The sequence below is a fragment of the Tabrizicola sp. TH137 genome (genome assembly GCF_002855575.1).
Classification (GTDB): Bacteria; Pseudomonadota; Alphaproteobacteria; order Rhodobacterales; family Rhodobacteraceae; genus Paragemmobacter.
Window position 1 is genome coordinate 1 of the sequence record NZ_PKRQ01000009.1, and the last position, 55,259, is coordinate 55,259.

The 55,259-nt window shown below is 61.1% G+C and carries 56 protein-coding genes and 3 pseudogenes (1 of these 59 running past the window's edge); 23 read left to right on the forward strand and 36 right to left on the reverse strand.

Translation table 11 applies throughout. The features are described 5' to 3' along the window. Nucleotides 1–4: 4 nt before the first annotated feature. The 12 genes and pseudogenes from C0V75_RS20335 to C0V75_RS20390 form a co-directional block, all read right to left on the reverse strand. Entirely contained in the window at nucleotides 5–739 is a 735-nt protein-coding gene (locus tag C0V75_RS20335; protein ID WP_101922824.1) for an ATPase, T2SS/T4P/T4SS family, read from the reverse strand. Further along, nucleotides 739–1,083: a TrbI/VirB10 family protein gene (locus C0V75_RS23780; RefSeq protein ID WP_158241900.1), complete on the reverse strand. Its 345-nt coding sequence runs from the start codon at nucleotides 1,081–1,083 to the stop codon at nucleotides 739–741. Before C0V75_RS23780 ends, C0V75_RS20335 begins: the two co-directional genes overlap by 1 nt. Before the next feature lie 29 nt (nucleotides 1,084–1,112). Beyond that, nucleotides 1,113–1,649 (reverse strand): annotated as a pseudogene (locus C0V75_RS24010) (type IV secretion system protein); the annotation flags it as partial. A gap of 3 nt (nucleotides 1,650–1,652) precedes the next feature. Beyond that, nucleotides 1,653–2,156 (reverse strand): hypothetical protein, encoded by a 504-nt coding sequence (locus C0V75_RS20350; protein WP_101922827.1) that lies wholly within the window; start codon nucleotides 2,154–2,156, stop codon nucleotides 1,653–1,655. Then, nucleotides 2,153–2,950: a type IV secretion system protein gene (locus C0V75_RS20355; protein ID WP_158241901.1), complete on the reverse strand. Its 798-nt coding sequence runs from the start codon at nucleotides 2,948–2,950 to the stop codon at nucleotides 2,153–2,155. Before C0V75_RS20355 ends, C0V75_RS20350 begins: the two co-directional genes overlap by 4 nt. Further along, nucleotides 2,940–4,049: a lytic transglycosylase domain-containing protein gene (locus C0V75_RS20360; protein WP_101922829.1), complete on the reverse strand. Its 1,110-nt coding sequence runs from the start codon at nucleotides 4,047–4,049 to the stop codon at nucleotides 2,940–2,942. Before C0V75_RS20360 ends, C0V75_RS20355 begins: the two co-directional genes overlap by 11 nt. Before the next feature lie 8 nt (nucleotides 4,050–4,057). After that, the gene (locus tag C0V75_RS20365; RefSeq protein ID WP_101922830.1) at nucleotides 4,058–4,264 is read right to left on the reverse strand and encodes a hypothetical protein; all 207 of its coding nucleotides are present in this window, start codon (nucleotides 4,262–4,264) and stop codon (nucleotides 4,058–4,060) included. Further along, entirely contained in the window at nucleotides 4,261–6,639 is a 2,379-nt protein-coding gene (locus C0V75_RS20370; protein ID WP_101922831.1) for a type IV secretion system protein B4, read from the reverse strand. Before C0V75_RS20370 ends, C0V75_RS20365 begins: the two co-directional genes overlap by 4 nt. Then, complete coding sequence (locus C0V75_RS20375) at nucleotides 6,629–6,904, reverse strand: type IV secretion system protein VirB3 (protein ID WP_101922892.1); 276 nt, start codon at nucleotides 6,902–6,904, stop codon at nucleotides 6,629–6,631. Before C0V75_RS20375 ends, C0V75_RS20370 begins: the two co-directional genes overlap by 11 nt. Nucleotides 6,905–6,970: 66 nt before the next feature. Further along, a complete protein-coding gene (locus tag C0V75_RS20380) occupies nucleotides 6,971–7,285 on the reverse strand; it encodes a TrbC/VirB2 family protein (RefSeq protein ID WP_101922832.1) in 315 nt (104 codons plus the stop codon). A 5-nt stretch (nucleotides 7,286–7,290) separates the two neighbouring features. Then, nucleotides 7,291–8,001, reverse strand: a complete 711-nt coding sequence (locus C0V75_RS20385) for a lytic transglycosylase domain-containing protein (RefSeq protein ID WP_254216543.1) — start codon at nucleotides 7,999–8,001, stop codon at nucleotides 7,291–7,293. Beyond that, the gene (locus C0V75_RS20390) at nucleotides 7,973–8,293 is read right to left on the reverse strand and encodes a hypothetical protein (protein ID WP_101922833.1); all 321 of its coding nucleotides are present in this window, start codon (nucleotides 8,291–8,293) and stop codon (nucleotides 7,973–7,975) included. The genes C0V75_RS20385 and C0V75_RS20390 overlap by 29 nt, the downstream gene beginning before the upstream one ends. Nucleotides 8,294–8,506: 213 nt before the next feature. On the opposite strand from C0V75_RS20390, the gene C0V75_RS20395 reads away from it, so the two are divergent. The 3 genes from C0V75_RS20395 (at nucleotide 8,507) to C0V75_RS20405 (ending at nucleotide 10,519) form a co-directional block, all read left to right on the forward strand. Next, nucleotides 8,507–8,764: a hypothetical protein gene (locus C0V75_RS20395; protein ID WP_143710474.1), complete on the forward strand. Its 258-nt coding sequence runs from the start codon at nucleotides 8,507–8,509 to the stop codon at nucleotides 8,762–8,764. A 60-nt stretch (nucleotides 8,765–8,824) separates the two neighbouring features. After that, nucleotides 8,825–9,469, forward strand: coding sequence for a hypothetical protein (locus C0V75_RS20400; protein ID WP_101922835.1), 645 nt, complete (start codon nucleotides 8,825–8,827; stop codon nucleotides 9,467–9,469). Between the two features lie 216 nt (nucleotides 9,470–9,685). After that, nucleotides 9,686–10,519, forward strand: coding sequence for a hypothetical protein (locus C0V75_RS20405; RefSeq protein WP_101922836.1), 834 nt, complete (start codon nucleotides 9,686–9,688; stop codon nucleotides 10,517–10,519). Nucleotides 10,520–10,659: 140 nt separating this feature from the next. On the opposite strand, the gene C0V75_RS23085 is transcribed toward C0V75_RS20405, so the two are convergent. From C0V75_RS23085 to C0V75_RS20420, 3 genes and pseudogenes are all read right to left on the reverse strand, one after another. Beyond that, nucleotides 10,660–10,815 carry a hypothetical protein gene (locus C0V75_RS23085; protein WP_158241902.1) on the reverse strand — a complete coding sequence of 52 codons (156 nt, stop codon included), beginning with the start codon at nucleotides 10,813–10,815 and terminating at the stop codon, nucleotides 10,660–10,662. Between the two features lie 108 nt (nucleotides 10,816–10,923). Then, complete coding sequence (locus C0V75_RS20415; protein ID WP_101922838.1) at nucleotides 10,924–12,834, reverse strand: amidohydrolase; 1,911 nt, start codon at nucleotides 12,832–12,834, stop codon at nucleotides 10,924–10,926. Then, nucleotides 12,803–13,048 (reverse strand): annotated as a pseudogene (locus C0V75_RS20420) (transposase); the annotation flags it as partial. The gene C0V75_RS20415 and the pseudogene C0V75_RS20420, both read right to left, overlap by 32 nt. Nucleotides 13,049–13,127: 79 nt before the next feature. Between C0V75_RS20420 and C0V75_RS20425 the strand changes: the two are divergent. Continuing rightward, a complete protein-coding gene (locus C0V75_RS20425) occupies nucleotides 13,128–14,156 on the forward strand; it encodes an IS110 family transposase (RefSeq protein WP_101922839.1) in 1,029 nt (342 codons plus the stop codon). 261 nt (nucleotides 14,157–14,417) lie between these two features. On the opposite strand, the pseudogene C0V75_RS20430 reads toward C0V75_RS20425, so the two are convergent. From C0V75_RS20430 to C0V75_RS20465, 9 genes and pseudogenes are all read right to left on the reverse strand, one after another. Continuing rightward, nucleotides 14,418–15,364 (reverse strand): annotated as a pseudogene (locus tag C0V75_RS20430) (IS3 family transposase); the annotation flags it as partial. Between the two features lie 224 nt (nucleotides 15,365–15,588). Next, on the reverse strand, nucleotides 15,589–16,122 hold the full coding sequence (locus tag C0V75_RS22825; RefSeq protein ID WP_143710475.1) for a hypothetical protein: 534 nt from the start codon (nucleotides 16,120–16,122) through the stop codon (nucleotides 15,589–15,591). Continuing rightward, on the reverse strand, nucleotides 16,100–16,819 hold the full coding sequence (locus tag C0V75_RS20435; RefSeq protein WP_101922840.1) for an SDR family NAD(P)-dependent oxidoreductase: 720 nt from the start codon (nucleotides 16,817–16,819) through the stop codon (nucleotides 16,100–16,102). The genes C0V75_RS22825 and C0V75_RS20435 overlap by 23 nt, the downstream gene beginning before the upstream one ends. 12 nt (nucleotides 16,820–16,831) lie before the next feature. Then, the gene (locus tag C0V75_RS20440) at nucleotides 16,832–17,593 is read right to left on the reverse strand and encodes an SDR family NAD(P)-dependent oxidoreductase (protein WP_101922841.1); all 762 of its coding nucleotides are present in this window, start codon (nucleotides 17,591–17,593) and stop codon (nucleotides 16,832–16,834) included. A gap of 21 nt (nucleotides 17,594–17,614) precedes the next feature. Continuing rightward, complete coding sequence (locus C0V75_RS20445; RefSeq protein ID WP_173861112.1) at nucleotides 17,615–18,418, reverse strand: ABC transporter permease; 804 nt, start codon at nucleotides 18,416–18,418, stop codon at nucleotides 17,615–17,617. Between the two features lie 6 nt (nucleotides 18,419–18,424). Further along, nucleotides 18,425–19,603: an ABC transporter permease gene (locus C0V75_RS20450; protein ID WP_101922842.1), complete on the reverse strand. Its 1,179-nt coding sequence runs from the start codon at nucleotides 19,601–19,603 to the stop codon at nucleotides 18,425–18,427. A gap of 15 nt (nucleotides 19,604–19,618) precedes the next feature. After that, nucleotides 19,619–20,680 carry an ABC transporter substrate-binding protein gene (locus C0V75_RS20455; protein WP_101922843.1) on the reverse strand — a complete coding sequence of 354 codons (1,062 nt, stop codon included), beginning with the start codon at nucleotides 20,678–20,680 and terminating at the stop codon, nucleotides 19,619–19,621. Between the two features lie 16 nt (nucleotides 20,681–20,696). Continuing rightward, the gene (locus C0V75_RS20460; RefSeq protein WP_101922844.1) at nucleotides 20,697–21,806 is read right to left on the reverse strand and encodes an ABC transporter ATP-binding protein; all 1,110 of its coding nucleotides are present in this window, start codon (nucleotides 21,804–21,806) and stop codon (nucleotides 20,697–20,699) included. A gap of 4 nt (nucleotides 21,807–21,810) precedes the next feature. Further along, nucleotides 21,811–23,232: an aminotransferase gene (locus C0V75_RS20465; RefSeq protein WP_254216544.1), complete on the reverse strand. Its 1,422-nt coding sequence runs from the start codon at nucleotides 23,230–23,232 to the stop codon at nucleotides 21,811–21,813. Between the two features lie 576 nt (nucleotides 23,233–23,808). On the opposite strand from C0V75_RS20465, the gene C0V75_RS20470 reads away from it, so the two are divergent. From C0V75_RS20470 to C0V75_RS23090, 5 genes are all read left to right on the forward strand, one after another. Beyond that, on the forward strand, nucleotides 23,809–24,117 hold the full coding sequence (locus C0V75_RS20470; RefSeq protein ID WP_158241903.1) for an EthD domain-containing protein: 309 nt from the start codon (nucleotides 23,809–23,811) through the stop codon (nucleotides 24,115–24,117). Next, a complete protein-coding gene (locus C0V75_RS20475; protein ID WP_101922847.1) occupies nucleotides 24,114–25,814 on the forward strand; it encodes an FAD-dependent oxidoreductase in 1,701 nt (566 codons plus the stop codon). The genes C0V75_RS20470 and C0V75_RS20475 overlap by 4 nt, the downstream gene beginning before the upstream one ends. 33 nt (nucleotides 25,815–25,847) lie before the next feature. Further along, a complete protein-coding gene (locus C0V75_RS20480; RefSeq protein WP_216821488.1) occupies nucleotides 25,848–27,314 on the forward strand; it encodes an aldehyde dehydrogenase in 1,467 nt (488 codons plus the stop codon). Nucleotides 27,315–27,366: 52 nt separating this feature from the next. After that, nucleotides 27,367–28,260 carry a LysR family transcriptional regulator gene (locus tag C0V75_RS20485; RefSeq protein ID WP_101922849.1) on the forward strand — a complete coding sequence of 298 codons (894 nt, stop codon included), beginning with the start codon at nucleotides 27,367–27,369 and terminating at the stop codon, nucleotides 28,258–28,260. Between the two features lie 353 nt (nucleotides 28,261–28,613). Further along, complete coding sequence (locus C0V75_RS23090) at nucleotides 28,614–29,075, forward strand: hypothetical protein (protein ID WP_158241904.1); 462 nt, start codon at nucleotides 28,614–28,616, stop codon at nucleotides 29,073–29,075. A gap of 68 nt (nucleotides 29,076–29,143) precedes the next feature. Here C0V75_RS23090 and C0V75_RS20495 read toward each other — a convergent pair whose 3' ends face one another. Genes C0V75_RS20495 through C0V75_RS20505 form a run of 3 tightly spaced genes read right to left on the reverse strand, consistent with a single transcriptional unit; the run spans nucleotide 29,144 to nucleotide 31,520 of the window. Then, complete coding sequence (locus tag C0V75_RS20495) at nucleotides 29,144–29,350, reverse strand: DUF2783 domain-containing protein (RefSeq protein ID WP_101922851.1); 207 nt, start codon at nucleotides 29,348–29,350, stop codon at nucleotides 29,144–29,146. After that, nucleotides 29,350–30,963, reverse strand: a complete 1,614-nt coding sequence (locus C0V75_RS20500; RefSeq protein ID WP_101922852.1) for an FAD-dependent oxidoreductase — start codon at nucleotides 30,961–30,963, stop codon at nucleotides 29,350–29,352. The genes C0V75_RS20495 and C0V75_RS20500 overlap by 1 nt, the downstream gene beginning before the upstream one ends. Next, complete coding sequence (locus tag C0V75_RS20505) at nucleotides 30,963–31,520, reverse strand: VOC family protein (RefSeq protein WP_101922895.1); 558 nt, start codon at nucleotides 31,518–31,520, stop codon at nucleotides 30,963–30,965. Before C0V75_RS20505 ends, C0V75_RS20500 begins: the two co-directional genes overlap by 1 nt. Before the next feature lie 138 nt (nucleotides 31,521–31,658). Here C0V75_RS20505 and C0V75_RS20510 point away from each other — a divergent pair, with 138 nt between their 5' ends. Next, on the forward strand, nucleotides 31,659–32,096 hold the full coding sequence (locus C0V75_RS20510) for a MarR family winged helix-turn-helix transcriptional regulator (protein ID WP_101922853.1): 438 nt from the start codon (nucleotides 31,659–31,661) through the stop codon (nucleotides 32,094–32,096). Between the two features lie 6 nt (nucleotides 32,097–32,102). Here the strand turns inward: C0V75_RS20510 and C0V75_RS20515 are convergent, their stop codons facing one another. Both C0V75_RS20515 and maiA read right to left on the reverse strand, forming a co-directional pair. Then, the gene (locus C0V75_RS20515; RefSeq protein WP_101922896.1) at nucleotides 32,103–32,561 is read right to left on the reverse strand and encodes a MarR family winged helix-turn-helix transcriptional regulator; all 459 of its coding nucleotides are present in this window, start codon (nucleotides 32,559–32,561) and stop codon (nucleotides 32,103–32,105) included. Nucleotides 32,562–32,619: 58 nt separating this feature from the next. After that, a complete protein-coding gene (maiA, locus tag C0V75_RS20520) occupies nucleotides 32,620–33,249 on the reverse strand; it encodes a maleylacetoacetate isomerase (protein WP_101922854.1) in 630 nt (209 codons plus the stop codon). 119 nt (nucleotides 33,250–33,368) lie between these two features. Between maiA and hmgA the strand changes: the two genes are divergently transcribed. The 10 genes from hmgA (at nucleotide 33,369) to C0V75_RS20570 (ending at nucleotide 44,904) form a co-directional block, all read left to right on the forward strand. Continuing rightward, nucleotides 33,369–34,724: a homogentisate 1,2-dioxygenase gene (hmgA, locus tag C0V75_RS20525; RefSeq protein ID WP_101922855.1), complete on the forward strand. Its 1,356-nt coding sequence runs from the start codon at nucleotides 33,369–33,371 to the stop codon at nucleotides 34,722–34,724. Nucleotides 34,725–34,784: 60 nt separating this feature from the next. Beyond that, the gene (gene fahA, locus C0V75_RS20530) at nucleotides 34,785–36,038 is read left to right on the forward strand and encodes a fumarylacetoacetase (protein ID WP_101922856.1); all 1,254 of its coding nucleotides are present in this window, start codon (nucleotides 34,785–34,787) and stop codon (nucleotides 36,036–36,038) included. Between the two features lie 12 nt (nucleotides 36,039–36,050). Then, nucleotides 36,051–37,001, forward strand: a complete 951-nt coding sequence (locus C0V75_RS20535; RefSeq protein ID WP_101922857.1) for an MBL fold metallo-hydrolase — start codon at nucleotides 36,051–36,053, stop codon at nucleotides 36,999–37,001. A 23-nt stretch (nucleotides 37,002–37,024) separates the two neighbouring features. Beyond that, nucleotides 37,025–38,641, forward strand: a complete 1,617-nt coding sequence (locus C0V75_RS20540; protein WP_101922858.1) for an FAD-dependent oxidoreductase — start codon at nucleotides 37,025–37,027, stop codon at nucleotides 38,639–38,641. A 4-nt stretch (nucleotides 38,642–38,645) separates the two neighbouring features. Beyond that, nucleotides 38,646–38,846 (forward strand): DUF2783 domain-containing protein, encoded by a 201-nt coding sequence (locus tag C0V75_RS20545; RefSeq protein ID WP_101922859.1) that lies wholly within the window; start codon nucleotides 38,646–38,648, stop codon nucleotides 38,844–38,846. Beyond that, nucleotides 38,843–39,547 (forward strand): CoA transferase subunit A, encoded by a 705-nt coding sequence (locus C0V75_RS20550; RefSeq protein ID WP_101922860.1) that lies wholly within the window; start codon nucleotides 38,843–38,845, stop codon nucleotides 39,545–39,547. Before C0V75_RS20545 ends, C0V75_RS20550 begins: the two co-directional genes overlap by 4 nt. Beyond that, entirely contained in the window at nucleotides 39,547–40,176 is a 630-nt protein-coding gene (locus tag C0V75_RS20555; RefSeq protein WP_101922861.1) for a 3-oxoacid CoA-transferase subunit B, read from the forward strand. The genes C0V75_RS20550 and C0V75_RS20555 overlap by 1 nt, the downstream gene beginning before the upstream one ends. 48 nt (nucleotides 40,177–40,224) lie before the next feature. After that, nucleotides 40,225–41,352 carry a helix-turn-helix domain-containing protein gene (locus tag C0V75_RS20560; RefSeq protein ID WP_158241905.1) on the forward strand — a complete coding sequence of 376 codons (1,128 nt, stop codon included), beginning with the start codon at nucleotides 40,225–40,227 and terminating at the stop codon, nucleotides 41,350–41,352. A gap of 90 nt (nucleotides 41,353–41,442) precedes the next feature. Continuing rightward, complete coding sequence (locus tag C0V75_RS20565) at nucleotides 41,443–42,849, forward strand: aldehyde dehydrogenase family protein (RefSeq protein WP_101922863.1); 1,407 nt, start codon at nucleotides 41,443–41,445, stop codon at nucleotides 42,847–42,849. A 42-nt stretch (nucleotides 42,850–42,891) separates the two neighbouring features. Continuing rightward, nucleotides 42,892–44,904, forward strand: a complete 2,013-nt coding sequence (locus C0V75_RS20570; RefSeq protein ID WP_101922864.1) for a tyramine oxidase — start codon at nucleotides 42,892–42,894, stop codon at nucleotides 44,902–44,904. 220 nt (nucleotides 44,905–45,124) lie between these two features. On the opposite strand, the gene C0V75_RS20575 is transcribed toward C0V75_RS20570, so the two are convergent. From C0V75_RS20575 to paaN, 7 genes are all read right to left on the reverse strand, one after another. Beyond that, nucleotides 45,125–47,056 (reverse strand): 3-hydroxyacyl-CoA dehydrogenase NAD-binding domain-containing protein, encoded by a 1,932-nt coding sequence (locus tag C0V75_RS20575; RefSeq protein ID WP_101922865.1) that lies wholly within the window; start codon nucleotides 47,054–47,056, stop codon nucleotides 45,125–45,127. A gap of 1 nt (nucleotide 47,057) precedes the next feature. Next, nucleotides 47,058–47,759 carry an ABC transporter ATP-binding protein gene (locus C0V75_RS20580; protein WP_101922866.1) on the reverse strand — a complete coding sequence of 234 codons (702 nt, stop codon included), beginning with the start codon at nucleotides 47,757–47,759 and terminating at the stop codon, nucleotides 47,058–47,060. Further along, nucleotides 47,746–48,516 (reverse strand): ABC transporter ATP-binding protein, encoded by a 771-nt coding sequence (locus C0V75_RS20585; protein WP_101922867.1) that lies wholly within the window; start codon nucleotides 48,514–48,516, stop codon nucleotides 47,746–47,748. Before C0V75_RS20585 ends, C0V75_RS20580 begins: the two co-directional genes overlap by 14 nt. Continuing rightward, the gene (locus C0V75_RS20590) at nucleotides 48,513–49,469 is read right to left on the reverse strand and encodes a branched-chain amino acid ABC transporter permease (RefSeq protein WP_101922868.1); all 957 of its coding nucleotides are present in this window, start codon (nucleotides 49,467–49,469) and stop codon (nucleotides 48,513–48,515) included. Before C0V75_RS20590 ends, C0V75_RS20585 begins: the two co-directional genes overlap by 4 nt. Nucleotides 49,470–49,471: 2 nt before the next feature. Beyond that, complete coding sequence (locus C0V75_RS20595; RefSeq protein WP_101922869.1) at nucleotides 49,472–50,344, reverse strand: branched-chain amino acid ABC transporter permease; 873 nt, start codon at nucleotides 50,342–50,344, stop codon at nucleotides 49,472–49,474. A gap of 66 nt (nucleotides 50,345–50,410) precedes the next feature. Further along, the gene (locus C0V75_RS20600; RefSeq protein ID WP_101922870.1) at nucleotides 50,411–51,541 is read right to left on the reverse strand and encodes an ABC transporter substrate-binding protein; all 1,131 of its coding nucleotides are present in this window, start codon (nucleotides 51,539–51,541) and stop codon (nucleotides 50,411–50,413) included. Nucleotides 51,542–51,570: 29 nt separating this feature from the next. Beyond that, complete coding sequence (gene paaN / locus C0V75_RS20605) at nucleotides 51,571–53,208, reverse strand: phenylacetic acid degradation protein PaaN (RefSeq protein WP_101922871.1); 1,638 nt, start codon at nucleotides 53,206–53,208, stop codon at nucleotides 51,571–51,573. A 117-nt stretch (nucleotides 53,209–53,325) separates the two neighbouring features. Between paaN and paaG the strand changes: the two genes are divergently transcribed. The 3 genes in view from paaG to paaK are tightly spaced (at most 30 nt apart) and all read left to right on the forward strand, a layout consistent with a single transcriptional unit that may run on beyond the window. Further along, the gene (gene paaG, locus C0V75_RS20610; protein ID WP_101922897.1) at nucleotides 53,326–54,120 is read left to right on the forward strand and encodes a 2-(1,2-epoxy-1,2-dihydrophenyl)acetyl-CoA isomerase PaaG; all 795 of its coding nucleotides are present in this window, start codon (nucleotides 53,326–53,328) and stop codon (nucleotides 54,118–54,120) included. Between the two features lie 14 nt (nucleotides 54,121–54,134). Further along, nucleotides 54,135–54,566: a hydroxyphenylacetyl-CoA thioesterase PaaI gene (gene paaI / locus C0V75_RS20615; RefSeq protein WP_216821489.1), complete on the forward strand. Its 432-nt coding sequence runs from the start codon at nucleotides 54,135–54,137 to the stop codon at nucleotides 54,564–54,566. Nucleotides 54,567–54,596: 30 nt separating this feature from the next. Beyond that, a protein-coding gene (paaK, locus tag C0V75_RS20620) for a phenylacetate--CoA ligase PaaK (protein ID WP_101922873.1) crosses the window boundary here: on the forward strand, nucleotides 54,597–55,259 show its 5' portion. It continues 648 nt past the right edge of the window; the window shows 663 of its 1,311 coding nt (coding positions 1–663); its start codon is at nucleotides 54,597–54,599; its stop codon lies beyond the right edge, outside the window.

Sequence of the window (55,259 nt, forward strand, 5' to 3'; positions counted from 1 at the left end):
GTGATCAGTTCCGTCGGCTCAGGCCCTGATCTCGACGACGCAAAGAGGGGTCAATTTTGGACGCCGATAGGGGGTCAGTTTTGCGTGCCGATTGACACGCCTTTAGTGCCACCGCGTTCTCCTGACGGGGGAAGAGCTCGTAGGCATCCTCAATGGTCAGGATCCGCTCCCCCGGGTCCACCATCGACAAGAGGGACCGCGCAAATGTCGTCTTGCCGGTCGAGGTCCCGCCGGAAATCAGGACGTTCATGCGCTCATCGACGCAGAGCCGCATGGCATCGACAACTTGCCCGGCCTCAGCCAGCTTCATCGCCTCCCCTGCCCTTTCTCTGCGCCTGGCGTCGAGATCAACGAGACTCCCATGCAAGAGCCGCGGTTCAATCAGCTGATCGGCAGCGACTTTGAACGGCCGGAGTGTGATGGCCATTCCGCCTTCCACGATCGGCGGTGCCACAACCTGCGCCCGGATCGCCATGTCGCCCCAGACGATCTTCCCTGAAACGGTGGGCTTTTTCTCCGAGAACTGCACGCCGACGGCGGAAGCGATGGCCTGCCCAAGGTTGTTAGACAGGACCTGACCGATGGACAGATGCGCGGCTCGCTCCATGTGGGTCGCACCCTTTCGCTCGATCCAGACCTTTCCATCCGGGTTGATCGCCACCTCAACCAGATCGTCTCTCATGAACAATGGCGCGATTGGCGTGAGATAAGTCCCGAGGAAACTCGGCCGATCATCCATCACCAGATTTCCAGATCACGGTCGACCATGACAGTGATCGCGGCGCCAGGTGCGACGGTGATGATTGGCGGCAGGCTCGTGTAGGCCTCGACCGCTGAGCCCATGGCAGTACTCAGGTCCTCGCCCATGCTCTCGGCAGTATCAGAGCTGATTTCGTCGGTGTATTTCGCGGCGGCGACGGCGGGGGCGGCTCCGAGAAGTGAAATGAGCGCAGCCGACCCGAACCGTGCACCGAACCGGGTGTTGACCTTGCCGGTGATGCCAGAGCGACCTTGGGCATCGCCACCGAAGGCTTCCATCTGCACGGACTGCCCGTCCGGTGTGACGAGCCGTGTCCAGGCCACAAGGATGCGGCCCTGACCTTGTAGAGCGTGCAGGCAATTGCGACCGGCGCGAAGATGACGAGGACGCCGATCATGATCTTCGCGGCCGAGATCACGATGATCGACACGGTCGCCATGAGGGCTGCCACAAGAAACATCAGGAGGCCCGCGAGGGCGCCGGTGATGTAGCTGCCGTTCTGGCTGATCGCCTGACCCACATCGAGGGCTTGCAGGTAAAGCGCATCCAGACCCTCGTAGAGATTGCCCGACCCATCCCCAAACGCGTTCATCACGACCGCGCCGATTTCACTCGGGGCGTTGGTCAGAACGCCATAAACCGAATTGAAGTTGGTCCAGGACGACAAGAACGCCGAAGCGACCGTGATCCGAACCATTAGGCCGAGTCCGTTGCGCAGCGTCATCGGCACGGCTTGTGCCATCAGGTTGATCCCGATCAGGGCCACCACCAGGACCGACCCGACCCGGAAGACCGGCACAATCGCGGCTGCCACAGCATCAAATGCCGTAGCGCCAACCGCTGTTGCGGCGGCATCGACTTGGGTCAGAATGTCGGCGATGATGGCCATGGATCACTTGGCCCGGCAGCTTTGCCCAAGCTCGCGAAACCGCGCCTCGGTTGCACGCCGATCTTCATCGCGGATACGTTCCAGCGCCGGACGGTCTGCATCGGTCAGTTCTGCCGTCGACTTGCCCAAGGCGGCCGTTACGAAGGCGTCGAAGCTGAAGCCGTCGAAGAGGCAAGCGCAGGAGCCTTCTTCAAGCCGCCGCGACATCCCTACGCGAAGATAGGCCTGCCGAGCCACTGCGCGGAACTTCCAATCGGTGATCCCTGCGGGCAGGTCGATCACCTCTTCGCAGGAAGGCCTGTCAGCGGCGGCAAAGATCCCCGTCCCGCGTCGCTGCATTTCGGTCAGGAGCTCCAGAGCGGCCTCCGCATCCTGCGCCACTACCGCTTCACGGGTTTCTTCGATCAGCTGAACGTCGCTTAACGATGTGAGGTCGTCCGCCGCCGCGACGTTGGCGATGCAGATGAAGGCAATAACTACCGCAACCCGGCAAGAGGCCCGCATCATTCGGCCCCTGAGTAATCGAAGAAGCTCTTTTCCTTGGCCTGTTCGGCGGCCCAGTTCACGCCTGTCTGACCTGCGGCCAGCCCCGCAGCCGCGTTCAGCCGCCACATCTGGCCCAGCATGTAGTTGGTCTCGGCGGCCATCCTTGTGTTGAGGTCGATGCTTTCCTTCAGGCCCTCCTGATTGGCGATTTCAGCCACCAAACCGTCGATCCGCGCGAGGCTTTGGGCGGCTTCCTCGTAGGAAAGCTGCGCCACGCCCATGGCCGTAGCACTCGTCGCTGCGGTGGTCGCGATGAGCTTGTCCTGCGGGTTCTCCGATGACGACAGCCCGGCCAGGGTTTCCGAGGTCAGCCCGGCCCCTTCCAGCGTGTCGCGCATATATTCGGCGGCCATCTTGTCGCCCATGGTCACATCGCCATCGAGAAGGCTGTCCAAGAGCCCATCGAAGTCTCCGATGGTCAGCGCATCCTGGAAACCGGAAAGATCGGTGATCTTGGCCGCCCGCGAGCGCAGGTCCTCCACCGAATTGTAGAGGCTCGCGATCTCGTTCAGGCCCGAGATCGACCCGAGGATGCCTTCGAGGTTGGTCAGTTGCTCGAGACCGGTCTCGACCTGTTTTTTCAACTCCTCGATCTGCGCGATCTGGTTTTCGGCATCGCGGAGTGCCGCCTGAAGCTGTTCGATGTTCTTGGCAAGGTTGGTGCCGTCGATGACGGGCACTCCCTGCGCGAAGGCTGCTGACCCGATAAGAGAAAAGCACAGCGCTGCTGTCGCGGCCGTGAGGTTACGGTGCATCCGAATACTCCCAGAATGTCGTGTATTGCAGGGCTTGCGCGGCATCCGAGAGCCCACGGGCCGCCTCGACTTTGACGGCACCCGCGCGCAGCCGCAGCGTCAGGGCCATGAGGCGCGCGCGTTCGGCGAGCATGTAGGTGTTCTGATCGACCGCCTGTTTCGGGGTCTGGGGCTTGGCCTCTTCAAGGAAGCCCTTGATCCGGGCCATGGCCGCCTCGATCTGCCCCGACTGCTGGCCGGAATAGCCGATGAAGGCTGAGGACATATTGCCCCACTCGGCACTTGCGCCCTCTACCCCCGCCAAAGTGCCTGTCACGTCCGCGCCGGTGATCACCGAGAGGTATGCGTCGTAGTAGCCCGAAATCCGGCGGACGTAGTTCTGGGTTTCCTCGAAAGGTGGGATGCCACCGTGTTTCTGAACGTTGCCGGGCCCTGCGTTATAGGCCGCGAGGGCGAAGTCGATCCGGCCGAAACTGTTGAGCTGGGTCGCGAGATAGCGTGCGCCACCGTCGAGGTTCTGCAGCGGATCGGTCGGATCGACGCCGAGATCGGCGGCGGTGCCCGGCATCAACTGGCAGAACCCCATGGCTCCAACCGGGCTGATCGCCGCGTTGGAAAACCCGCTTTCCTGCTTCACCAGCGACTGGAAAAGAATGCGCCAGGTCGTGGGCGTGAGCCCGACCTTCACGACGCCGGGGTGCGTCTCGTAGCGCGCCGCCGTGGCGATGATCATCGCCTCGACCGTCTCACCTTCCCCGAAGAGCCGCTGGCTTTCGGGGCTGGTCTCCTCAAGAGGATAGACTTCATCGGCAGGTGGAAAGGAGCCCGTCCCCATCTCGAAGCCGCTGAGGTCGGTCACGCCGGTCGTATCCGCGAGGAAACGCTCATAGGCCGCCAGTTGGTCGTCTTCGATCTCGCTGAGCTCGGAGCGTGTGCTGAGTTTCTCACCCTGCTTCACGGCGTCTTCAGCCTGTTCGGCAAGTCGCGAGATGAAGTTCGACAGCCGCGAGCCGTCGATGATTGGAACGCCTTGGGCCATGAGGCCCATGGGCACTGCAGTGCCGAGGAGAAGCCCGAGAAGGAGGGTTGCGCGACGCATGCGGTAGCTCAGTCCGTGCAAGGCGCATCGGGGGCGTTCATCGTGGAAACGACGACCGTCGTGCCGTCGCTTTGCTCGCGCGCCGAGAAGTACTTGCCCTCGGCCCGGAACTGGCCGTGGCAGGGGGAGACGGCACCGGTTTCGACGCCAGCGCAGGCGGAGAGGAGGGTGATCCCGAGAAGGGAAAGGGGGATCAGGCGGTTGCGTCGGGTCACGTCATGTCCTTCCAGAAATCAGGGGCGTCGCGCCAGCCGTAGGGGGCGCGGTCTTCGCCGGATCGGCCACCGCCGAGCACGGCGAGCGCGGGCCCAAGGGCGGCGAGGTCCATGTTCACGAAGACCGAGTCCCCGGCCGAGCGCAGTAGGGCGAGGCGCAGGCCACCCGTTGGCGTGCAGAGGAACTCGGACTCTTTCTCGTTCAGCCTCAGGATCCGGTAATCCTCGGGGTTGGCCCGCGGGTTCGGGTAGAGAAGCTGCGTCACCACGCTTTCCGCGATGATCTGGCCAACCTTGACCCGGGTCAGATGGGTCGGCGTCTGGGTCAGCATCATCACCACGGCATTCTTCTTGCGCATGGTGACGAGCCAGTCATGCAGGCGCTTCTCGAAGATCGGATCGTCGAGCATCTTCCAGGCCTCATCGATGACGATGAGGGTCGGACGGCGATCCTCGATCACCCGTTCGATGCGGCGGAAGAGATAGGCCAGAAGCGCTGAGCGCTCGGTCCCGAGGTCGAGGATCTCCGACATGTCAATGCCGACCACATCTTCGGAAAGGCTGATCTCCGAAGAGGCACCTGGGCCGAAGAGCCAGCCATGCCGCCCCCCCTGCCCCCATTCCCGGACCCGGCCCACCAGATCGCCCTCGTCGTCGGTCGATGCGACAAGGGTTGCCAGGCCATCAAAGGTCCGAAGCCGCGGGTCAGCTGTGACGATCTGACGGACGGCGGCGTTGAGGCTGACGGTTTGGGTGGTCTCGAAGGGACGCGACCCTGCAAGGATGTCACCTAGCCAATCGGTGAGCCAGGCCGCCCCGCGCTCGTCGACCTCGGTCTGGAATGGATTGAGGCCGGTCGCCTCGCCGATGCGGATCGCGGAATAGCTGCCCCCCATGGCGCGCACGGCCATCTCGAGGCCCCGGTCCTTGTCGATGACAAGGATACGGGCACGCACCCGCCGCGCCTGCGCCATAAGGAATGCCGTGCCGAGGGTTTTGCCCGACCCCGTGCGACCCAACACAAGCGTGTGGCCGGCGCTCGGCTCGGCACCCCGCTCACCCTTGTCGTGGAAATTGAAGCGGTAGAGGCTCGAGGTAACCGTTGGAAGCGCCGTGATCGTCTCGCCCCAGGGCGATTGCACCTTTGGGCGACCCTCGGTCACCCGATGCAGCGCCGCGAGATGCGCGAAGTTCTGGGCAGACAGAAGCGCGGTACGCGGGCGGTAGGCCCAGTTGCCCGGGGCTTGGGCAAACCAGGCCGCACGGGCCGCGAAGCTCTCGCGAACGAGGGTTGCCCCGCAATCCTGTCCAGCCCGCCAGACTTCGGAGGCGGCTTCCTCCAGCTGTTCCGGGGTTTCGGCCGTAACCATGACCGTCAGGTGATGTTTGCCGAAGACCTGTCGGCCCGAGGCGACATTGTCCGCCGCCTCGTACAGTTCCTGGCGCAAGGTTTCGGCGGCATCCTCAGAAGCGCGCATCTGGCGCGCCGTGCGTTTGATGCGCTCTTCGATCTCGTTGTTGCGGGCGGGCGTGAAGCTGTTGGTGATGACGATGTCGTAGGGCAGCTCCAGCGCGTCAAGCATCCGCGCCCAAGTGCGGGCTGGATAGGACTTCACACCGAAGATCGTACCAAATCGCTGCCCGGCGCCAGTTTCGATTTCCACCCGCTTCCCGGAAAACGTCATCTGCGATGACGCGACGGCCTCACTGAGAAACTGGCCGCGCATCGGCAGGACCTTGGCCATCGGCTGCCCGAGGAGGACGCCCAGGAGACCGAGCCATTCCCCGGAAGAAATGCTCAGGCGCCGGAAGCCCAAACCTTGGCAGGCGCCAGCAAGGAGCCCCATCGCTTCATTCAGGCGCTCGATCCTTTGGGCGAGGTCGCCTGTGAAGGCTGCCTTGAAGAGTGCACCAATCAGCGGCACTCGTTTCAGCGCGGTTGGGCGCAGGATGAGCGAGATCACCAGCACCCGGCGTTTCAGGGTACGGGCACGGAGATGTCCCTGCCAGCGGGCATCGACCATGGCTGCGAATGCAGCCCCGGTGCCCTCACCATCGAAGGGCTTCAACTGGGGTGTGTCCGGCAGGGTCAGTTTGGAAACATGGAACCCGAAGCCTTCGCCCAGTTGACCGATCAAGCGGGCCAGCGAGGTGGTCGCGAGCGAGAGGTCCCCCTCTTCCGTCGTGAAACTGTCCTGCCCCTCGACCACGGCAGAGGCGATCAGGTCACCCTGCCGGGTCAGGATCAGATTGTCCGCGGGTGCGGAGAGCCAAGGCAAGTGCCGGGCGAGGGTCTCGGCTGCGAGATCCTCCGGCCGCAAGACAGATCGAAGTGCCGGTGTGGCCTGGAAGAGGGATTTGAGATCAGCTGACATGGCGATCTCCGTCAAAAGCCGACTTGCCTCGCGTGCGCGGGGTCCGGGAAAAGACCACCGCGACCGTCTCGAAGAGGTTCGGGTTACGGTCTGCCACGAACCACAAGACCGGATAGCCGATGACGCCGATGAGCAGAAACCGCCAGTCGTTCGCCCCAACGAAGGGGATGACCGAACCCAGCATCAGGCTCACGAAATAGCCGATGGGCAGGCCGAAGATCTTCGGCGGCCGGGTGAGGCCGAGAAACAGGGGCGCGTCATGCATGGGGAACATCCGAGGGATCGGTCAAGCCGGGTGTGCGAGGCCACCCGGCCTGTTGCCTATCCCGCCTCAGGGGGCCGCAAAGCCGTCGATGATGGTCGCGGCCGAGAAGACCAGGACCACGCCGAAGAAGATCGCGAGGAACAGCGGCCAGTTCAGGCGGCCGGTGAACATCATGTAGCCCGCAGCCACGACGGCGAGGATGGCGATCAGCCGCCCGATTGGTCCGGTCAGTGCATCAACCACGGTCTGAAGCATGTTTTCGAGGGGATCGAGGTTCTGCGCGAGAGCGGGTTCCGCAAGGATTGCCGCGAAGGGCAGCGCCAGCAAAAGGGTGTGCAAAGCCAGGCGCGGCAAGCGCGCGCCAAAAAGATTGCGGAACATGGGAATTACTCCGAACTGAGGGTTGCGTTGGTCAGCCGCAGAACCTTGGCAACATGGCGCTCGGTTTCGGCATAAGGGGGAATGCCGCCATAGTCGCGGACCGCTTCGGGTCCGGCGTTGTAGGCGGCGAGTGCAAGATCGGCAGCGCCGAAGTCTTCAAGCTGGGCGAGGAGATAGCGGGCCGAGCCGTGCAGATTGTCTTCCGGATCGTAGGGATCGACACCGAGGAGATCGGCGGTTCCTGGCATCAACTGCCCAAGACCGATGGCACCGACGGAGGAGCGCGCATCCGGATTGAAGGCGGATTCCACGGCGATGTTGGCCCGGAAGAGCGCCAGCCATTCCGTCCCGGAAAGCCCGGCCGCTTTAAGTGCGGGATGGCGGAGATAGTCGTCGCCGACGTCGAGAACGAGGTCCTCGATCTCGGCCGTGCCGCGCGGGCCCCTGCCCTTCGGGGGCGTGCCGTAGGACGCGAGGACGACAAGATTTTCGTCACCGACGTCGGTCTCAGCATTATCCGTCGGCTGAGCACGATTGAGATCGACGCGCTTGGGAAGCTCCTTCCCAAAATCGAGAACGCTGGCCCGAACCCGCAGGTCCTCAGCTCCGGCCCCAAGATCGATGACTTCTGCGACTGCACCTTGTCCGGCAACAAACCAAAGCGCCAGCCCGCCGCAGAGGGTCAGATCACGAGTTAGGGTCCGCCTCCGCATCATGGGTCCAGGTCGCCTTCTCGCCCTTCTTCAAAGGAACGGGGACCGTAGTCAGACCCAACTCGACCGCGAAGGAGATGAGACCGGTGACAGTCTTGAACTCCCGGGGTTCGAGCCCGCGCGAGATCACCAGAAGGGCTGTCTGGTCGCCAAGGCGCAACTGGATGCGCCAAGTGCCTTGCCAGACATTGAGAACCTTCTTTGCGTCCTCGACACAGAGGGCTTCGACGATGCCGCCTTCGGTCAGGGCCTCCTTCAGTCCGGCCTGCAAGATCACCGGGGTCAAGTTCCTCATGGGTTGGCACCTTCCGAAGCAACACGCTCACGGCAGAACATAGTGCATGTCGCGCTGATGAGAAACATGTCGTCGCGCAACGTGACGGCACCACTAGCGGTAGAATCCTATTGCGTCAATAGCGGTGTTTTGCAATTCATGCACATGTTTTGAAGTTCAGGACCGTGCATGCCACATCTCGCCTCCCGACGCACTTGTCTCCTGGTCGCCGCCATGCTGACGAAACCAGTCGGCGGGGTCGCTCAGGCGGCGACGGCACTCGACTGCCTGCCACCGATCCCGCCTGCTCCGGTGACCGATGCCGCCACGCGGGCCGAGTACAGCACGGAGATCCGGCAAGAGTTCACGACCTACTTCGATGAGGCGCAGGCCTATCTGCGCTGTCTCGACGCTGCACGAGGCGAAGTGTCCGAAGAGATCAACCGCGCGATCCGCGACTACCAGTCCCTCGGCCCGGAGCCTGACGGCTGATCGCGCAAGATCAAGTCTCCCTGCCCCTCCCCTCCCGGCTCTTAAACAAGGAAACCAGCAATGAACTTCATGCGCGCTGCAGCCGCCGTCGCAGCGACTACCGTCTCAGTTTCGCTTGCGGCACCCGCTCCCGCCTACCCCGTCGATTGCGCGATCCTTCTCTGCCTCGCTGGTGGCTGGCCGGCCTCGGCGGAATGCGCCCATGCCCGCGCCGTCTTCATCGCCCGGATCACGCCCTGGCCGGTCGAGCCACCGTTGCAGATCTGGAACTGCCCGATGCGGGCGTCGATCCAACGCGATAAGGCCCCGATGGAGCGGCTGCTCGAGATCGCGCTGCGTGGCGAGGGTGGGCCGTGGCGCCAGTCTCAGGTCGAGAACACCAGCGAGCTCTATCTGGCCCAAGACCGGGCGGACGTCGACATTTCTGATCCGGCATATGACTTCGTGCGCTCGATCCATGTGTTCCAGATCGAGTATCGGCGGCACCGCAATAGGGACGGTGACTGCAACACCTGGTCGACAATCCGCGAGGGCACTTACGGCGAGCAGGGTGACTTCGCTTGGGCGCGTTCTACGCCCGCCCGGGTTCCGTCCGCATCTGCGTTCCGACCGGGGACAAGCTGTTCCGATTACTGGTTCCGAGGCGTCTTCGTCGACTGGACCGACTACGAGGGCACCTACGGCTTCGAGGAGGTGCGCTACTGATGACCTGACCTTCCAGCCTCTCCGACACGATCGAAAGACTGAGACCCCCATAAACAGAAACGACGCCAGACCATAGGCCCGACGCCGCACTGATTTCCTCGTGGTGGTGGGAATCTAGCGCGAGCTTTGGGTCCGTTCAACCGGCAAATGCTTTTGCCGGAACGAAATTTTGCACGCCTCGCGGTCTGGTGTCGCCCCTTAAAGGAACGACACGACATGGAACTCACGACCGGTGCCATCCTGCGCCGCATCACCGAAACCCCGCTCTCCACGGCGGCGCACAAGCTCGCGACGATCATCCTCGACGGGATCGCCTGGAAGGATGGCTACAACGGGCTGGAGCGCGGAACGGCCGCGTTCACGCTGGCGCATCTCGCAGAGAAGATGGGGGTGTCACGACAGCATCTTACGGCGCTCCTGGTCGAGCTCGCAGCCTCCGGTTTGGCGTTGGTCCGGTGGAAGCCGAATGGCAAGTTTGCGCCGTGGCTCTTCCGGTTCGGGGGGCAGGACGATGCCAATGCGCCGCCAGATGTCGTGTCAGCCTCAGGCGACACTTCACAATCTAGAGAGTCTAAGAACAAAACTATCTTTGTCGGGAGGATTGAGATCGGTGAACTATCCAACGTCTACCGGACGCCTTGGGCGGATCCAATCAAGGCCGCGAAAACAACGCTTGCATGTTGGAACGTCGACACGCAGGTCATCTGGGATCGGTTCCTTGCTTTCAACCGGTCGCGGGGGAATGTGGCAGTGCCAGCGGGGTATCTGTTGGGTTTCATGCGGAGGTGGCGGACCTGCATGTCACCTGGCAGAGCGGAGCCTACGCCTCAGCGATCCGTTGATCCTATGGTGCAAAGGCTTGCTGACCAGATCAGAGCTGCACCGAGTTCCAACAGGCAGTTCCATGCATCGGATCTCTACAAGCTGATCGGTCAAGCCGCCTACGATGCCCGTGTCATCGAGGTTGTCCGAGAATTTGGATGTCCGAAGTTCGCCGCAATCCTCGCGGTACATGGACGGGCCGTTTTGGCTGGGGAAATTTCACGATGAGGGCAGCGCGCGATGCAATGCACAAGGATCTGCGACAAGAACAGATTTGTGCCCTCATTGTGAGGTAAGCGGTAGAACGTTTCAAGCGGGGCCTCTTCGACGATCTCGTCCTTGTCCATGAAGATCACGCGGTCAACCACCTAGCGGACAAATCCCATTTTGTCCGTTACGCAGGTCATCGTCATTCTCTCACTGGACGAACCCGAAATCATGCCCAGCACTTCGGCGATCATTTCAAACTCGGAGTCCCGCTCACGCTGGAAGAAAGTCGGGGGCAGCGTCAGAACCAGCATCATGTTGGCGGCCAATGCGCCGAGCACAGACCGAAGCATGTACCCGGGGTGGATCTCAGAAAAAGACGCGCCTGAGAGGGGGGTAAGGAAATGATTGGTTCAAAGCAACCGCTACGATGTAGGCGCAGTCGCACGGCCAACATTGCCCGATCCAAGCGTTACCGTTTCCGAAGTCCTGACCCTACTTCCAAACTCATCATCATGCCAGACCAGCTTCCCTTCAACGAACGAAGCTCTAACTTTTACCTTGTGGAGATCACGGGTTGCTATGTCGAATGGATTACGATCAAGCACAATAATATCGGCAAGGTACCCAGCAGCAATTCTGCCGAGTTCGTACCCCTTTCCAAGGATTTCTGCGGGTCTGGACGTGAATATATCGATGGCGTCGGCAAGTTCGATCGACTGCATCTTGCCAAAGCTTTCGACGCTTCCACCCGGTGCCTCGCGGGTAAGCATGGTTTCAATTGCAGGCCAAGGATTCGGATCACTTACGACGGGCCAGTCGGAGCCGGCGACGATCATGGCTCCAGCGTCGATTATCTCTCGAAATGGCCATATCCGATGAATTCTATCTTCTCCGACCGCGCTGCGAATGTCATCATTGATTGGGCAAGGCCCCCACAAATAGGGCGAAAGTTCAAACACCGCGTTGATGTTGCGGGCGCGATGAATATCATCAAATGCAACGAATGTGCTGTGCCCGATCTCATGAAGAGAGCCAGCGTGGCCATTGGCCTTGCGTGCATGCTCAATCGCGTCAAGGCCCATGCGAACCGCCCTGTCTCCGACTGAATGGTACTTGACGACAATGCCCTGCGCATCAAACTTTGCGACCGCATCGTTAAGCGTTTCGGGGTCCTGAAGAAGAAGCCCGAAACGTGCTGCAGCGTCGGAGCGGTCCTTCATTTCCGAAACATATGGCTCCAACATTGCAGCGGTGTGCCCGTCAGTAGGAACGCCATCGAGATGGATTTTCACGCAATTCAGGTCAAGAAGTGGATGCGCAAACCTTGTCCGTGTTGCGATTGACTCGTTCTTTTCGGGGTCATTTGGCTCCCAGATAAGAAAGATGCGTGTGCGCTGATGGAGTTGACCCGCGGCAATTACATCACGATAGGCGCAAAGTTCAGCCTCTGTACCGGCAACCATACCGATTGATGCTTCGGTGCAAGAGGTCACACCAACAGAAAGAAGTTCCTGATGCGCTACTCGGACCGCTTCGCAGAGTTCACTTTGTGATGGCTTCGGCTGGAAGGCCAAGACGAGCTCTATCGCCCTTTCGCGTAACACACCAGTCGGGCTACCGTCTGCCCGTCGCTCAATGATCCCTTGGGCTGGATCCGGAGTTGCAGCAGTTATTCCAGCGATTGCGAGTGCGGCAGTGTTTGCGAGCGCAGAGTGACCGCTCGTATCGTTCAGTAGTGCCGGAACGTCGCCGGTGATGTCATCGATGTCGCTGCGGTCGGGAACTTTGCCTAAAGTAGCCGCGTCCCACTGGCCCCCTGTCAGCCATCGTCCCTCAGACAGGCTGCTCAAGCTGCTTGATACGGCGGCCCGAAACCCGACCATGTCGGAACCCTGCGGGATCTGGCACTCTCTCTTGCGTATACCGGCAAGCAACGGGTGAACGTGCATGTCGTTGAAGCCCGGCAAGACAGGGTCACCACAGAGGTCAATGATCTGCGTATCCGGCCCAGTCGAAGAAAGAACTTCATCATTTGTTCCGGTCTGTAGAATTCGACCTTCAAGACATGCGATGGCGTCTACCCACCCACTGCCAGTGTAGAATTGCCCATTACATATGATGAGATCAGGATGCCGAGTTGAAGTCACGTTCGCTACCGGTTGGGTTGTTCGCTGTGTAAACATATCTCGCCAAAAAGAGGAAATCTTCTCCTTTTTTGGACTGGTTTGCCGTGAAGAAAATTCATCACGGAGTCTGACGTGAGACCACCAGATGGATCGATTGTGACCTGCCACTGGACTTTCATCCAGCCGCGACCGGAGCCCTGTGGTCATTTACGCCTTTCGGCGCGGGTTGAGCAATCGCCCGGCGCGCGGAACTTTCATCGCGTGCAGCGGGACGGGCGATTGCGGTGGTCAGGTGCAGGGCGAAACCTGCGGGGGTCTGGTAGCCGAGGGCCGAATGGGGCCTCGCGGTGTTGTAGTCGGTGACCCAGTCGGTGATCAGATCACGGGCATGGGCCAGGCTGCGGAACAAAGTCTCGTTCAGATGGCGTAATCGGGACTTCGCTCCCGGTTCTGCCGGTGCTTTCCTTTCCGGCAGCGATTGTAGCCAGGGAGGACGGAAGATGGCTGGGCTTTATGCTGGGTTGGACGTGTCGCTGGAACTGACCAGCGTTTGTGTCGTTGATGAAGAGGGTCGGATGGTCAGAGAGGCCAAGGTGGCTTCGGAACCGGATGCGATCACTCGCGAGCTGCGCTCGGCTCCGGGCGACTATTTTCGGGTTGGCCTAGAAGCTGGGCCGCTTTCGCAATGGCTGTGTTTCGGGCTCAAGGATGCCGGTCTGCCGGTGGTGTGCATCGAGGCGCGCCATGCAAAGGCCGCGATGGTTGCGATGAACCGGAACAAGAATGACCGCAACGACGCTCGATCACTCGCCCAGTTGGTTCGCTCTGGCTGGTTCAAGGCTGTCCATGTGAAGTCACGTCCCAGCCAGGAGCTGCGCACACTGCTGACCGCGCGCGAGTTCTACGTCAACAAGCTGAGGGACCACGAGAACGAGATCCGAGGCCTTTTGCGCCCTTTCGGCCTGAAGGTTGGTAAGGTTGGAGCGCGAGACTTCGAGGCGCGGGCCCGCGAACTAGTTGCCGGCAACCCACTCCTCGAACTGTGCATCCACACGCTGTTGGCCGGACGGATGGCGATGAAGATGGCTCTCGCCGATCTGCATCGAGCCCTGCTGCGCCTAACCGAGAATGACGAGCTTTGCCGACGATTCATGACCATCCCCGGCGTCGGACCGGTGACCGCGCTGGCATTCAAGGCGACGGTCGATGATCCAGCCCGATTCCGAAGGTCGAATGACGTCGGGGCCCATCTTGGGCTGACGCCCCGCCAGTATCAGTCCGGCGAGACGGATGTGCGCGGCCGCATATCCCGTTCGGGCGACGCCTTCACGCGAACGGCACTCTTCACGGCCGCCCATGTGATGCTGACCCGGTCACGGCAATGGACGGCGATCCGGGCATGGGGAGTGCGTATCGCACAGCGCAGTAATCTGAAGAAGGCCAAGATCGCCGTGGCGAGGAAACTGGCCGTGATCATGCACCGTATGTGGCGCGACGAAACACCCTTCCGTTGGGGCGCTGCTGCATGACCTGATCCAACACCGACCGGGGCGCGTTCAAAAAACCCGGTCACAACTGGCTCCCGTCAGGGACGGGGATGAGGCGAAGGCCGCACGAGTGTCTGGGCTGCAAATGCGCGCAAATCCGCAAGCCCGCCGTTTAGCATGGTCCGCCTCACCTTCGACCACCATTATGCGGCGCGCCTACATGCCGACCGCGGACAGAAGCATGACCCCAGACGGAGCATGGGAAGTGACCGATCAAGCTTGACAGCCACGTCCCGATTACAGAAGGAACTCGTCCCGCATCCGGCCGTTGAAACTCTCCACAAAGCCGTTCTGCATCGGCTTGCCCGGCGCGATGTAGTGCCATTCGACTTTGTTCTCGGCGCACCACTTCAGGATCGCGTTCGAAGTCAGTTCGGTGCCGTTGTCCGACACGATCATCCCGGGCTTGCCGCGCCGTTCGATCAGCGCTGTCAACTCCCGGGCCACACGGCGGCCCGAAATCGAGGTGTCGGGGATCGCGGCGAGGCATTCGCGGGTGACATCGTCCACCACGTTCAGCACCCGGAAGCGCCGCCCGCAGGCAAACTGGTCATGCACGAAATCGAGCGACCAACGGGCATTGGCCCGCGCCTCTACAAGGATCGGCGCCCGCATCCCAATAGCTTTGCGGCGCGCTTTGCGTTTGCGAACCGTTAACCCTTCTTCGCTGTAGAGCCGGTAGATGCGGTTGATCCCTGAAGGTTCCCCTTCACGGCGCAAAAGCACAAACAGCCGTCGGTAGCCGAACCTGCGCCGCTCATTGGCCAGATCCCGCAACCGCCCCCGCAGCGCCGTGTCAGGTGCGCGCCGCGACTGGTAGCGGATGGTCTTCCGGTCTGCCCCGGCAATCTGGCACGCCCGCCGCTCCGACAGCCCGAACTGGGCCTGCAGATGCGCGACTGCTTCGCGCTTCACGACGGGCGTCACCATTTTTTTGACAGCAGATCCTTCATTGCCGCCAGGTCCAGCATCTGCTCGGCAAGCAGACGCTTCAGCTTGGCGTTCTCATCCTCCAGCGTCTTCAACCATTTGGCCTCCGAAACCGTCATCCCGGAATACTTCGCCTTCCAGGCATAAAACGTGCCTTCCGACATCCCGTGCTTGCGACAGAGATCGGCACACTTCGCGCCAGCCTCATGCTCCTGCAGGATGCCCATGATCTGCTCTTCGCTCCGTATCGTTCGCTTCATCATCCGTCCCTTCCTTGCGGCGGACTCTAGTCGCAGATGGAGGAAAAATCCGGTGGCAGGTCAATTGAGCTATTGGTTTTCCGCGTAACTTGCCGTTGGCCGGGAGGCCATTTATCTGTGCGCCCAACTTTGACAGAAGGGGAAGAAGGCTAAAATAGAATGTTGCCATGACAGGTTACTCAAGACTGCGTTACGCACACAGCGTTCTCGATGTGCCCCAGATGCTACCAAGTTGCGGAGATGTCTGAATGCACAACTACTGTCACTGATTTATTGCGCCTCATCGTGTTGCACGCATCCGCCACTCGCGTCATTATCAAGTCCGCTTCATCTGCGTTGGAAGTATGACCAGACCATAGGAGTGCAGCTATCTCTTCGATCTGGATAATCCGACCTTGACTGAAAATTACGGACATCATTGCCCCCCAAAGCTCGCAGCGACCGTCCCGGTAATCAATTCTTACAACGTGATGATCATCCAATCCAATTTCCGTTCTTCTGACGGAAAGAAACGCATATCTTAGAGTTGCGGCTTGTCTGCAGATATCTGAGAAGTGGCGCCAAGCCAAGTCTCTCGAAAGCAGTTCACCATTCAAAAGGGTGCGGTAGCTGAAATGCATCCATGTATCAAAGGTCGCCCGCCCAGTCGAACGCTCAAATAGGTGCCGAGTAAAAGATGCAAGCCAATCTAGCGCATCGACGTCGTCATCAAAAGGCAGGGCATCACTTCGCTCCTCAATTGGCAATATATCCACCATCCACCGCGAGGATTATCCCGGTAACATAGGCACTCTGTGCCGATGCAAGGAAAAGGAAGGGACCAACGATATCTTCAACTCGCCCGTAGCGACCAAGAGCAGTTCTGTCGAGATAGGTAGCCTTCGCTGCTGCCACATCTCTATAGGGAGCAGTCATTGGCGTTTCAATTCGTCCTGGCGCAAGGGCATTTACTCTCACTCCGGTTTTCCCAAATTCGAGAGCAAGGGACTTTGTCAAACCCGCAATTGCATGCTTGCTGGCGGCATATGCGCTGCCACATCTTGATCCGAGAACTGACGCGGTAGATGCAAGATTAATTACCCTCCCACGGCGTTCTATGATCTGATCCGTGAAGGCCCGTATTACATTCTTCGACCCATCAACATTCACCGAGAATACTTGACGCCACGTGTCGTCGTAGTCGTCATCCCCTATGGTTGAATGGCTGAGCAGGCCAGCGGCATTAACAATGATCGAGACCGCGCCATGGGTTTTTGACACCTCCCTGGCAAGGGATCTGCACGCCTCACTATCGGTAACATCCAATGCTACGCGAATATCGAAATCGGCCGCTATTGGCTTAATGTCTGCCGCGATGACGCTAGCACCTTCACTCCTTGCGGCGTAGGCGAGTGCTTCACCTATACCGCTGCCGGCGCCTGTGATCAGACAGACTTCATTTCGGAGAATACCCAGGGCATTATTCCTTCAGTTTGCAAGATATCCGCCATCAACTACAATGGTACACCCTGTTACATAGGCGGAAAGATCAGACGCAAGAAATACTGATGCGCCAACAAGATCTTCTGGCTTCCCAAAGCGACCCATAGGAATTCGAGACAGCAGTCGATCGCGTCGGACTGGCTCATTTCGTGAAGTGATCGTCATGTCCGTTTCAATTACACCAGGAGCTATTGCATTCACACGAATACCATCGGCTGCAAGCTCGCAAGCAAGCGCCTTACTCAACATCTCAGCGCCAGCTTTCGATGTTGAATAACCGATCGAACCAGGCGACGCGTTGAAGGCTGCGATTGAAGTCACGTTGATTACTGTGCCCTTTCGTCGGCGGAGACCATCGAGCCAGGCAAGGGTAGTGTTTCGAATTCCTTCTAGATTCACACGGATTGCTCGATTCCAGTGATCGTCGCGATCGACGGCATCAAACGAATGCCGTGGCCGAATTCCAGCATTGTTCACTAAAATGTCCAGATCTCCGTGGTCAATTGACACCTTTGCTGCTGCAAGGCGGCAAGCGTCTGGGTCACTGACATCTAGAACAACGGCCGAACAGTGCCTGCCCTCATTCCTCATCATCGTCAGTTGCTCCTCCAGCGCCCTTTCATCGAGGTCTGCGAGGATTACTTTGGCGCCGTGGTCACACAGTCCTTTGGCAATGGCTGCTCCATTGCCTCGCGCAGCTCCGGTAACTAGGGCGCATTTTTGATTAAGGAGATCGGTTCTTGTCATGATCAGAAAGTTTCACTCTGATTAGGCGTGTGAGGCAGACTGAAGCATGCGCCGCCGCTTGCGCTGCATGCTCTGCATGAGCAGGAAGAGGAGTGTTGAGAAGATCATCATGATCGTCGCGACGGCGGTAAGCTCAGGTGAAATTGTCTCGCGCAGACCGGAGTACATTTCACGTGGCAGTGTTCGTTGGTCTGGTCCCGCGACAAAGAGCGCGATCACCACGTCATCAAAAGATGCTGCAAAAGCGAACAATGCTCCGGAAGCCATCGCTGATGAAATTGAGGGAAGCGTAACCCGAAAGAATGCCGTTAGAGGGCGCGCTCCGCACGCCGCAGCAGCACGACCCAGATTGTGATCGAGCTGTTCGATTGCAGTCAGTACGGGAATGACCACAAAAGGCACAGCAATGACAATATGCGCGATGATCATCCCGGTCATGGTGTTGGTGAGCTGGAGGGGCGCAAGGAATAGGTAGAGTGCGACGGCAACCAACACGATCGGAACTATCATGGGCGAAAGGATAAGGATGCGAAGCGCCGAAGAGATTGGGCCTTGGCGGCGCGCCAAACCAAAAGAGGCGAGAGTGCCGAGCAGCACAGCGAAAAATGTGGCTGCAAGCCCGATCTTCATCGAGTTTACAAAGGCAAGATACCATTTCGGTGAGGTAAGGACGCTTTCATACCAGCGCAGGGAAAGCCCGGGCAATGGGTAACTCAGAATGCTGTTGGATGAAAACGAGAGAGGGATGACCGCCAGAATAGGAGCAATAAGGAAAACAAGGACTGCAAGACAAACAAGGCCGAAGAGCATGCGCCAGATATTCATTCTTTTTCACCCAAGCGAGATTGTTCGGCCGCCGGAGAGGCGCTGCGCTACGAGGTAGAGCACGGATGTTACGATCAGAAGGATCAGGCCAAGTGCCGAAGCCAAACCCCAGTTCCCTGTGCCGGTCGTGTAATTCGCCACGAAGGCAGAGAGCATTTGGTCTGCAGGTCCACCAACGAGTGCGGGTGTGACATAGTAGCCAACGGAGAGAATGAAGACCATGATACAGCCCGCAGCGATCCCAGGGAGAGCCAACGGAAGGTAGACGCGGAAGAACGCGGTGACAGGCCGGGCACCCAGACTTGAAGCAGCGCGCATATAGCCTTTGGGGATCCCTTTCAGTGTACTGTAGAGAGGCAGGATCATGAAGGGCAACAGCACATGCGTCATCGCAACCACCACGCCTGTTCTGTTGAATATCATGGTGAGTGGTTCCGAAATAAGGCCCAACGATATCAAGGCAGAATTGATGATCCCCTCCTTCTGAAGAAGGACGATCCAGGCTGTTGTCCGAACAAGCAGAGACGTCCAGAACGGCAGCATCACCAAGATCAGAATGGCATCTGCCACGCGCTCACTGCTGGTCGTCAGAAGGACCGCGACTGGGAAACCGAGAAACAGGCAGGTGAACATCACCAGCGCTGAGATCTCAAGTGTTCGCCATAACACTGCAAGGTAAACACGGTTTTCCGAGGGGACCTGTGCGATCGCTCCGTCGAGCTTCCGCTGCAAGTCAACCGAGGCGAGCAGGTAGTGGTCCGAAATTGTTGCACCAGCACGCTTCATGACAGCGAAAAGATCAGGCGACGTCAGGATCGGGTCAACCGACGCGAAGAACTGCTCATCAAAGACAGTCCCCTCGGCGGCCCTGCGAACTTGACGCGACGCCTTAGAAAGAGCTGACCGTGCTCCGGTCAGTTCATAGTTTATGCGCCGTGCGGCATCGGCCATGGACCCGCTATCTGCGGCCTCCACCATGTCCTGCGCAAGAGCAGGATAGACCTCCGGCGGTATGGCCTCACCAATTTGCCAATTGGTGAGGACCTCAAGCGATCTTGGCAGAGCTCGAGGTACCTCCGTCTCGCGGACAGCAAAAGAGAGGAACCAGACCATGGGCACTACAAAGAAAATCAGCAGAAATCCTGTCAGTGGAGCCAAAAGCAGGCTTCTGTTCTTCATGGCCATGGTCTGCCCCCAATTTTAGTTGTTGCCGGCCCAGGCGGCCCAGCGTTCGTTCAGGTCGTCGAAGTTGTCGATCCAGAATTCGGGATCGTCAGGGATCGCGACCTCGAAGTTCGCGGGGTTCGAAGGCAGATCTCCCATGAACTTCGCGTCAATGAGCGAAACCGAGTCCTTGTTGGTCGGGCCGGAGCGGTTCAGAGGCACAATGGCTGCCTGAGCGTCTGCTCGCGTTGCGAACTCGATTAGCTTGTGGCTCTCCTCCGGGAATGGCGTTCCCTTCATGATGACCCAGCTGTCCATTGTATAGATAGAGTCTTGCCAGACGATCCCGAAGTTGGTGCCGTCATTTTCGTTCGAGGCCGTGATGCGCGAGTTGAAAGTCGTGCTCATCACAACGTCGCCTGCCGCAAGCATCTGGGTCGGTTGTGCGCCGGACTTCCAGAAGAGCAGATCGTCCTTGATCGAGTCAAACTTCGCGAAGGCGCGATCAACGCCCTCTGGAGTCGAGAGAACTTCATAGAGCTGGTCCTCTGGGACACCATCTGCCAGCAGAGCAATCTCGAGATTCCACTTTGGGCCATTGCGGACCGAGCGCTTGCCTGGGAACTTTTGGGTGTCGAAGAAGTCCGCCCAGCTTTCGGGCTTCGGGCCATCTTTCGAGGCATCATAAGCCAGCACGACGTTGTAGATCACAGCGCCAACGCCGCATTCATGGGTGGTACCGGGAAGAAAGCGATCCGCCCCTCCGACCTTGTCGAGATCGATCTTCTCGAAAAGCCCTTCTTCGCACCCGATGGCCAGTTCTTCGGCCTCAACCTGCACAACATCCCAAGTGTTGTTGCCGCTGCGAATGCGGGTGCGAATATTGCCGATGCCACCCTCCCAATATTCATCGACAAGGGCGATGCCGCTTTCAGCGGTGAATGGGCCGAACATGAACTTCCGTTGAGCATCCTGGTACTCGCCACCCCAGGACACGACGGTAAGGTCGCGGGCCCAGGCAGTTGTAGGCGCAGCGCCCATAGCAACTGAGATCGCCAGAGCACTTGCGGCGATCCAACTTGTTTTCGACATCTTCATTCCTCCTGTTGGTATGTCAGATGCCTGGCTCAAGAACCCAGGCATCCTTCTGGTCGAAGCCGACAGTTACGTTCATCCCGATTTGCAGGCCGGCCGGGACTTGTCCGGGTTGACACTTCGCCATCCAATTTGGCGAAGGAGTTCCAAGATCGGGCGCCAGTTGAATTCGCCAATGGTCACCCTGGTGAATGATGTCGATGATCCTCGCCACCAAGGTGCTGTCACGCTTCACATTCTCTGTCTCTGTAGACAAAATGAGAGCCTCTGGTCGGACGCAGAGGATTCCTGACCGACCGGACCCCAACTTTCCTGGGTGCGCTCGGCCATGAAGACTTGTGTGGCCACATCGCAGTGTCGCAGAGTTGCCATCCTCTGATATCTGGGCAACATCTCCATCAGCACGATTGTTGTCGCCTATGAACCCCGCGACGAAGGCATTTTCCGGAGCATCGTAAAGCGACGAGGGCTTACCAAGTTGCGCGATACGGCCACGGTTGAAGACCGTGATGCGATCCGAGAGGGTCATCGCCTCTGACTGGTCGTGCGTGACGAAGACCATGGTCACGCCCAGTTCCCTATGAAGGCGACGAATCTCCAGTTGCAACTCCTCGCGGAGGTTCTTGTCGAGAGCTGAGAGAGGTTCGTCCATCAAGACGAGCCGCGGCTCGAATACCAGGGCCCGAGCGAGAGCAACCCGCTGCTGCTCACCTCCGGATAGCTGGACCGGCCGTCGGTCCGCATGCCGCTCAAGCCGGACCTTTGACAGTGCGGCCGAAACACGAGTACGGATTTCCGCACGCGGGGTTTTTCGCATTTCGAGTGGGAACGCGACGTTCTGGGCCACAGTCATGTGTGGAAAGAGCGAATAGCTCTGAAAAACCACACCCATGTTTCGCGCGTAGGCAGGAAGCGTTTCGATATGCCGACCCTCAAACAGGATCGCACCCGACGTCGGCTGTTCAAACCCTGCGAGCATCATCAGGGTTGTTGTCTTTCCAGATCCGGATGGCCCGAGAAGAGTCATGAACTCTCCCGCGTCTATGGTCAGATCAAGGTTTTCGACTGCGACCACAGGATTGACAGTGCCATAGGCCTTCCTGATCCCTTGAAAGGTGATGAAGCTCATCGGATCAACCTCCCAAAGCGCCTTGCGCCTTTAATGACGCGAGGGTTTCGTCCAAGGCGGAACGCGTGATCGATATGATCTCATCGATATCATCCTCCGTCGAAATCAGAGGAGGCGAGAAGGCGATGATGTCTCCGGGGATGTTGCGTACGATCAGCCCACGTGCCATGGCATTGCGCAGGACCTGAGCCCCTACACCGAGGGCCGCCGGAAATGGCTTGCGCTCCTTGGGGCTAGCGGCCAGCTCCAAAGCACCAATCATCCCGATGCCCCTTGCTTCTCCAACAAGAGGGTGTTGACCAAGCTCTCTTAGCCGTGCTTGCAGATGAGCACCAACACGGGCCGCGTTAGCAATGACGCCGTCTTCCCGGTAAATCCGAAGGGTTTCCAAAGCAACTGCGGCAGAAACTGGATGACCTGTGTAGGTGTATCCGTGCCCAAAGTAGCCCATCCGATCGCTGCCTTCTTTCAGGGCTGCGCAGATATCCTCAGACAGATAAAGGGCGGAAATGGGCGCATAGGCGGCTGAGAGCATCTTTGCGACAGTGATGATGTCCGGCTGGAGGCCAAATACCTGCGTCCCAAAAGGCTCCCCCAACCTTCCAAAGCCTGAAATCACCTCATCAGCGATGAAGAGGATGTCGTTCTCCTTTAGAAGCTGTTGAAGGCGCGGATAGTAGTCTTTCGGCGGGATGATCACACCACCACCACCGGTCACGGGTTCAGCGATGAATGCGGCGATGGTTTCAGCGCCTTCGCGTTGGATCACAGAGCGGACTTCTTCAATCAGGCGATCTGTAAACTGCGCTTCACTTTCACCCGGCAGGGCTCCGCTGTAATAATGCGGCGCTGAAACACGCAGTACCCCCCCGATCGGGAGGTCAAAAATGGCCTTGCCTCCCTCCAGCCCCGAAAGGGCGGAAGCAACTGCGGTAGTGCCGTGATACGCCCGCTCTCGGGCGATGAATTTCTTCTTCTGAGGCTTGCCACGCACGTTGTTCACATAGTGAACAATCTTCCACGCTGCATCATTTGATTCAGAGCCGGAGTTTGCAAAGAGAACTCGGCCCATCGGCACGGGGGCCCAGGCCATCAACTCCGCGGCCAACTCGGCCACGATTGCCGGGGCTCGGTTGTTGAAGGAATGATAGTACGCAAGCTCGCGCATCTGGCGGTAGGCGGCATCAGCCAAGCGAGCTTCCGAAAAGCCCAGACCAGCACACCAGAGACCGGACATCGCTTCGATGTACGGCTTTCCGGACTCGTCATAGACGCGGATGCCGTCCCCACGCGTAAAGACCAAGGGACCCTCGGCCTCGATCTGACGAAGGTTCGAGTAAGGATGCAGGTGATAGGCTGCATCGAGTTCGTTAGCTCGGCTTCGGTTCTTCAAGTCGATCTCTTTCGTTCTGTTGCTTGCGCTCAACTCTTTGACAGCTTCGGCAGGCCGTCAGATGGATCGGCTGCACACTTCTGAGCCAGTAACGCTCTCGGCAAGTTGAAAGTTATTCAACCTGTCTGTCGATTGATAACGAAAAAAAGTGAAGCGACCGCTGTCGGAGAATTCATCTTGATCGCACTTGCAGGTGTCGGAACAGGAACGCTGTGGCGCGAAAAAAAGTCGTTACGAGTGCATATCAGCATGAACTAAGGTCAACACGAACGCATTTCAGGTGTGCGAGCGAACAGCCTGGAGCAAGGATGAACCGTGATTTCCCTAATATTCCTCTGTGACGGCCCTAAGGATACATCGGCGGCGGTCGACAAAATCAAATCCGATCAAAGTGTACGTCATGCTGTCCTCAATAGTGTCTTCAGCTCTCGCGCCCTGACACCGATGGACGCTGGTGACATCCCTGCGCATGCATTGCTTCAGCTTTGGGTAGAGGCGGGCGAGGATCCGCTTAGGCGAGCGAGTGAAGCCCTCGGGCTTCGCCGTGGCTACGAGGTTCGTCGGCATATCTTCCTTCCACCGCCCTCAGAACCTGTCGCTCTGAAGCGGATGTCGATGCTTGAGAAGGCATCTGGACTGCCACAAGATCAATTTCGCGAAGTCTGGTTTTCGCAACATGGGCCGAGGGTGGCTGCGCAGGCAGGTGCCTTGCTTGGCTACTGTCAAAATCACGTGGTTCGTCGCTCTCTCAGTGCGCCGCATTGCGATGGGATGACCGAACTCTGGTTTGCGGATGAGGCGTCCATGTTTGAAGTCCTACCACCAAGTCCTATCGGCTCTGACGCCCCTACGGCTCATGCAGGCACTTTCATCGACCGCATCACAACCTTTCTCGTCCAAGAAGAGCGCCTAAAATGACTGATTCTGAGAAGACTTGTGACGTGCTCGTCGTTGGATCTGGCGCAGGGGGCTTGTCTGCAGCGATTTCGGCGCGTCTGGCCGGTGCCCAGGTCATCGTGGCAGAGAAAGAACCCGTGTTTGGAGGGACCACGGCGAGGTCTGGTGGTTGGTGCTGGATACCTCTTTCGCCGCAGGCCATTGCCGCAGGCGTCGACGATAGTGAGGAGGAAGTTCTCACCTATCTTCGGCAAGAACTGGGCGAAAAACTTGACGAAAGAAAGGTGCGCGCCTTTTTGAAGGCCGGGCCAGAGATGCTTGCGCTCTATGAAAAGCGAACATCGGTTCGACTAGAGTTGGGAACTGCCTTTCCCGACTATCATCCCGAGGCTCCAGGTGGACGAACAGGGGGGCGGGCACTCTCTACTCCTGCCATGGATGCGCGTGAAATGGGTTCATTACTTCCCTCTCTCGCCCCCCCGTTGCGGGCCTTGATGCTGGCCGGGATGAGTATCGGTTCCGGGACGGAGCTTCGCCATTTCATCCGGGCGACGCGCTCACCACGCTCGGCGTGGTTTGTTGCCAAGCGCCTTTTGGCCCATGGTGCCGATCTATTGCGCTATGGGAGAGGGATGCGCCTCGTGAACGGCAACGCGCTTGCGGCGCGCCTCGGAAAAAGTGCAACCGATCTTGGGGCTGAACTTTGGCTTTCTTCTCCGGTCGAAGAGCTGATTGTCGAGGGCGAGCGTGTCGTTGGTGCGATTATCAGCCGCGGCGGCAAGAAGGTGACGGTCCACGCACGGAAGGGCATTGTGCTGGCTGCCGGTGGCTTTCCTCATGATCTTGAACGAAGGGCAAATTTGTATGCCCACGCAGCAGAAAGCGGCGAACACTTTCCCTTGGCACCTGAAAGTAACGTCGGCGACGGTCTTCGCCTCGCGGAATCGGTCGGCGTAGTTGTTGGAACTGATCTCCCGCAGAATGCAGCTTGGGCGCCCGTCTCGTATGGTCATTGGCCAGATGGAAAAGCTGTCACCTATCCGCATTTCGTCGATCGCGGGAAACCGGGGATCATTGCAGTCACTGCGGACGGTCGGCGCTTTGTGAACGAGGCGTCTTCATACCACGACTTCGTTTCAGGCTGGCTTGGAAAGCTTGAAGGAAAGCAACTGCCCGATGCGTGGTTCATCGCGGATGCGCGCGCCATATCCCGTTATGGCCTTGGCCTTGCCAAGCCATTTCCATTTCCCAAGCAGCATTGGCTGCGCAGCGGCTATCTCATCAAGGGGCGCAGTCTGCAGGAACTGGCCCAAAAGGCTGGCATCAGCCCAGCTGGCTTGACTGAAACCGTCCGACGCTACAACGGCTTTGCCGCCGCAGGTCAGGATCCGGAATTCGGTCGCGGATCTTCTGCATACAATCGCTTCCAAGGCGACGCGGACCATCGTCCAAATGCGTCTTTGGCGCCGCTTGACAGGGCCCCGTATTATGCGGTTCGCATCCGGCCCGGGGATATCGGGACCTTTGAAGGCATCCCAACCGACGCCCAGTCAAGGGTCCTCAACTCTGCTGGCCAAGTAATACCAAGGCTCTATGCCGCCGGCAACGACATGCGTGCCCTCATGGGGGGGTACTATCCGGGCGGCGGCATTACGTTGGGCCCGGCACTTGTCTTCGGCTTCATCGCGGGTCGCGATGCTGCAATGCGCAACACATGAGAACTAGCCATGCCTGAACTTCCTCGCTTTCAGATGTTCATCGACAACAGGTTTACGGACGCGATCTCCGGGCGCTGGTTTCCAACGGATGATCCCGCGCGCGGCAAGCCTTGGGCCGAGGTTGCGGCTGGCGGGGCTGACGATGTCGATCGCGCCGTGGTGTCTGCTCACCGCGCCTTTGTTGATCCCGCGTGGTCGCGCATGTCTGCCTCTGATCGCGGCGTCCTGCTCAACCGACTTGCGGACCTGATCGCAGGCAAATCAGCAGCCCTTGCTGAGGCAGAAACGCGGGACAATGGAAAGCTGCTGGCTGAGATGCGGGGACAGATGGCCTACATGCCTCGCTGGTATCGTTACTATGCAGGCCTTGCCGACAAGATCGAGGGCTCTGTGCTGCCGTCAGACAAACCTGACATGATGGCATACACGCGGCTGGAACCGTTGGGCGTGGTGGCCGCCATCGTGCCATGGAATTCACCGCTTCTACTGACCGCCTGGAAACTTGCGCCCGCCTTGGCTGCGGGCAACACAGTCGTCATCAAGCCGTCCGAGTTCACTTCGACCTCGATCACCCCGTTTCTCGAACTGGTCCGTGAGGCAGGGTTCCCGCCGGGCGTGGTAAACGCCGTAACTGGAACTGGTGCAGAAGTCGGCGCTGCACTGGTGGAACATCCACTCGTCAGGGCTGTCGCCTTCACCGGCGGCGAGGCTGCCGGTATGGCAATAGGCGCTGTCACGGGGCGCAGGTTCATTCCGACGACGCTCGAACTAGGCGGGAAGAGTGCGAACATTGTCTTCGAGGATGCAGACGTGCACCGGGCTGCGAATGGAATCGTCGGTGGAATCTTCGCTGCGTCGGGCCAAACCTGCGTGGCAGGATCACGTCTAGTCGTCCATCGATCCATCGCTGCAGAAGTTGTGGATCGCGTCTTGATGATCGCAAAGGCTGCAAGGATTGGCGACCCCATGGACTTGTCAACCCAAGTTGGGCCGGTGACAACCGAGCAGCAACTCGGCAAGATTCTGCGTCACATTGATGACGCAAAACGTGCCGGTGCAGAGGTGCTGCTTGGCGGCGGGCGTGCCGTGGGTGGCATATGTGAAGACGGCTGGTTCGTGCAGCCAACAATATTCGCTGGTGTCGATCCCGGAATGCGACTTGCACGCGAGGAAGTTTTCGGTCCGGTCCTGGCGGTGATGCTGTTTGACACCGAAGAAGAGGCCCTGTCTCTTGCGAACGCCACGGACTACGGTTTGGCCGCAGGTGTCTGGACACGAGATCTTAACCGGGCACATCGAATGGCGGGTGCGTTGCAGGCGGGGTCCATTTGGGTTAACACATACCGCACGTCTGGCCCGATGGCTCCCTTTGGCGGATACAAGAAGTCGGGTATCGGCCGAGAGGGTGGACAGCTCGCGATCCAACAGTTCTTGCAGCAGAAAGCTGTTTGGATCGATATGGGTTCAGAGGGCCCCCCCCCATTTGTAATGAAGCTCTAGGTCCACTCGTCGTGCCCGGGCCCTGCCTAGGGTTACGGAGAGGAGCGATGCGATGACGCTTAAACAACTCGAGGCCTTCTATTGGTCTGCAATACTGGGTAGCTTTGCGTTAGCCGCTGAGCGCCTCTTCATGACTCAATCGGCGCTTTCCAAGCGGATACAAGAGTTGGAGTTGGAAATCGGTATTCCGCTCTTTGATCGCACCGGACCGCGGGCACGCATTACTGAGGCGGGACAGAACATTTTGGGCCGGGTAGAAAACCTCCTTGCCCTACGCGACGAAATTGTTCTCGCCGCACGTGGCCCTATTGGGCTTCAAGGGACCTGCCGATTCGGAATAAGCGAATTGATGGCTATGCAGTTCCTGCCCAAGATTGTTGCTGCGGCGCGGGCGGCCTTTCCAGATGTGATTGTTGAGCCTCGCGTTGCCGTCACGCGTGAGCTTCTAGACGATGTGGAAAAGGGAGAAACCGAGTTTGCGCTGGCGCCAGGGACTTCAGAAAACCCCGATGTCCTGAGTCGACCAATCGTGTCCATCCCCCTTTGCTGGGTAGCCGCACCGGATCTAGTCAAGGGCAAGACCAGCATAACCTCAGCAGAATTACAGGCCTATCCCATTATTTCAATGTCAGCGCAGGCAGGCAGCAGCCTTGTCCTGCAAAGCTTCAGCGCTCAGCACGATCTGAGGTTTCGCAGGATACTCGCTTCAAACAGCCCTGAAGCTGTCGCATCCGTCACAATGGCTGGGCTTGGCATTGCACTGTTGGCTGAGCCATTCGTCAAACGTTTTATCGATACAGGGCAGCTGCTACGGATAGATATCGAGGACCAACCGGCAGTATCGGAGCTGCAATACTCGATCCACTGGCGAGCCGATAACAAGCGTGTTCTAGCCAAAAAGATTCGCGAACTCGCATATGAGATATGCACCCGCCCATTATCTTGAATTGGGCATCTACTACGGCTAATCAAGAGATACATGGATAAGTGGTAAGCGCCTACCTGCTCTCTGAGTCTGTAAACGACAATTACGCGTTCTTTGGCGATGCCTCGATCATCCCGGCCTTCTTCGGCAAGCCGGTCCTGGGAGCAAGTCAGTGTCACTCCGCAGTGTGGAAGCTTTATGCTGGGCCTGCGCGTCGCTTGCTCCTAATACGGCATCCTGCTGGTGGCTGATCAGGTCATCACCGTCTTTGGCCCAACCGGCATCTGCTCGGGGTTGGGCGATTGGGGCGTCAAGCCTGACTTGCCGGTCTTGATCAATGCGATCACCAACGGCCATCTGCCTTTGGGGTCGTCATGGTCGCGGACGGCGTGGCAGGGGTGTTCGAGAAGAATACTTGCGGCAAGAATGGCATCTGGTCTTTTGCACCTATTCCGGCCATTCGGTTGGAGCGCAGCAGAGGCTGTCTGCATGAAGGAGACCGAGCTTCAGCAGGTAGCGACGAATGCCGGAACGCGTGGGGCGTAGTACTTTGCCGGTTTGCCGGGTTGCACGACCTGATGGCGCACCATCACGTTAACGGTGATATCCGATGCGGCCACGGGCCGTTGTGGGCGCTGAAGCTGGTGTCGGACCGTGCTACCAAGGCAACGATCAACAGCAAGACCATGAGTAAGGTGCATCATGCGACCTATCAGGCGTATGTGATGATCCGGATTTCGAGCGACAACGGTATCCTGTCTCCGCCAGTAGGCTTCAGCAAGGCGAATATTGCGAAGATCCTGTCGGTACTGGAGGCGGGCTTTTCGGCAATCTGACACTGATGAACCGTTGACATGGCAATGCCCGCTTCCCGAAGAAGCGGGCATTGGCTTCTTGAGCCGGGTCACCCAGCGCGATGTGCGCCGGTGGTTGCGGCAAGTTCGATGGCCTGACGCAGGGTGGCAAGGTCACCGACATGGTTGGCTAGGATCAGGATCAGCCGTGCATTCATGCGGTTGGCCTGCTCATCGCTCATCGCGCGCTGACTTTCGACTATGAATTCGTAAAATCCGTCCGGGTCTGCGATGTTGGGGCAGAGATTCAGGCTCATCAATAGGTTCCTTTCGCGCTGCATGCCCGGGCGATGGCCGCGCGAACCGATGCCGGGTCGAAAGACCGCCAGCGCGCAGCGACATGCTGATCGGGGCGGATCAGATAGCAGCTTCCGGGCCGGCCATCGAAGCGGGCCGCCACGAGCCCCTCTGCATCCGTCAGATCCTGGCCAACCACCAGCGGCTGCGCCGTGACGCCGTTCCAGTCCACCGCCTTGGCAGGACCGAAGGATAGCAAAGTAAAACCCGCGCCCAACTGACGCAAAAGCCAGTCCGGCGTTCCGTTCACCGTTACCGGCGCATCGGAACATACGGTGCCGGGCGTCATTCGACCCTCCCAGGTCTCCGAATCGGGTGTGTTGAGCGCGCTTTGGGTATAGGGGGTCGGAGCGGACAGGCGGCCCGAGTTAACCAGAGGCTTGGCGAAATAGGTCACTTCGGCCAGGTCCAGTACCGCATCGCGGAACCTCCGCGACGCGGCACTTTTCGGGGTGATGAAATCGGTCGAACGGGTCGAGTTCAGCAGGTTGTCATCGGCCGCAAAAGCGCGTTCCTCGTGATAGCTATCAATCAGGTCGATTGGCGCCTTGCCCTCAATCACCAGCGCAAGTTTCCAAGTCAGATTGTCGATATCCTGTACGCCGGTGTTTGCACCACGCGCCCCAAAAGGACTGACCTGATGGGCTGCGTCGCCGGCAAACAATACGCGGCCATGGCGGAACTGCCCAATCCGGCGGCACGCGAACTGATAGACGGAGGCCCATTCCAGCTCGAACTCCACATCGTCGCCCAGCATCGCTTTGACACGGGGAATCACCTTTTCGGGCTTCTTCTCTTCGTCAGGGTCGCTGTCCCAGCCCAGCTGGAAATCCAGTCGCCAGACATCGTCGGCCTGTTTGTGCAGCAGCGCTGATTGGTTGCGGTGGAAGGGCGGGTCGAACCAAAACCAGCGTTCGGTCGGGAAATCGGCTTTCATCACGATATCGGCGATCAGGAACCGGTCTTGGAAGAACTGTCCTGTGAATTCGGCGCCCACCATTTTGCGGGTGTCGGAGTTGGCGCCATCGCAGGCGATGACCCAATCGGCCTCCGTGGTGAAGATGCCGTCGGGAGTTTCGACCGTGAGGATGGCGTGGTCTTCTTCCTGGCGCAGGCTGATAAGCTTGTGCTTCCAGCGCAGGTCGATTCTGGGGTTGGCAGCGATGGTCTCAACCATCCATTCCTCCAGGTAGTATTGCTGGAGGTTGATGAAGGCAGGACATTTGTGGCCGTCTTCCGGCAGCAAATCGAACTGATAGACTTGGCGGTCGCCGAAGAAGACCTTGCCGAGTTTCCAGCTTATTCCCTTGTCGATGAAACGGTCGGCAAGGCCCAGACGGTCCCAGATTTCCAGCGGCCGTTTGGCATAGCAGACGGCACGGCTGCCGATCGAGACAGTGTTGTTGTCGTCAAGGACAACGCAGGACAGACCGCGCGACGCCAGATCAAGCGCTGCTGTAAGACCGACCGGGCCTGCCCCGATGATCACCACCGGATGGCGCTGGGTCCGTCCCTCGGCCTGCTCGGCCGAGGGACGATAGGCAAATTCCGGGTATTTGTAGGTTTGGAACATCAAAGAACCTCCACGCCTTCCTTGGACAGTTCCTTGGCATGCAGCCAAGCGGCGTGCTGGGGTGCGCGCTTAGTGCGGCTCCATTCTTCGAGCATGTCCCATTTCACCGAATCAAGGCGCTTCAGCAGCGCCTCTTCGCGTGGATCAGGGCAGGCGAGTTCGATACGGTGCCCATTGGGATCGAAGAAATAGATCGAGTGGAAAATCGAATGATCGGTGACGCCCAGAACCGGTACGCCGTTCGCTTCGAGATGTTCCTTGAAAGCGACGAGGGTTTCGCGGTCCTTCACCTTGAAAGCGATATGCTGCACCCAGATGGGGGTGTTGGGATCGCGGCCCATTTCGGGCTTTGTCGGTAGTTCAAAGAACGCCAGGACGTTGCCATTCCCGGCATCCAGGAAGAGGTGCATGTAGGGATCAGGTTCGTGTGTCGAGGGAACTTGGTCCTCGGCGATGGCCAGAACGAAATCCATGTTCAGCATCTTGGTGTAGAATTCCACCGTCTGCTTTGCGTCCTTGCAGCGATAGGCGACGTGATGGATTTGGTCGAGCTTCAGTGTTGGCGATGTCATGCTCAGGGCCTCCCTTATAGTTGCATTCGCAACCAATATTCGATTCGCGAGGCTATCGACTTGATCTGGATCAAGCCGTTGCATGTGCAACCAATGCTAGGTCAGGAGTATGGAGGGCGCTAGATGCTCGAGGAATTCTTCCCTTACCGTCTGGCGATCACGGCCTCGGCCTTCTCGCGGCTTCTGGTTGATGTCTATCAGCGTAGGTTCGGTCTTGGCCGGGACGAGTGGCGCCTGTTGTACCTGCTGGCCAATGTCGAAATGGAATCATCGCTCGACTTGGGCCGAAACACCTCTCTCGACAAGGTGCAGGTCAGCCGCGCCGCCGACCGGCTGCTAAAGAAGGGTCTGATCGAACGGGCGACTTCGAGCGCGGACCGCCGCCTCTGGCTTTACGCCTGTACGCCCCAGGGGCGCGCAATGTTTGACGAAGTCCGCACCCTGGTGGAGAAGCGCTCAGAAGCAGTGATGCAGCATATGACCAAGCAGGAGCGCGAGGCGCTTGAGCGTGGCATTACGGCCCTTAGGGCCGCTACTGACCGTATTGCCGGATCGTTGTGAACCGATCTACGATTGAGAAGAACTGGGGGATAATGCCATCAAGCGGCGCAGAAGCGCCTGCAATTGCCCCGCCTGATCACTTCCCAGCATGTCGCGCAACTGCCGGTCAAAACTGACGGCCATACTGCCCAGTTCGGCAAAGACGCCGAGGCCCTTTTCGGTCAGGGATAGCACTTCTGCGCGGCGGTCTCTCTCGCTGGGGGAACGGTGCAGCATCCCGGTGGTCTCCAAGGCGGCGACAGCGCGGCTGACCTTGGTCTTTTCGATGTGGCCGATCGCGCAGATATCCCGAGCGGTCATGGCACCAAACTTTCCCAGATTTGCCAGCACTCGCCACTGTGTCCGGGTGAAGCCGTATCGATCCCGGTATTCCTTCTCGAAACTATGCGAAGTTGCCTCCGCTGCCTGATTCAGCAGATATGGCAGGAACTGCTCAAGATCAAAGTCGTTCGTCACGTCGTTCATATTCGCCATATGGCCATTGCTGCATGCTGCCGCACTATGCACAGCTACGCGGTGCAAGTCATCCCGCGGGCTTGACCCGATCAGGGTGTGCCATCTGAAAGGGCAACAGTTCCTCCAGCACAGCAAATATCGCGGAAACCCGAGGAAATGCCGACAGATCCACAGCCCAGCGATGCGCGTTGTAGATCTGTGGGACAAGGCAGATATCCGCTAGCGTTACCGAATCGCCATAGCAGAACTGACCGGCAGGATTGCGATGTAGCAGGCCTTCGAGCCCATTCAGGCCCAAGGTGATGAAGTGCTGCATCCAGCCCTCCATCGTGGCTCCGAGGCTGACAGCGTGACGGGCAACGCGGAGGTTGCAGACGGGGTGCAAGTCTACCGCCACAGCGTAAGCGAGCGCCCGCACCACCGCTCGCCCGGCGGGGTCCGCTGGCAGCCAGCCCGCCCTGCGAGTGTCGTTCAGATATTCTAAGATGGCCAGCGACTGGGTCATCCGCAGCCCGTCGATCTCAATCGTAGGTACTAGGCCCTGCGGGTTACGTACAAGATTCTCGGGGCCGATTTGATCACCCGCGAGAAGATCGACCGACACCGTACGATAGGGCAAATGAAGTAGATTCAGTGCGATCCGCACCCGATAAGCTGCGGACGAGCGCCAGTAGTCGAAAAGGACCGTTTCTTCCATGGCTAACTCCGAGTGGTTTCATCTGCAACTTTATCTTGACTTAGTTGCGTACGCAACTATTAGTGCGACTCAAAGGCTCGGTTCCGTCGTCAAGTTCGAGCCCGCGCAAGGAGGATCCCATGACCAGCCACAGCCTACCGGAGGGCATGATCCGTGCGGTGACCCATTCGGGAACGCAGACGGCGTATATGCCCGGTTTCGGCAATGATTTCGAAACCGAGGCACTGCCGGGTGCCCTGCCGCAGGGGCAGAACAGCCCGCAGAAATGCGCCTATGGCCTTTATGCCGAACAGCTTTCGGGATCGGCCTTCACCAAGCCGCATCCCGAACGGACCTGGTGCTACCGCATCCGGCCATCTGTGAAGCACACCACGCGGTTCGAAAAGATCGACGTTCCCCTGTGGAAGTCCGCGCCGCATGTCCTGCCGGATGTCATCAGCCTCGGCCAATACCGCTGGGACCCCATCCCCCACGCGCAGGACGACCTGACCTGGATCACGGGGATGCGGACCGTCACCACGGCAGGGGATGTGAACACCCAGACGGGGATGGCGTCGCACATCTACCTTGTGACGAAGTCGATGCAGGACGAGTATTTCTACTCGGCCGATGGCGAGATCCTCGTCGTCCCGCAGGAAGGGCGGCTCAGGTTCTGCACCGAGCTTGGCATCATCGACCTCGAACCCAAGGAAATCGCGATCCTGCCGCGCGGGCTGGTATACCGCGTCGAGGTTCTGGAAGGCCCCGCCCGCGGCTTCGTCTGCGAAAACTACGGCGTGCCCTTCACCCTGCCGAACCGTGGCCCCATCGGTGCCAACTGCATGGCCAATCCGCGCGATTTCAAGACGCCTGTCGCGGCCTTTGAGGATCGTGAAACCCCCTCCTCCGTCGTGATGAAATGGTGCGGGCAGTTCCACCGCACGCGAATCGGGCATAGCCCGCTGGACGTCGTCGCATGGCACGGAAACTACGCGCCGTGGAAATATGACCTGCGGACCTATTCCCCCGTCGGCGCGATCCTCTTCGACCATCCAGACCCGTCGATCTTCACAGTCCTGACCGCGCCGAGCGGGCTGGAAGGGACGGCCAACATCGACTTCGTCCTGTTCCGCGAACGCTGGCTGGTGGCGGAACATTCCTTCCGCCCGCCGTGGTACCACAAGAACGTCATGTCCGAACTGATGGGCAACATCTACGGCGTCTACGATGCGAAACCCAAGGGCTTCGTTCCCGGTGGCATGAGCTTGCACAACTGCATGCTCCCGCACGGGCCCGACCGGAACGCCTTCGAAGGTGCGTCGAACGGCGAGCTAAAGCCCGAGAAGCTGGACGAGACGATGAGCTTCATGTTCGAGACTCGCTTTCCCCAGCACCTGACGGAATGGGCGGCGAAGTCGGCCCCCATGCAGGACGATTACATCGATTGCTGGGGCAGCCTCGACAAGAAGTTCGACGGCACACCCGGCGTGAAGTGACGGAGTCGGGGGGCGGCCCCCAACACCTTCGGAAATCTGCAAACAAATGAAGGACGCCAGATGGGCCTAATCCGGTCTTGGGTGGAAAGCGCCAACGGGGAGGACTGCCCCTTTCCCCTGAACAACCTACCCTGCGGCGTGTTCTCGGTCAGCGATGACGAGCCGCGCTGCGGTGTGGCAATCGGGGATTGCGTCCTAGATGTCGCGAGGCTGGAGGAGGCGGGGCTGCTGGCCCTGCCTGGCAAGCCGCTTCTCGACGTGCCCTTCTGGAACGAGGTGATGGGGGCGGGCCCCGCCGTCTGGGCCGCCCTGCGCGACCGGCTGACCGCGCTGCTTGCCGAAGGAGCGCCCGACCGGGCGGCGGCGGAGCCGTTCCTGCATCCGCTGGTGGATGTGTCGCTGCACATGCCCTTCCTAGTCAGCGAATACACCGACTTCTACGCGGGCCGAAACCATGCCTTCAACGTGGGCACCATGTTCCGCGGGCCGGAAAACGCCCTGCCGCCGAACTGGCTGCACATCCCAATCGGCTATAACGGGCGGGCGTCCTCGGTCGTCGTGTCCGGCACCGACGTGCGCCGCCCGTGGGGACAGGTTAAGGGGCCGGACCATGCCGTTCCATCCTTCCAACCCTCGCGCCGTTTCGATATCGAGCTCGAGATGGGCGCAGTGGTCGGCACCCCGTCCATAGGGCCGGTGACGGTGGCCGAGGCCGACGACATGATCTTCGGCTACGTCCTACTGAACGACTGGTCGGCGCGCGACATCCAGGCCTGGGAATACCAACCGCTCGGGCCCTTTCAGGCGAAGGCCACGGCGACGACGATCAGCCCGTGGATCGTGATGAAGGCTGCGCTCGAACCCTTCCGCACAGCCACCCCCGCGCGCGAGGTGCCACTTCTCCCCTATCTGAACGAACCGCGCCCGATGCTCTACGACATCGCGCTGGAGGTGGCCTTGCAGCCCGAAGGCGGGGCCGAGACCATCATCGCCCGGACCAATTACGCCGAAATGTACTACTCGGCCCCCCAGCAGCTTGCGCATCACACCACCAGTGGCTGCGCGATGAACACAGGTGACCTCCTCGGGTCGGGCACGATCTCCGGCCCGACGAAGGAGAGCCGAGGCAGCCTTCTGGAACTGTCATGGGGCGGCAAGGAGCCCATCGCCATCTCAGGTGGCACACGGACCTTCATCGAAGACAACGACACCCTCACCCTGCGCGGGCAGTGCAAGGGTGACGGATATACCATCGGCTTCGGCGACTGTACGGGGAAAGTCATCCCCGCCCTTGCCGACCCCTACGCACGATAAGGAAACTGGGACATGGCAAAGGCTTTCGCCTCGCAAGGCGACATGGCGGAAAAGACGATCAGCTTCACCGAAATCGGCGAGGGGCTTTACGCCTTTACCGCCGAGGGCGATCCCAACAGTGGCGTCATCATCGGCGATGACTCGGTCATGGTGGTCGAGGCGCAGGCGACCCCCCGTCTGGCGCAAAAGGTCATCGACTGCATCCGTCAGGTCACCGACAAGCCTATCAGCCATGTCGTGCTGACCCATTACCACGCCGTCCGCGTGCTGGGTGCCTCGGCCTTCGCCGCGCCGCAGGTCATCATGTCGGAAGCCGCGCGCAACATGGTGGTCGAACGCGGGCAAGAGGATTGGGACAGCGAATTCCAGCGCTTTCCGCGTCTGTTCCAAGGGCATGAAAGCATTCCCGGCCTGACCTGGCCCACCACCACCTTCAACGGCAAGATGACCGTCTGGCTGGGCAAGCGGCGGGTGGACATCTGCCAACTGGGCCGCGCCCATACGGCTGGGGATGCGGTGATCCATGTGCCCGACCAGAATGTCATGTTCACCGGCGACATCGTCGAGGCCCATTCCGCCTGCTACTGCGGCGACGGCCATTTCGCCGACTGGGGCAACACGCTGGAGGCGATCCGGGCCTATGACCTTGACGCCATCGCGCCCGGTCGGGGGGACGCGGTCTTGGGGCGGGCTGCGGTCAATGCCGCGCTCGACCGGACGAAGGACTTTGTCGAGTCGACCTACAAGCCCGTGGCGCGGATCGTCGCGCGGGGTGGGTCGCTGCGCGAGGCGTGGGATGCCGTCCGCGCCGAGTGTGACCCGAAGTTCAAGGACTACGCGATCTACGAACACTGCCTGCCCTTCAACGTGGCCCGCGCCTATGACGAGGCGCGCGGCATCCACCACCCTCGCATCTGGACCGCCCAACGCGATCTAGAGATGTGGGCGGCGCTTCAGGGCTGACGGCAGCGACAAGGGAGGATGCAATGAAGTACGACGTTCCGGAGCGCTACACGCTGGCGTTCCGACTCTACCCTTATGCCAAGTCCCCCGATCAGGACGCGGCCACGCCCGCCCGTCACAAGGCGATCGTGGTGGGCGGGGGGCCGGTGGGATTGGCCATCGCGCTGGACCTTGGAAAGCGGGGTGTTCCGGTCGTCCTGCTGGACGATCACGAAGGCGCAGGGCTGGGCAGCCGCGCCCTGTGCTTTGCAAAGCGGACCCTGGAAATCTGCGACCGTCTGGGGGCCGCCGCGCCCATGCTGGCCAAGGGCGTGCAATGGAACCTTGGCAAGGTCTTTCACGATGATCGCCTCCTCTACGAATTCAACCTCCTGCCCGAAGGCGGTCACGCCTTCCCCGCCTTCATCAACCTGCAACAGCCGTGGTTCGAAAAGTTCCTGCATGACGCCATCGTCGCCGCGCAGGCCCAAGGCGCGCCGATCGAACTGCGGGGCAAGAACCGCGTCGATGCGGTGATCCCGGCCGAAGACCACGTGACGGTAGAGGTGATGACACCGGACGGTCCCTACCGGCTGGAGGCAGACTGGCTGATCGCCTGCGACGGGGCACGCAGCCCACTGCGCACCATGATGGGCCTTGGCTTCGACGGACGGGTGTTCGAGGACAACTTCCTGATCGCCGACGTGAAGATGAAGGCCGACTTCCCGACAGAACGCTGGTTCTGGTTCGAGCCGCATTTCAAATCGGGCGACTCGGCGCTTCTGCACAAGCAGCCGGACGACATCTGGCGCATCGACTTCCAGCTTGGCTGGAACATCGACCGCGCGAAAGAGATGGAACCCGCCCGCATCCGCGCCCGTGTTGATGCGATGCTGGGGCCGGATGTGGAATACGAACTGGACTGGTCTTCCATTTACACCTTCCAGTGCCGCCGGATGGAGAAGTTCCGCCACGGCCGCGTTCTTTTTGCCGGTGATGCCGCGCATCAGGTGTCCCCCTTTGGCGCAAGAGGCGCGAATTCCGGCATACAGGACGTGGACAATCTGGCGTGGAAGCTGGCGTTGGTGTTGGACGGGACCGCGCCCGAAAGCCTGCTGGACAGCTATGATGCCGAACGGGTCTACGGGGCAGACGAGAACATCCTGAACTCCACCCGTGCGACCGACTTCATCACGCCGAAAACAGGCGTGTCCAAGATGTTCCGCAACGCCGTGCTCCAACTGGCCGAGACGGTGCCCTTTGCCCGGACGGTGGTGAATTCGGGGCGGCTGTCGATGCCCTGCACTTATGACGGATCGGCGCTGAACGGGCCGGACCATCCCGACATGCCAGCACGCACAAGGCCGGGGTCGCCCTGCCCAGATGCGCCCCTTGGCGACGGCTGGCTGCTGGCGCGGCTCGGGCGGGGTTTCACGCTGCTGGCAATCGGCGCCGAGGTGCCCGACCGACTGATCGCGCATGGCCTGGCCGTGCCGCGACTGCTGCTTGAACCGACTCCAGAAATCACCTCCCGCTATTTGGGCGGGGCGAAGGGCGCCGTCTACCTGATCCGTCCTGACCAGCACGTCGCGGCGCGATGGGACCGTTTCGACGATACCGAGGTGGCCGCGGCAATGACCCGTGCCATCGGAAAGGGCTGAGGCCATGCTTATCACGACCCCTAACCTGACCAAACCGGACGAATCCTATGCACGGCTGATCGCCACGCATGACGGGCTGGACGAGGCGGAAAGCCACGCCCTGAACGCGCGGCTGATCCTGATCCTGATGAACCACATCGGAAACGACGCCGTGCTGGCCGAGGCGATGGACCTTGCCCGCAACCCCAAGAAAGGTGCGGCATGAAGAAGGTGTGTGCGGATGCCGACAGCGCACTGTCGGGTCTCTTGTTCGACGGGATGACCATCGCCTCGGGGGGCTTCGGCCTGTGCGGCATTCCGGAACTGCTGATCGCGGCGATACGGCGGGCGGGGACGAAGGACCTGACGGTCGCGTCGAACAACGCGGGCGTGGATGGTTTCGGCCTTGGTGTGCTGCTGGAAAGCCGTCAGGTGAAGAAGATGATCTCGTCCTATGTCGGCGAGAATGCCGAATTCATGCGTCAGTACCTGTCGGGCGAGCTTGAGCTGGAATTCAACCCGCAAGGGACGCTCGCCGAACGCATGCGCGCGGGCGGCGCGGGCATCCCCGGCTTCTACACCCGCACGGGCGTGGGAACGGTGATTGCCGAGGGGAACGAACACAAGGATTTCGACGGCAAGACCTATATCCTTGAACGCGCCATCGTGGCCGACCTGTCGATCGTCAAGGCCTGGAAAGCCGATCCTTCGGGCAACCTCGTCTTCCGCAAGACGGCCCGCAACTTCAACCCGCCCGCCGCGACCTGCGGCAAGGTCTGCGTCGTCGAGGTGGAAGAGATCGTGCCGCTGGGATCGCTGGACCCTGACCACATCCACCTGCCGGGGATCTATGTCCACCGGATCATCCAAGGGCAGCATGAAAAGCGTATCGAACAGCGCACCGTGCGGAAGAAGGAGGCTGTCTGATGCCGTGGGATCGTAACCAGATGGCCGCCCGCGCCGCGCAGGAATTGCAGGACGGTTGGTATGTGAACCTTGGCATCGGCATCCCGACCTTGGTGGCGAACTACATCCCCGAGGGCGTCAGCGTGACCCTGCAATCGGAAAACGGGATGCTGGGCATGGGCCCCTTCCCGTTCGAGGGCGAAGAAGACGCCGACCTGATCAACGCAGGCAAGCAGACGATCACCGAACTGCCGCAGACGGCCTTCTTCGACAGCGCCCAATCCTTCGCCATGATCCGTGGCGGCAAGATCGCCATGGCCATCCTCGGCGCGATGGAGGTGGCCGAGAATGGCGACCTCGCGAACTGGATGATCCCCGGAAAGCTGGTCAAGGGCATGGGCGGGGCGATGGACCTTGTCGCCGGTGTGGGCCGCGTGGTGGTGGTGATGGACCACACCAGCAAGCACGGGGAATCGAAGGTCCTGAAGCGCTGCACCCTGCCCCTGACGGGCCAAGGCGTGGTGAACCGCATCATCACCAATCTGGGCGTGTTGGACGTGGTGCCGGGCGGGCTGAAGATCGTCGAACTTGCCGATGGTGTGACGGAGGCCGGACTGCGCGCGGCGACAGAGGCCACGCTCGTAAACTAGGCCCAAATGGGCCATTGCGCGCCGGGCGTTCGATGCAATCCACCTGAGATGCCAAATTCGCTCGATAAGGATCATTCTAGAACAGATGCCGGCAAACTTAGGATCAGTGATCTTCAAAGAAGTTGCACAAAGCCCAAGCTATGCCATAATAAACCGATCGGTCAGTCAATTGTTATCGTCCTCGCCTCAAGCCTGGAGCGCCCAATGCTTGGAAGTCAAAATGCACCTTCGATAAGGTCTCCGCACTGCCTTTCGGCCGAATGGCGTGATTACCACGTCGACGATTACACGAGCCTTCTTCGCAAGGTTTGCGGAAGCTTTGGCGTAGATGCCCGGTTGCACGAAAGGGACAAGGTTCGGGGGGCGGTCGAGACTCGGTTGATTTCCCGCTTCGAGACTGTGACGGTTTCTTTGGACGCGCATCGCGTGGTTCGTGACCGAAAGATGATCCGGTCCGATCCTGGTGAACATCTCTTTCTCATTTTCCAGAAAGAGGGAAAAAGTACCATTATCCAGGAGGACCGCGCCAGCGAACTGGACACTGGCGATTTCTTCATTGCGGACGCGGCAGTCCCGTCTGAGTTCGTCTATGGCGGTCGGCGGTCTTCGCAGGTTTCCTTTCATCTGCCGCGGGAAGAAATGATCGCGCGCCTCGGCAAAGCCTGCGTCGGAGGGAAGGAAATCTGTCGGCACGATCCTCTCGTGCCCGCCTTGACCAGCGTCTTCACCCGCCTAATCGAAGCAGAGGCTTGCTCCGCTGCACTTGGCGAAGCTCTGATCAACATTCTGTGCGCCTATTTTCACGCGCAAGCGCATGGCTCAGAGAGTGCATCGAACCATCTTTATCGGCGCGCGGTCGACCGGCTCGAGGCCCGGGCCCGCGATGCTTCCTTTGGGATCGACACCCTCGCAGCCGATCTGGGTGTTTCGCGTCGGACCTTGCAGCGAGTGTTTGCCGAGCATGGGCATGGATTCACCACTCGGCTCCAGGCTATCCGTCTGGACTGCGCGCGCTCACGTTTGCTCGGCGGAGAAACCAACATCCTAGGCGTTGCGTATGACAGCGGTTTCAATGATCTGTCGCACTTTTACCGACTGTTTCGCGACCGTTTCGGCGTGGCTCCCGGTCAGGTCAAGGCGTTGTCGAAACCACCTGCTGGCAGGATCGTGGCGTAATCTGCAAATATCTCTGACACAGTAGGCCAAGACGCACAGGCCGCCTCTCTTCAACTTTGTCGCGACACTGTCGTGCGGGAGGAGAGAAACGTGAACGACTTGAACCTTACTATCAATGGCAAGCCCTACCCTACTGCCGGGCGGTTTGACGTTCTGAACCCGGCTACGGGCGGCGTGGCAGGGACGGCACCGAACGCGACATTGGCTGATCTGGACCTTGCCGTTGATGCTGCCAAGCGGGCCTTTGTGGATTGGTCGCAAACGACGGACAGCGAGCGCCAAGCCGCCTGTGAAGCGGTTGCAGCCATCCTGGGTGATCATGCAGCCGAGCTTGCGGCGCTCATAACGACGGAACAGGGCAAACCCCTGAATGGCCTCGGATCGCGTTGGGAAATGGGGGGCGCCCAGGCGTGGGCCGATTTCACGGCAAAGCTCTCGCTTCCGGTGAAGGTTCTTCAGGACAACAACGCCGGGCGAGTGGAACTGCACCGTAAGCCGCTTGGCGTGGTCGGCTCAATCACGCCATGGAATTTCCCTGTCATGATCGCGGTCTGGCATGTTCTGCCTGCCCTGCGCACGGGCAATACTGTGGTGATCAAGCCATCGCCCTTTACTCCCCTTGCGACTTTGCGAGCAGTCGAATTGATGAATCAGGTCTTGCCGGCAGGTGTCTTGAACATCGTGACCGGTGACGACAGGGACGTGAACCTCGGGGCCGCCATGTCGGCACATCCCGACATTCGCAAGATCGTCTTCACGGGTTCCTGCGCAACCGGCCAGAAGGTGATGCAGTCGGCGGCAACAACGATGAAGCGCTTGACGCTTGAACTGGGCGGCAACGACGCGGGTATCGTTCTGCCGGATGCCGATCCACAAGCGATTGCCGAAGGGCTGTTCTGGGGTGCTTTCATCAACAACGGCCAGACCTGCGCTGCAATGAAGCGTCTCTATGTGCACGAAAGCATTCATGACGCCGTTTGTGATGCTCTGGTGGCCTTTGCCGCCGAGATCCCCGTGGGTAACGGAGCGGACGAAGGCTCTGTCCTTGGTCCAGTTCAGAACCGGATGCAGTTCGACAAGGTTACGCGTCTGGTTGCTGACGCGGCAACCCGAGGGAAGGTGTTGCTTGGAGGCAAGCCGGGCGACGGGTTGTTCTTCCCTCCAACGATCATTTCCGGCCTCCGGAACGGAGACCCGCTGGTGGACGAAGAACAGTTCGGACCGGCTCTTCCGGTGATCCGATACACCGACATCGAGGAAGCAATTGCGGCTGCAAACAACAGCCCGAACGGTCTGGGGGGGTCGATCTGGACCAGCGACGTCGAGGCCGGGCGTAAACTGGCTGCGCGGATGGAATGTGGATCGGTCTGGATCAACAAGCACGGGGCGATCCAGCCGAATGTTCCCTTCGGCGGGGTGAAGGCCTCTGGCCTCGGGGTGGAGTTCGGCGACGAGGGGCTAGCCGAATACACCGACATGCAAGCCGTGTTCAGCTGATGCGCGCGGCACCCAAATCAATCAAGTAGTAGGGAGGACCTCATGAAAGAACCAAACAGACTGGGAGCGGCCGCGCTTGCACTGCTTCTGACTTCAACCGCGCTCGGAGCTCATCCCCTGGATGGGCTGAACGCGGAGGAGTATCAGGCGATCAACAAGATCCTGCGCGAAACCGGCACTGTCAGCGATGAAACGCTGTATCCGCTGATCGAGCTTCACGAACCTCCGAAAGCTGAAGTTCTGGCAGCCGAGAGTGGCGGCGCAACTCCTGACCGAAAGGCCATGGTCCAGTACACTTCTGCCGAAGGGTTCCGCGAAGCTATCGTGAACATCACAAAGGGCACGGTGGAAAGCGATGTGGACATTCCCGGCGACACCGGGCAGCCGATGATCCTTTTCACCGAATTCATCGGTGCGCTGGAAGGTGCGCTTGCACATCCGGATATGATCGCGGCCCTCGGTAAGCGCGGCCTTACGCCCGAGCAGGCTTTCTGCCTTCCATTGACGGCCGGCAACTTCTTTACCGAGGACTACGGTGACGGGGCACGCCTTATGAAGGTGCCCTGCTATCAGGTGCCCGAGGGGTCGAACTTCTACGCCAAGCCGATCGAAGGCCTTTTCGCCCTTTATGACGTCGCAAAGAAGGAAGTGCTTGGCGTCACCGATAGTGGTGTCGTTCCTATTCCGACTGACCCATGGGGCTATACCCAGGACGAGGTCGCAGCGAGATTGCCGCTGCGCCCTGAAAGCAATCCGGCAACGCTCAGTCAGCCCGGCGGTCCGAACTTCACCATGAACGGCAGCGAAGTGGTTTGGGATATATGGCGTTTCAACCTTCGGGTCGACAAGCGTCCGGGTCTGGTCATCTCGAACATCGACGTGAAGGATGGCGACGCCTGGCGGTCGGTCATCTATCAGACCCATCTGTCCGAAGTGTTCGTGCCCTACATGGACCCGTCAGAGGCCTGGTACTGGCGAACCTACATGGATTCCGGCGAATATGGCTTCGGGCTCTTCCTTAGCCCGCTGCGTGCCGGCGTGGATTGTCCGGAGTACGCCACCTTCCTTCCGGCCACGATTGCCGACGATCAGGGCAATCCGCTCACGATCCCGGATGCTATCTGCATTTTCGAACGATCGATCGGCGACCCGGCATGGCGGCATTTCGAGATCTTTGCGCAGACGCCTGATGCTCCGGTTCCTGCCGAAGGGCGGCCTGAAACCGAACTGGTCGTTCGTACCGCATCGGAAGTGGGGAACTATGACTATCTGATTGACTACCGGTTCCATCAGCATGGCGAAATGCATCTGATGATCGGTGCGACTGGCCTTGATGCCGTCAAGGGTGCGGCTTCTACCTCGATGGACGACCCGACGGCCGCCGCAGAGACTGAGTTCGGCACCCTGATCCAGCCGAATCTGGTTGCTGCCAACCACGACCACTACTTCAACTTCAAGGTGGACTTTGACATCGATCAGCCGGTGAACGCCGCCTCCACAATCGACATCGTGCCGGCAACGGTCCCACAGGGTTTGCCGCGCCGCTCGATGTGGAAGGCTGAGAATCGCCCGATCGACTCCGAACTCGATGGACGATTCAAATTGGACCCTTACCAGCCGCGCTATTCGCTGGTCACCAACGCGTCCGAGAAGGGGCCACTGGGCCATGCGCCCGGCTGGATGATCGACGACGCGGACGTCGTCTACTTTCCGTTCGACTTCGAGAATGACCCACCCTTCGTGCGCAATGGCTGGATTCAGTTCTCCAATTGGACGACGGTATACGATCCCGATCAGCGCTATGCCGGCGGCAAGTATGCGATGCAAAGCGATGGGTCTGACACCCTTGCAAAGTGGGTAGAGAAGGACCGCTCGCTTATCGACACCGACGTGGTCACCTGGGTGACGGCCGGGTTCCACCATGTTCCCCGCATGGAAGACTGGCCGGTCATGTCCACGGAATGGAAGTCGATTCATATCCAGCCTTTCAACTTCTTCGCGCACAATCCCGCCCTGACCATTCGTGATCCGCACCACGGGGATCACGAACCCTGAAGCAATTGCGGCGCGGGCCCGCCCGCGCCGCAGTTCCGGTTTCTGGGATAGACTTGCGGGTTGCGTCAGAGATGCCAGCCTGAGTTGGCGAGGCCGACGATCAGATCCCCGGGCCGTCTTGACACGGTGAAGCCATTATACAGAGACGCTTCCTTCAATCCGGGGAAGAGGACTGAAAGCATGAGGTCATCTTCGGTGGCAGATGCAACCGGGCGCGGCTTCAGCCTGCGGCGAACATCGGTCCCCCGCGCCATCGCGGATAGCCGTAGCCGTGTACTTCCACCAAATCGATGTCCGAGGGCTTCAGTGCGATGCCCTCTGCCAGAATCGTCCGGCCCTCTTCTGCCATGGCAGCGGTCAAGCGGGCGGCGATCTCTTCAAACCCAAGGACAGGGCCCGAACCAATATTCTCCGCCAGCAGGCGAGCGGTGGTTTCCGAGGGTTTCGGGGCCCGCTCGCCCGGCATGTAATCATACCAGCCGCCGCCGGTTTTCTGACCCTTGCGACCGGCACGGACGAGGATGTCTCCCAGGGTTTCCGGCACATCCTGCCCCGCCGCCCGCGCGCCTTCGCGTTGCAGGAAGGCGATATCAAGACCGCCCAGATCCTGCGCCTCGAACGGACCCATGGCAAAGCCATAGGCGCGCATGGCGGCGTCGATGGCGGCGATCGGGGTGCCCTGACGGACCAGCGTTTCCGCCTCGGCCCGGTAGCGCTTCAGGATGCGGTTGCCGATGAAACCGTCGCAGATCCCGGCCTGGACGGGGATCTTGTTCAGGGTCCGGGCAAGCGCGAAGCCGGTCGCCAGCGTCTCGGGCGAGGTCGTGGGGGTCGGCACGATTTCCAGGAGTTTCATCACGTTGGCCGGGCTGAAGAAGTGCAGGCCGAGGAAACGGTCGGGGTGAGGCAGGCCCTCGGCGATCAGGCGCGGGTCGAGGTATGAGGTGTTGGTGGCAAGGATCGCGCCCACGCGGCAGGTCTGGCCAAGCTGGGCAAAGACGGCGCGCTTGACGGCGAGGTCCTCGAACACGGCTTCGATCACCAGGTCGGTGCCGGCCAGAAGGCTGTAGTCGCTGCCGGCCGTGACTCCGTCCATGCGGGCTTCAGCCTGCGCCTCGGTCAGCTTGCCGCGTTTCACCGCGCCGTCGAAGATAGAGCGGAGGTTCTGCAGGCCGCGCTGGACGGCCTCGGCGTCGCGTTCGATCAGGGTGACGGGCAGGCCCGCGTCACGCAGGGCGGCGGCGATGCCGGCGCCCATCGTGCCGCCGCCGATGACTGCGGCAGAGCGGATGTCCTTCGGTTTCGCATCGTCCAAGTGTGCGGGCTTCGGTGCGCCGCGTTCGGCAAAGAAGATGTGGCGCAGCGCGGCGGCCTGATCCGAGGCGCGCAGTTCCAGGAAGGTCGCGCGTTCATGCGCCATCGCTTCGGCGAAGGGCTTCTCGGCGGCCATGCGAAGGCAGTCCAGCGCGCGGAGGGGGGCAACCTCGCCCTTGGCGCGTTTGGCAATGGCTTTGCGCTGCTCCTCCCACCAGGCCGCGTCGGGCGAGGTGACGGGGCGGGCCGAGATGGGCTGCGGCAGGGGTTGGGTCAGGGCATTGCGGGCGAAGGCCACGGCCTCGGCCCGCAGGTCGCCGGTGACGACGGCATCCACCAGGCCCAGCGACAGGGCCTTCGCGGCCTTGACCGGGCGGCCGGTGGTGACAAGCTCGACCGCCGCTTCCACCCCGGCAAGGCGCGGGGTGCGGACGGTGCCAGAGGCTCCGGGCACGATGCCAAGGGTGACTTCCGGCAGGCCGACCGTGGCGCTGTCCAGGGCCACGCGGAAACGGCAGCCCATCGCGACCTCGAACCCCCCGCCCAGGGCCGAGCCGTGGATCGCGGCGATCCAGGGTTTTGTCGCCTGTTCCAGCCGGTCCACAAGGTCGGGCAGATGCGGCGGGACCGGGGGCTTGCCGAATTCGGTCACGTCGGCCCCCGCGATGAAGGTGCGGCCGGCACAGATCAGGACCACCGCGCGGACGGACGGATCGGCGTCCAGCGTGCCGACGGCGTCCCAGAGGCCCTGGCGCAGGGCCTGGCCAAGGGCGTTCACCGGCGGGTTGTCGACGGTGACGACGGCGATCTCGCCCTCGTGCTGGATGCTGACGGTCATCTCAAATCCCCAGGTAGGCTTCTCGGATGCGCGGGTCGGCGATCAGGTCGGCGGCGGGGCCGTCCATGGTGATGCGCCCGGTTTCCATGACATAGCCCCGATCGGCGATCCTAAGCGCCCCGAAGGCGTTCTGTTCCACCAGAAGAACGGTCACGTCCAGTGCCTTCAGCCCCTTCACCACATCGAAGATCTGGGCAACGATGATTGGTGCGAGGCCCATCGATGGCTCGTCCAAGAGCAGGCAGGACGGCCGCCCCATCAGGGCACGCGCCATCGCCAGCATCTGCTGCTGGCCCCCCGAAAGGCCCCCGGCGGCAAGGTTGCGCTTCTCCTTAAGGATCGGGAACATCTGGAAGGCGTCGGCCATGTCCTTCTCCACCCGGTCGTCGGCGTAGAGATAGGCGCCGAGGCGCAGGTTTTCCTCTACCGTCAGGCTTGTGAAGATCTGCCGGCCTTCGGGCGACTGCGCGAGGCCCCGCCCGACACGCCGCCAGGCGGGAATGCCGGTCAGTGTCTCGCCCCGGAAGGTGATGGTGCCGCCTGATGCCGGATGAACGCCCGAGAGGCAGCGCAGAAGCGTGGTCTTGCCCGCCCCGTTTGCCCCGATCACCGTGACGATCTCGCCCGAGTCGACATGCAGGTCGAGTCCATGCAGCACCTCGATACGCCCGTAGCGGGCACGCAGACCTTCAACCAGCAGCATTTTCGGTCCCCAGATAAGCGGCGATGACGTCCGGGTTCCGGCTGACCGTGGTCGGGTCGCCCTCGGCGATCTTCTCGCCATGATCCAGAACGACGATGTGGTTCGAAATCCGCATCACCATCTTCATGTCATGCTCGATCAGGAGGATCGCCACGCCCGAGGCGGCGATCTCGGCGATCAGGTGGTCGATCTCTTCGGTTTCCACCGCGTTGCAGCCTGCTGCGGGCTCGTCGAGAAGCAGGACCCTGGGTTGCAGCGCCAGGGCGCGGGCGATCTCCAGCCGCTTGAGCGAGCCGTAGGAGAGGCTGCCCGCTTCACGTTCGGCCGCACGTTCAAGGCCCACACGCTTGAGAAGTGTGCGCGCGCCTGCCTCTGCCGTCTTCGCCCGCCGCCGCGAGGCGGGCAGGTTCAGGATATCGGCCAGAACCGAGCCGCCTTCCTGCAGGTGATAGCCGGCGATGGTGTTCTCCAGCACGGTCATCGACTGGAACACCTGAAGGTTCTGGAAGGTCCGGCACATGCCACGCCGGGCCAGGAGGTGCGGGGACATCGCCGTCACATCCTCGCCGTTCAGGATGACCTTTCCCGACCCCGGCTGGTAGACGCCCGAGATCATGTTGAAGAGCGTGGTCTTCCCCGCTCCGTTCGGTCCGATGACCGAGACGATCTCGCCGGGCTTGACCCCGAAGGAGACATTGTTGACGGCCTTGAGACCGCCGAAGCTGATGCCCAGCCCTTCGATCGACAGCAGAGTCATTCGCCCCTCCCCCGGATCTTGCGCAGGATCGACGGCACGACCCCTTCGCGCAGGAAGATCATCACCAGCACCATCACGAGGCCGAGCACGAGTTGTTCGTATTCGGCGAAGACCGTCAGCACCTGGGGCAGAAGCGTCAGCACGGCCGCGCCGAAGATCGCCCCGGCGACCGAGCCCACGCCGCCCAGGACAGCCATGGTCACCATCTCGACCGAGTGCATGAAGCCCGCGACGTCCGGCGTTATGAACTTGTTCTGAAGCGCAAGCAGCGAGCCCGAGACCGAGGCATAGATCGCCGAGATCACGAATGCCTGAAGCTTCAGCTTCGCGACATCGATGCCGACTGTGCGGGCGGCGATCTCGGAACCGTGGAGCGCGCGCAGCGCCCGGCCGGTGGGGCTGTCGTGCAGGTTCAGCGCAAGCCAGGCGCCGATGACCAGAGCGATGCCACAGAAGAAATACCAGAACTCGCCGTTCGAGAGGTCCAGCCCCGCAGCCTTCAGAAGAGCGCGCATTCCGAGGTCGGGAACATCGATCCCGTCGGGGCCGCGCGTGAGCTCGCGTTCATTGTTCAGCACCATCGAGATGAGGATACCCATGCCCAGCGAGGCCACGGCCAGGTAATAGCCCTTGAGCCGCAGGATGGGGCGGCCGACCAGCCAGGCAAGGATGGCGGATACCGCTGCACCCAGCAGCACGGCCAGGGCGGGATGGATGCCCCAGTGCACCGGCGCGAGGGCGCAGGCATAGGCGCCGATGCCGGCGAAACCGGCGTGGCCCAGGCTGATCTGCCCTGCCCAGCCGGTCAGGATCACGATCCCGGTCACGGCCAGCGCGTTGACGAAGATCAGTGCGCCCACGCGATAGTAGAATCCCGAGGGGAAGAAGAGCGGCGCCAGCGCGATCAGGACCACAAGGCCCAGAAGAGTGGCGGATTTCGCGGTCAGTCGCATGGTCACACCCGGTCGGTCGATTTGCGGCCGAAAAGGCCTTGCGGCAGGAAGAAGAGGACGCCGAGGATGACGATGAAGGCCGCCGCATCCTTGTATTGGGACGAGATGTAGCCGGCCGTCAGCCCCTCCAGCACTCCCAGAACGAAGCCGCCCACCAGCGCGCCCTTGGGATTGCCCATGCCCCCCAGCATGGCGGCGGCAAAGCCCTTCAGCGCGAAGGCAAGGCCCACGTCATAGGAGGTCATGGTGATCGGCGTCACCAGCACGCCCGCAAGGGCTCCGATCCCGGCCGACAGGGCGAAGGAGAGCGTCATCACGAAGGGCGTGTTGATGCCCACCAGCTGCGCGGCCAGGCGGTTGTTCGAGGTGGCCAGAACGGCGCGGCCCAGAAGTGTCCGGGTGAAGAAGAGCCAGAGGCCGATGAACACCGCGACAGCTCCGCCGATCACCCACAGGCTTTGCGGCAGGATCGTTGCCTCCAGGATGCGGAACGGATCGTCACCCGAAAATGCCGGGAAGCTGTGGATCTGCTTTCCGAAGATCAGCTGTGCCGCGCCCCGGATGAAGATCGAGGCGCCGATGGTGATGATGACCAGCGACACGACCGGCGCGCCTCGGGCGGGCTCGATCGCAAGCTTGTTCATCGCCACCCCCAGCGCGGCGGTCACCAGGATCGCGACCAGCGCGGCCAGGGGCAGAGGCGCCCCGGCGGTGTAGGCCATGACGGTGATCATCCCGCCCAGCATGACGAATTCGCCTTGCGCGAAGTTCACCACGTCCGAGGCGTTGTAGATGATGGTGAAGCCCAGGGCGACCAGCGCGTAGACCGCGCCGACCGTCACCCCGGACAGAAGGAATTGCAGAAGTTCCGACATGCGCCCCGCCCCCCCGATGGCCCGAAATGGGTCGCCGCGCCCCCGGTCAGGGGCGCGGCGGGTAGATCACTGGACCAGCGTCCACTTGCCGCCCTTGATTTCCAGCATGCGGAAGGCGGACAGGTCGAGACCCAGGTGATCCTCGGGCGTGAAGGTGTAGATGCCGGTGGTGCCAGCCAGGCCCGAGGTCGCCTCGATGGCGTCGCGGATTGCGGCAGGCTCGGCGGAACCCGCGCGGGTGATGGCGTCGGTCATGATCAGGAAGGCGTCATGGGCATAGCCGCCGAAGGTGCCGACCGGGGTGCCGGTCTTTTCCTCGAACATCGCCTTGTAGGCGTCGACCACGGGCTTCTGCGGATCGTCCGCGGCCAGCAGGTCGGCGACCAGCAGAGCGGTGCCCGGAAGGCGCACGCCCTCGGCCGCGTCGGCGCCGGCAAGTTCGATGAACCCGTCCGAGGCCACGCCATGCGACTGGTAGAACGGCAGGTCGATGGCAAGCTGCTTGTAGTTGCGGGTCACGATCGACGGTCCCTGGCCGAAGCCGGGGTTCAGGATCGCCTGTACGCCCTCGGTCCCCTTGATCTTGGTCAGCTGCGCGGTCATGTCCGCGTCCTTGGGATCGTAGGTTTCGTCGGCCAGGATCTCGATCGCGTAGTCGGGGGCGACTTCCTTGCACTGCGCCTGCATCGAGGCGCCGAAGCCGTCAGTGCCCGAGATCATGCCGATCTTGGTGATGCCTGCTTTCTGCATGTCCTCGAAGATCTTCTGGCAGGCCATGCGGTCGGTGTGCGGGGTCTTGAAGGTGAAGGGTTTCACCGGCTGGATGATGTCGATGGCGCCGGCGAGCGAGATGAACGGGATTTCGGCATCTTCGGCCACGGCGAGGATCGACATGGTGGTGCCGGTGGTGGTGCCGCCGATGATGGCGACGACTTCGTCATCCTCGACCAGGCGGGTTGCGAAGGTGCGGGCCTTGTTCGGGTCGCCGTTGTCGTCATAGGCGACAAGGACGATTTCCTCGCCGTTGATGCCGCCCTTGGCGTTGAGGTCCTCGACCAGCATTTCCAGGGTCTTGAGCTCCGGGTCGCCAAGGAAGGCGGCGGGGCCGGTCGACGACAGCGAGGCGCCGATCTTGATTTCGGCCATGGCCGGGAAGGCAAGGGCGACAAGGGCGGTGGTGGTCAGGAACGTTTTCATTGGGTCTCCTCCCAGAGAGTCAGGTTGGTTCAGGCCGCCAGTCGGCGCGACATCACCCGGCGGAAGCGGGTGGCGACGAAGGCGGTGTCGGTGAGGCTGGCATTGCCGGCCGGGTTGGCCCCGGTGACGTGGAAGTCGCTGAAGGCCGCGGACTGGTTGACGAAGATGTTGCCGGTCAGGTTGATCGACAGGTTGACCCCGGCTTGCGCGAAAGCCGCCTCGGCCCGGGCGATGCGTTCTTCGTCCGTGTCATACAGCGCGGCGGTGATCGCGCCCTTTTCGGCGGCAAGCTGTGCGGCCTGCCGGATCGCGGCGTCGGCGTCCGTGGTGGCGATCAGGAAGGCCACGGGGCCGAAGCATTCCTCTCCGGCGGTCGTGTCGCCCTCCGAAACCGCCAGTAGCAGCGGCCCCGGTTCGCCTTTGGACGCCCCGGCGCGCAGGACGCGGCCCTTGGCGGCGGTCGCCTCGGCGCGGGCTTGCGTGGCCGGGTTGGCGATGGCCCCGCAGATGCCAGCGGCGCGGGCGGGATCCGAGAGGAGGGTGTCGATGGCGGCGACCAGCGCGGCGGCGACCTCGTCAAAGGACTTGTGGCCCTTGTCGGCCTCGATGCCCCCTGCGGGGATGTACAGGTTCTGCGGCGAGGTGCACATCTGGCCGGAATACAGCGACAGCGCGAAGGCGAGGTTGGCGAACATTCCGTCAAGGTCGCTGGTGGCGGCGATGACGACGCTGTTGACCCCGGTTTCCTCGGTGAAGAGCTGCGCCTGGCGGGCGTTGTCGCGGAGCCACCCGCCGAAGGTGGAGGACCCGGTGTAGTCGATCAGCTTGACCTCTGCCTTGGTGGCGAGGGTCTTCGTGACCTCGGCCCCCGGTTCGTCGACGGCCATCAGGACGGCATCGGCGGGCAGGCCCGCCTCGGTCAGCACCTCGCGCAGCACGCGGACGGTCAGGGCCAGCGGCAGGATGGCGCGGGGGTGCGGCTTCACGATCACCGGGTTGCCGGTGGCAAGGCTGGCGAAAAGGCCGGGGTAAGAGTTCCAGGTCGGGAAGGTGTTGCAGCCGATGGTCAGCGCGATCCCGGCGGGGCGGAGCGTCCAGGACTTCTCCATCACGATCGGCGCGGCCTTGCCCTGCGGCTTTTCCCAGCGGGCATGGGCGGCGAAGCGGGTCATCTCGGCATAGGCGGCGGCAACGGCCTCAAGCCCACGGTCCTGAGCGTGGGGGCCGCCCGCCTGGAATGCCATGGCGAAGGCCTGGCCCGTGGTGTGCAGGGTGGCGTTGCCGATCAGGAAGCTTTGCCGGTTCAGGCGGGCGAGGGCTTCGATGCAGACGCCGACGCGGGTTTCCACCGAGGCGGCGGCCAGCGCGGGCGCGGCGGCCGTGGCGGCGGCGATCAGCTGGTCGGGGGTCGCGGCGGGGTAGCGGATGGCAAGGGTCGGGCCAAAGGGCGACACCTCGGCCCCGGCGCGGGTCGCGCCAGGATGGCCCGGCAGGTCGAAGTCCTGACCCATCAGCGCGGCGAAGGCGGCCTCACCGTCAGCCTTGGCGGTTTCGCCATAGATCTTGCCGCTGGGCACCTCTGGGTAAGGCGTCCAGTATTCCCGGCGTGCAAGGGCCGAAACGGCCGCCTCAAGCGTCGGCCGGTGAAGGTCGAAGAAATCCGACATGCTGTCCTCCTGCCGGGGGCTCTCCTCCCCGACGGGTTTTATCATTGACCGGCCGGTCGGTTTATGCAAGACCTTTTTCACGGCGTCCGGCAGATGGTGCGGACGGGGGAGACGACCATGACCACATCCGAAACCGTGCTTGCCAGCCTGGAGGCAGGTGTGCTGCGTCTGACCTTGAACCGGCCGGACAAGCTGAATTCCTTCAATGAAGAGATGCACCTGGCCCTGCGCGCGCAGATCCAGCGCGCGCATGATGACGATGCGGTACGCGCCGTCCTGCTGACGGGCGCGGGGCGTGGCTTCTGCGCCGGGCAGGACCTGGGCGACCGCGATCCGCGCAAGGGCGGGCCGGCGCCGGATCTGGGGAAGACGCTGGAAACCTTCTACAACCCGACGCTGCGCCTGATTCGCCAGTTGGAGAAGCCGGTGATCTGCGCCGTGAACGGCGTGGCGGCGGGCGCGGGGGCGAACATCGCCTTCGCCTGCGACATCGTGCTGGCAGCGAAATCCGCGAAGTTCATCCAGGCCTTTGCCAAGATCGGCCTGATCCCCGACGCGGGCGGCAGCTGGTCCCTGGCCCGCATCCTGGGCGAACCCCGAGCCAAGGCCTTGGCCCTGACCGCCGAGCCTGTGCCCGCCGAAAAGGCCGCCGACTGGGGCCTGATCTGGAAGGCCGTGGACGAGGCGGACCTGTTGGCCGAGGCGACGCAGCTGGCCGAATCGCTGGCCGCCGGGCCGACCCTGGGCCTTGGACTTACCAAGCGGCTGATCCAGGCTGCTGCGACCAACAGCCTGGACGAACAGCTGGACATGGAGCGCGATCTGCAACAGCAGGCGGGCCGCAGCGCCGATTATGCCGAGGGCGTCACCGCCTTCCTGGAAAAGCGCCCCGCAAGGTTCAGCGGCAAATGAAACCCCTCGCGCAGATGACTCCGCAGGAGCTTGCCGAAGCCTCGGCTCAGGCGCTGTGGAACGATGATTCGGCAAGCCAGCGGCTGGGGATGGTGATGGACCACCTGGCACCCGGCGAGGCCACGCTGTCGATGCAGGTGACCGAGGCCATGTCGAACGGCCACGGCACCTGCCACGGCGGCTATATCTTCACGCTGGCGGACAGCGCCTTTGCCTTTGCCTGCAACGGTTACAACCAGCGGACCGTCGGGCAGCAGGCCTCGATCACCTACCTCGCCCCTGCCCGCCTGGGCGACCGCCTGACCGCCGCCGCGCGCGAGGTGTCGCGGCAGGGCCGCTCGGGCGTCTATGACGTGCGCGTCACCAATCAGGACGGGGTGCATGTCGCCGAATTCCGCGGCCATTCGCGCACTGTCAAAGGCACCCATCTTCCGGTCGACGGCTGACCGGGCTACGCAGTTCCAAGGGAGGACACCATGGAAGACCTTACCCCCCGCAAGCAGGACCTTGACCCGATCGAGATCGCCTCGCGCGATGAAATCGAGGCGCTGCAGTTCCATCGCATGAAGCGGTCGCTGAAGCACGCCTACGAGAACTCGCCCTTTTACCGCAACCGGTTCATCGAGGCGGATGTCCACCCCGAAGATCTGAAGACCCTGAAGGACATCGCCAAGTTCCCCTTCACCTACAAGCAGGACCTGCGCGACACCTATCCCTTCGGCATGTTCGCCGTGCCGAGGAACAAGCTGGTGCGGGTGCATGGGTCGTCCGGGACCACGGGGAAGCCTACGGTGGTGGGCTATACGGCGAATGACATCGACGTCTGGGCGAACCTGATCGCCCGGTCAATCCGCGCGGCGGGCGGCCGTCCGGGCGACATGCTGCACAACGCCTATGGCTATGGCCTGTTTACCGGCGGTCTTGGCGCGCATTACGGGGCGGAACGGCTGGGCTGCACGGTGGTGCCGATCTCGGGCGGGCAAACCGAACGCCAGGTGACGCTGATCACCGACTTCCAGCCGCAGATCATCATGGTGACGCCCAGCTACATGCTGTCGATCCTGGACGAGTTCCGCCGTCAGGGCCTGGACCCGCGCCAGTCCTCGCTGAAGGTCGGCATCTTCGGGGCGGAGCCCTGG

Coding starts and splice junctions, on each gene's coding strand:
- C0V75_RS20455 (WP_101922843.1), bottom strand. CDS start 20,680: ATGAAGATGTCGAAAACAAGTTGGATCGCCGCAAGTGCTCTGGCGATC.
- maiA (WP_101922854.1), bottom strand. CDS start 33,249: ATGGAAGAAACGGTCCTTTTCGACTACTGGCGCTCGTCCGCAGCTTAT.
- C0V75_RS20515 (WP_101922896.1), bottom strand. CDS start 32,561: ATGAACGACGTGACGAACGACTTTGATCTTGAGCAGTTCCTGCCATAT.
- C0V75_RS20535 (WP_101922857.1), top strand. CDS start 36,051: ATGGCAAAGGCTTTCGCCTCGCAAGGCGACATGGCGGAAAAGACGATC.
- C0V75_RS20360 (WP_101922829.1), bottom strand. CDS start 4,049: ATGCGTCGCGCAACCCTCCTTCTCGGGCTTCTCCTCGGCACTGCAGTG.
- C0V75_RS20475 (WP_101922847.1), top strand. CDS start 24,114: ATGACTGATTCTGAGAAGACTTGTGACGTGCTCGTCGTTGGATCTGGC.
- C0V75_RS20580 (WP_101922866.1), bottom strand. CDS start 47,759: ATGCTGCTGGTTGAAGGTCTGCGTGCCCGCTACGGGCGTATCGAGGTG.
- C0V75_RS20415 (WP_101922838.1), bottom strand. CDS start 12,834: ATGACCACAGGGCTCCGGTCGCGGCTGGATGAAAGTCCAGTGGCAGGT.
- hmgA (WP_101922855.1), top strand. CDS start 33,369: ATGACCAGCCACAGCCTACCGGAGGGCATGATCCGTGCGGTGACCCAT.
- paaN (WP_101922871.1), bottom strand. CDS start 53,208: ATGTCGGATTTCTTCGACCTTCACCGGCCGACGCTTGAGGCGGCCGTT.
- C0V75_RS20380 (WP_101922832.1), bottom strand. CDS start 7,285: ATGTTCCGCAATCTTTTTGGCGCGCGCTTGCCGCGCCTGGCTTTGCAC.
- C0V75_RS20595 (WP_101922869.1), bottom strand. CDS start 50,344: ATGTCGGAACTTCTGCAATTCCTTCTGTCCGGGGTGACGGTCGGCGCG.
- C0V75_RS20400 (WP_101922835.1), top strand. CDS start 8,825: ATGAACTTCATGCGCGCTGCAGCCGCCGTCGCAGCGACTACCGTCTCA.
- C0V75_RS22825 (WP_143710475.1), bottom strand. CDS start 16,122: ATGGTGGATATATTGCCAATTGAGGAGCGAAGTGATGCCCTGCCTTTT.
- C0V75_RS20590 (WP_101922868.1), bottom strand. CDS start 49,469: ATGCGACTGACCGCGAAATCCGCCACTCTTCTGGGCCTTGTGGTCCTG.
- C0V75_RS20560 (WP_158241905.1), top strand. CDS start 40,225: ATGCCAAATTCGCTCGATAAGGATCATTCTAGAACAGATGCCGGCAAA.
- C0V75_RS20545 (WP_101922859.1), top strand. CDS start 38,646: ATGCTTATCACGACCCCTAACCTGACCAAACCGGACGAATCCTATGCA.
- C0V75_RS20355 (WP_158241901.1), bottom strand. CDS start 2,950: ATGCACCGTAACCTCACGGCCGCGACAGCAGCGCTGTGCTTTTCTCTT.
- C0V75_RS23085 (WP_158241902.1), bottom strand. CDS start 10,815: ATGATGCTGGTTCTGACGCTGCCCCCGACTTTCTTCCAGCGTGAGCGG.
- C0V75_RS20425 (WP_101922839.1), top strand. CDS start 13,128: ATGGCTGGGCTTTATGCTGGGTTGGACGTGTCGCTGGAACTGACCAGC.
- C0V75_RS20375 (WP_101922892.1), bottom strand. CDS start 6,904: ATGCATGACGCGCCCCTGTTTCTCGGCCTCACCCGGCCGCCGAAGATC.
- C0V75_RS20470 (WP_158241903.1), top strand. CDS start 23,809: ATGTCGATGCTTGAGAAGGCATCTGGACTGCCACAAGATCAATTTCGC.
- C0V75_RS20440 (WP_101922841.1), bottom strand. CDS start 17,593: ATGACAAGAACCGATCTCCTTAATCAAAAATGCGCCCTAGTTACCGGA.
- C0V75_RS20335 (WP_101922824.1), bottom strand. CDS start 739: ATGGATGATCGGCCGAGTTTCCTCGGGACTTATCTCACGCCAATCGCG.
- C0V75_RS20510 (WP_101922853.1), top strand. CDS start 31,659: ATGCTCGAGGAATTCTTCCCTTACCGTCTGGCGATCACGGCCTCGGCC.
- C0V75_RS20570 (WP_101922864.1), top strand. CDS start 42,892: ATGAAAGAACCAAACAGACTGGGAGCGGCCGCGCTTGCACTGCTTCTG.
- C0V75_RS20540 (WP_101922858.1), top strand. CDS start 37,025: ATGAAGTACGACGTTCCGGAGCGCTACACGCTGGCGTTCCGACTCTAC.
- C0V75_RS20450 (WP_101922842.1), bottom strand. CDS start 19,603: ATGGCCATGAAGAACAGAAGCCTGCTTTTGGCTCCACTGACAGGATTT.
- C0V75_RS20495 (WP_101922851.1), bottom strand. CDS start 29,350: ATGAGCCTGAATCTCTGCCCCAACATCGCAGACCCGGACGGATTTTAC.
- C0V75_RS20480 (WP_216821488.1), top strand. CDS start 25,848: ATGTTCATCGACAACAGGTTTACGGACGCGATCTCCGGGCGCTGGTTT.
- C0V75_RS20405 (WP_101922836.1), top strand. CDS start 9,686: ATGGAACTCACGACCGGTGCCATCCTGCGCCGCATCACCGAAACCCCG.
- paaI (WP_216821489.1), top strand. CDS start 54,135: ATGACTCCGCAGGAGCTTGCCGAAGCCTCGGCTCAGGCGCTGTGGAAC.
- C0V75_RS20500 (WP_101922852.1), bottom strand. CDS start 30,963: ATGTTCCAAACCTACAAATACCCGGAATTTGCCTATCGTCCCTCGGCC.
- C0V75_RS20390 (WP_101922833.1), bottom strand. CDS start 8,293: ATGAGGAACTTGACCCCGGTGATCTTGCAGGCCGGACTGAAGGAGGCC.
- C0V75_RS20575 (WP_101922865.1), bottom strand. CDS start 47,056: ATGACCGTCAGCATCCAGCACGAGGGCGAGATCGCCGTCGTCACCGTC.
- C0V75_RS20395 (WP_143710474.1), top strand. CDS start 8,507: ATGCTGACGAAACCAGTCGGCGGGGTCGCTCAGGCGGCGACGGCACTC.
- paaG (WP_101922897.1), top strand. CDS start 53,326: ATGACCACATCCGAAACCGTGCTTGCCAGCCTGGAGGCAGGTGTGCTG.
- C0V75_RS20445 (WP_173861112.1), bottom strand. CDS start 18,418: ATGAATATCTGGCGCATGCTCTTCGGCCTTGTTTGTCTTGCAGTCCTT.
- fahA (WP_101922856.1), top strand. CDS start 34,785: ATGGGCCTAATCCGGTCTTGGGTGGAAAGCGCCAACGGGGAGGACTGC.
- C0V75_RS20350 (WP_101922827.1), bottom strand. CDS start 2,156: ATGATGCGGGCCTCTTGCCGGGTTGCGGTAGTTATTGCCTTCATCTGC.
- C0V75_RS20600 (WP_101922870.1), bottom strand. CDS start 51,541: ATGAAAACGTTCCTGACCACCACCGCCCTTGTCGCCCTTGCCTTCCCG.
- C0V75_RS20550 (WP_101922860.1), top strand. CDS start 38,843: ATGAAGAAGGTGTGTGCGGATGCCGACAGCGCACTGTCGGGTCTCTTG.
- C0V75_RS20460 (WP_101922844.1), bottom strand. CDS start 21,806: ATGAGCTTCATCACCTTTCAAGGGATCAGGAAGGCCTATGGCACTGTC.
- C0V75_RS20585 (WP_101922867.1), bottom strand. CDS start 48,516: ATGACTCTGCTGTCGATCGAAGGGCTGGGCATCAGCTTCGGCGGTCTC.
- C0V75_RS20555 (WP_101922861.1), top strand. CDS start 39,547: ATGCCGTGGGATCGTAACCAGATGGCCGCCCGCGCCGCGCAGGAATTG.
- C0V75_RS20485 (WP_101922849.1), top strand. CDS start 27,367: ATGACGCTTAAACAACTCGAGGCCTTCTATTGGTCTGCAATACTGGGT.
- C0V75_RS20385 (WP_254216543.1), bottom strand. CDS start 8,001: ATGATGCGGAGGCGGACCCTAACTCGTGATCTGACCCTCTGCGGCGGG.
- C0V75_RS23090 (WP_158241904.1), top strand. CDS start 28,614: ATGGTCGCGGACGGCGTGGCAGGGGTGTTCGAGAAGAATACTTGCGGC.
- C0V75_RS20370 (WP_101922831.1), bottom strand. CDS start 6,639: ATGTCAGCTGATCTCAAATCCCTCTTCCAGGCCACACCGGCACTTCGA.